Below are 57,671 nucleotides of genomic sequence, written 5' to 3' on the forward strand. Positions count from 1 at the left end.
ATTTTTTCACTGTCGCGTAGAGCAAAAAAGAGATAGATTGACAATGCGATACATAGCATGGCAAAAATTGCAGCGTACACAGTCGAAGGAAGCATTGGACGAATGAAATACAATGCAACCATCAACATAATAAAGCCGAAACTGACTTTAATCCGATCCATCCATTTACCTGGTTTTGGTAATAATTTAGAACCAAATACACTGGCAATAAATAAAGGTAAACCGATACCTAGACCTAGAATAAATAAGTACAAGCCACCTAATACAGCACTTTGAGTTTGTGAAACAAATAATAATGCGCCAGCAAGCGGGGCACTCATACATGGGCCAACAATGAGCGCTGATAATGCACCCATAACCACAGCACCGAGTACTGTCCCAGCTTTTTGATTATTTTGCAGATGACTTAATTTATTGGTAATAAATTGTGGTAAGTTTAATTGATATAAACCAAATAAATTTAAAGCCAGAACAACAAATAAAACTGCAAACAACGAAACAATCCAAGGGCTTTGGAACCAACGTTGAAAGCTATACCCAATTTCAGCCACCACAACACCCATAATCGCGTAAACTACAGCCATACTGATCACAAAGCACAAAGCAATCACAACAGCTTTATAACCTTTAGCACGTTGAATGATGATCCCTGAGAGAATAGGAATAAGCGGAAGCGAGCAGGGCAAAAAAGCCAATAAAATACCTAAACCAAAGAATACCAATAAGTTTAAAAACAGAGAGTCTTTAGATAATAGCTTAAAGAATGATTGATCATCATTCCATTGTAATGACGATGTAGTGTTTTTAGTGCCAATATTACTATGTAAACCAGTAGAATTTTCAGTATCTGTAATGACATTACCACTTGCAGCAGAAGCGTTGAAATTGTTTGGATTTACAGTGTTGTCTGCTTCATTAGTAGTTTTTTGTCCCAGCTCAGTGGTTTGTTCATCCAATACTTTGTCTAAACCTGTTTTTCCAACAGTTGAATTTACTTTAGTCTCAGCATTTTCTTTGATTTTTGTATCTTGAGCTGCGACTGCGGTATCAGACTGATTGAGTAATGAGCTAGTAGGATTGTTATTGAAAAGGCGTTTTGAAGATGTATTACTTTGCGGTAATAAGCCATCTGCATCAGTTGCAATGGTTTTTCTTTGTAATGGATAACATAAGCCATCTGCAGAACAACCTTGATACATCACTAAATATTGTGAATTAGGTTTAACCTGAATTTGTGTTGTCACATTTTCATAATGAACTTCAGTTTTCCCAAAAGTTGGATCATCTTTGATATGACCTTTGGGAAGACTTAAAGGTACAGCTTTATTGTTAATTGTTACTTTAAACTGATCATGATAGAGGTAATAGTGAGGTGCAACTGTCCATTTCAATTGTGCTTTATTTTCTGAAATTGATTCGGCAGAGAATTGAAAAGCTTGATCTGGTGGGAGAAACTCAGGATTGGCGTGGCTGATTGTACTTAGACTCAACAAAGTAAAACAACATACACTGAGCAATGTTCGCAACTTCATAATTCCATATCTTGATTTCATTTAAAGCCATTATCCATAATTTCAGATAAAGAAGGCATAATTCTAAGTTTTTCTTTGTAAAAATATCGTTAAAAACATTCAACTCCATTTTGCTTAAGTTTTTGAAAAATTTGTTCATCGTCATGATAGAGTCTGTCGAATTGAGTCATTTTCTTAGTTTTTTTACTGGTGTAATTGACATTGTAAAGCACAGCACCTTGATAAACGATTTCATAAGTTCCTGTTTCTTTCTGATTGATTATTTCTTTATAGAAATTGTGAAATTCACTCGGTCTACCTTGTGCTGTATCAACAGCATCATAGTGAGTAAATTTTAGCGAGATTTTTTTCATATAAGGATAATATTTTACTGTTTTGACTTTTGGAAATTCTTCCTCAGAAATAAGCAGAATATTATTGTTTTGACTTTCCTTAAAGCAAAAATATGGGGCAGTTTGCTTTGCATAAACAGACAAAGGGAGAAGACACATTACCGTTGTAAATAGCCTAAGCGATTTCATATATTTTCCCATTCTTGAATATCTTCAAGACGATCTTGTTTGAGTTTATCTAAAAATGTTAAAAAATCTTGTTTGCTTTTTATTGCATTAATTTTCATAAGCATCATTTCTGATTTACAGGATAAATTGTTGTATAAAGATAGGCCATCTCGCACGTTTTTTGCATTCTAACAATTGAAATTAATTTCAACTAGACCCATATAGAAATTAATCAACAGTACAGAACAGACACTTTGTGAAATTTGATTGATGATCAAGCTCACGATAACAAGTCGAAGCTCAACAATAGGATTAGGACATCATATGAATATCGCGGCAAACCCAGTAGTTGAAGCAGATCAAACTATATATTTAAAAGATTATCAAAAACCTTCATATGTTGTAGATTCAATCAATCTCGATATCCAAGTTTATGATGACCATACCAACGTAAACAGCAAATTAGTCATGAAACGTCAAGCAGCTGGAGATATGGTATTGCTTGGACGCGATCTTGAACTTAAATCAATTTCTATTAATGGTAAAAAACTTACTGAAAGTGAATATAGGCTTGATTCTGAGCAGTTGGTGATTGCCAATGCGCCAGATGAATCGATCGTTGAAACATCTGTAGTCATTCATCCTGAAACAAATACACAACTCGAAGGATTATATCTTGCGGGGAGTGATCTATTTGTCACTCAAAATGAGCCAGAAGGTTTCCGTAAAATCACTTTCTACCCTGATCGCCCAGATGTCTTATCCGTGTTCACCACTCGTGTAGAAGCCGATAACAAATACCCTGTGCTTTTGGCAAATGGGAACTTGATTGAAGCTGGTAAAACTGGTGATGAGCGCCACTATACCATTTGGGAAGATCCAACCAAAAAACCAGCTTATTTATTTGCCTGCGTAATTGGTGATTTAGCGGTTTTAAAAGACCGTTATACCACTACAGAAGGTCGTGATGTGGCATTAGAAATTTATGCAGAAGAAAAAGATATCCCAAAATGTCATATTGCGATGGAAGCGTTAAAGCATTCTATGCGTTGGGATGAAGAACACTATGGACGTGCATATGATCTAGACAATTATATGATTGTGGCAACCAGTCAGTTCAATATGGGCGCAATGGAAAATAAAGGCTTAAATATTTTCAATACATCATGTGTGCTTGCTGATGAAGAATATACCACTGATGCAGCAATCATGCGTGTACAGTCTGTGATTGCTCATGAATATTTCCATAACTGGACAGGTAACCGTATTACTTGCCGTGATTGGTTCCAATTGTGTTTAAAAGAAGGCTTAACGGTTTTCCGTGATCAGTCTTTTTCAGAAGATCTACAATCAGCAGCAGTACAACGTATTGACGATGTTGCGGTTCTTAAAGCGCATCAATTCCCAGAAGATGCAGGCCCATTATCGCATCCGCCACGTCCAGATCATTTTGTCGAAATCAACAATTTCTATACTGCGACAGTGTATGAGAAAGGTGCGGAAATTAACCGCATGATGTCAACCTTATTGGGCAAGGAAAAATTCCGTAAGGGAACCGATGAATATTTTCAACGCCATGATGGCCAAGCTGTCACTGTTGAAGATTGGGTTGCTGCTTTAACTGCGGGTTCAGGTGTCGATTTATCTGCATTTTTAATCTGGTATAACCAACCAGGAACGCCAAAGCTTGAAGCGAAAGGTGAATATGATGAGAGTGCTCACACTTATCGTTTGAGTTTTAAACAAAGTTTAAAAACCCATCCTAAATATCCAAATTTAAAAGCTGTACCTATTCCTGTGGCTTTAGCATTGTTTAATGCAGAAACAGGTGAGCAGTACACCTTACATTCTGAGGCTTTATTTGAAAATGGGATAAAAGATGGGGTGTATTTGTTTGATCAAACAGAAGCGACTATTGAATTTACAGGCGTGACCGAAAAGCCTGTAGCATCTTTATTACGGAATTTCTCAGCACCGGTAAATCTTGAATTTAATTATTCAGATGAAGAACTTGCCTTCTTGCTACAATATGAAACCAATGGTTTTAATCAGTGGCAAGCAACACAGACTTTACTTGAGCGTATTTTGCTTAATGGTCATGATGCTCAAATTTATGTAGAGGCAATTAAACAGACCTTACCAAGTGTAATTGAAAAAGATCCACTCTTGGCATCACGCTTATTTGACGTACCAAGTGAAGGTTATTTGGGTAGTCGTATCGACCAAGATTATAATCCTTTGATTGTAAATGAAGCACGTGAAGCTTTGTTGAATCAATTGGCAAAAGTACTGGATGACTTTGTTAAAGAAACATATTTATCACTTGATCCAGATTCACAAAATGAATTTTCACAAGCAATGGGTGTTCGTGCTCTGAAAAATATTATGTTGAGTTTTATGGCACGTCAGGGGGATACCGCAGTATTTGATTTGGCTTATGCACAGTATGAAAATTCTGTGAATATGTCTGAGCGACTTGGCGCACTTAAAGTATTGGTATGGAATGATGCTCCACAAGCAAAAGCAGCCTTAGAGGACTTCTATAAGCGCTTTAAGGATGAAGCATTGTCATTAGATCAATGGTTTATGATTCAAGCAGCGCATCCGAAAGCAACCGCTGAAACGATTCAGTATTTAACTTCACATGCTGATTATGATTTAGGTACACCTAACCGTATTCGTTCAGTAAGTGGTGGTTTAAATGCCAATCCTGTCAATGCATGGAGTTTTGGTGTTCAGTATTTTGTCGATTTGGCGAAGTATTTGGATGAGAAAAATCCAATTGTTGGGTCTCGTTTACTTCAAGTCCTCACCCGCTGGTATACATTAGCTGAGCCACAACGAAGTGAAGTAAAAGCCGCACTTGATGGATTAAAATCTCAAGTGAAATCAAAAAATGTCAGTGAAACCTTAAATAGTATGTTAAGTGTTTAATGGCTTATAATTTTTTGATTTAATTATATTTGTAATGCTATTTCTCTTATTTTTATAGGGGAAATAGCATATTTATAAGTTCTTAAACATTCAGATTTATTATTTATCTATTCCTTAAAAGTCTCATTTAAAGCTTGTTGCACCGCATCTACACGTGACTTACAGGCTTTATATGCAGACATAGATTCTTCAACAATCTTCATTAAATTATCAATATCAGGTTCTTCTTGAGATTCTAATAATTCTGCATTTTTCTTTAGAACGTCATAACCTTCTTTAAATGTTAAATCTTGTTTAGCCATTGCTTAATACCTGTGTCACATTTGCGTTGATCGTGCCATCCAGTAACTCTACTTGGATGCGATCAGTTGAAATTTGTTGAATAGAACGAATGGCTTTACCATCACTACGGACAATAGCATAACCTTTGGCCATGACATGACGTGGATTTTGCAAAAGCGTTTCACGCATGAGTGATTCAACTTGATTGGATGCCAATTTAATCAGTTGCTGTGCCAAATACTGAACAGTACCTTTCATCAAATCTAAGCTTTTATTTGCCTCATTGATCTGCCCTTGAGAAAGCGTTTTAATGACTTTGATGTATTGATCATTTTGGCTTTGGTAAGCAGTGATTTGATGTTGAGATAACAGTTTAATCTTCTGTAGAGAATCTAGCACATCTTGGGTTCGCTCTACGATTAGATTTCGAATCCCTGCAATCACTTTACTCGGTGTATCAAAAGAACGGTTCGCTACTTCATCTAAAATGGTTCTATCTTTTTCATGACCTATACCTACCCAGATTGGAACAGAGCGTTTGCAAAGTAGCGCAGCGAGATTGTAATCATTCAGATAGGCCAGATCATTGACTGCACCTCCACCACGAATAATCACAATAAGATCTGGTGGGGTGTTGAGGTCTTTCGCCCATTGTCGTAATCCATTTGCTAAAGCTTCAGAAATACTTGTAGCCGCAGTGTTGCCCTGAAACGTTGCTGTATGATAGACAAAATGACAAACGCCAGCTTGATCGAGAGCATCTGCATCTTTCTTAAAGTCACCCAAGCCAGCAGCATTTTCAGGAGCAATGACGAGCACATTCTCAATATCAAATGGGGTAGGCAGTAATTTATTTTTATTCAGTAAACCTTCGCTGGTCAGTCTCTCTAAAATTTGTTGATAACGCCGTGCAAGATCACCTAAGGTATAACTTGAATCTATTGCTTCAATATTGACTGAAAAACCATATTGGGGATTAAATACAGCTTTCACTTTAATCAGTACATTGAGATCACGAGAGAGTTCAATGCCACTTTCACGCTCAAACTTTAACACCATTTTGGCAGCAGAGAATTTCCAGATTGTTGCCTTACAACTGGCAATGACTTTATCTGAATCTTCCTCCTTTTCTGCAAGTTCTAAGTAGTAGTGGCCGCCCTTGATGCTTAGATTTCTAATCTCAGCTTTTACCCATATTGGTTCATCAAAAGTTACACGTATAACTTCTTGAACAGTTGCAAGGTATTCGCTTAAGGAAAGCTGTAAGTCAGACATACAAAGGCAATTACGGTAAATTTATCTAAAATAGTATATAACATGGTGGCTCAAGGCGGTGAAGATATATTGATCTTATACATCGGGTATGGCATATTTTTATGATGTTGATGGGCGTTATCGACATCTACTTAAACCAAATTATTTTTTAGTCTTTAAAGTAAAAACACAAGTGAAATCATTAATATTTATTAGCTTTTTTATTGGTATTTTGTACCAGCTATGATTTAGAAAGTAATCATGCGCATTGTATGGGATATGGAGCAGATGTCAGTAACGTTACATCAACAATGAGTGATTATGATCGCTTTAGATATCAGAGTCAGAATGGGATGAGTATGCTTAACAGTAATGCACTCTCACCGAAAATGCGAACCGATTGTTATAAAATTGACCCGAAACAAACCAAATAACTTCAAAGCTCATCAATAGATGGGCTTTAATTTTATGTAAACTAAACTTCTTTTATAGAGCATTCAAAAAATTATAAATTATGAAAAAAATCCTTTTTTTATTTATTTTATGGATATCACAGCTTTGTTATGCAGATCCAATAATGCCAATTTTTGATAAAAAATTAAATATAGAGAAATTCAAAGAACATTTTGATCGTGATCATACTCGGTATCCTGAAAATGATAAATTAATCGCAGAACGAGAAACAGCTTTGGATCAACCTAAATATAAAGTGATTGTGACGAGAATAATATTTGGTAGAGAATATGAGCTTCAAACTTATATCAAAATGATTGGTTATCACGACTGCGAAGCTAGAAAAATTTTCTTATATTCAGGATATTATGATTACAATGCAGATCTTACTGAAACTTATAGAACTGTGACTAAATTTCCACAGGGTAGTAAGTTGATTGAAGATGCTTGTTTAGATAAATAAATTTTAAAATTTCATTTAAAGATAAATTCTCATACATCATAATCAACTAATATATTATTTTAATAACCCATTTCCCCAAAAAGTGGGTAATTTCTAAAAGTATTTTTTGAAAAAAAGTTTATCTAGCGTGAAAGAATCTGGCTTGTTTGTAAAAATAAAAAGTAAAATGAAAATATAAAGCAAATCATGGGTATAAAAAAACCAGCTTATCCAAGTGATCAAATTAAGACCCGGTGGAATTGTATAAATACCAACGGTTACGAGTGCTACAAAGCAAATAAAGAGCAATATAAGGCTGGTTAACTGAGTAAATAATCCTAGGGTTAGCAATAGCCCGAATGCAAATTCAAATAAAGAAACAATGATAGCTGTGACTTCTGGAAAAGGTATACCAGCAGAAACAATCGTTTCCAACATGATTTGTTGATTTTTCTCTACAAATAATTTGTTATAACCCGTTGTTAAGAAAAATAAACCGATTGAAACTCTGGTTAATATTAAGGCGAACTGACTAAATTTTGGCGAATTAAATGGATTTTTAAAGAGAAAACCAAGCATGTGTCTATAATTCTGAAAATTAAAAAATATCTTAATAATCTGAGTAGACTTTTTAAATGTAAGCATTGTTGGTGAGTGTATATAATTTGTCATTTATACAGATTTAAAATTTTGCAAGTCAGTTCGAAATGTTACCTAAGTTTCATAAAATACACATTATGAAGTTCATACTTTGATATGGTATATTTTTTAAGCAAAATTGAGCGAACTATGAAAATCTTTTCAATTTTAAGTTTAGCTATGCTGATCGGTTTAACAGCGTGTCAAAAAAGAGATACAGATACACAAAAGCAAGATCAAACAACAACGCCACATTCAGTGGATAAGGACAGTTAATCCAACGCCCACTGATACAGTGGGCTGATTGATATGATGCATTGGTCGAAATCGAAATCATGTTTATGATAAGACGCTTAAAGCGTTTTTTTATTGTAAAAATAAAGTCTTGTTTGAGATTAGAAAAATATTTTATAGATAGATCTTTGATTCTTTAGGCTCGATTTCACAATTAAAAGATATCGAAAAGTGGGAGGATTATTAAATTATAAAGCAAAGTTTTATTTAGATATTTTATATCTAATTCATGTAATTTTTAGGCTTTCTCTATAAGAATTCATACTAGAGGTATAAGCTATGATAGCCGAGTAATTTTCTGTAATGATATAAAACTGCCTCGTCCTAATCGGCAATGACAGCACTTGTCTGAGCTCAATACATCTTGCTAATTGATTAAAAAATAAATTTAAATATATAAATTAAAAGAAATTCAAGCTTAAAATGTATAGGGTTCTAAATGATTTTTATGATTTGTGTAGATAACAAGTAGTAATTCGCAATTAGTGGTTGGATTGCTCTAAAGCGCTATGTTAGAACTTAACTTCCATATTTATTCGAGATTAAACATGAAAAAATTATTATTAATTTCATCTTTTTTAGCTGTTGTTTTTGTTGCTGGGTGTAATGCAAAAGACAAAGATAAAGCGACATCTCCTGATAATGAGGTAAGTAGCAGCGCAGTTGCTGTTGATACAAATGAGTCAGCTGAAAAAACGGTAAAGTATGAAACAGCTGATAAGAAACAATTTACGCTGAAGACCAGTGATAATTTTGTTACAGCAACATTAACTGATAATGATGGAAATAATTACTCCTTGAAAGAGGTTCCTGCTGGAAGTGGTATGCGTCTTGAGGGGGAAAATGGTGTTTCAATTCATTCTAAAGGCGATGAAGGAACCATTGAACTTGCAAAAGATAAATCTTTTACAGTGAAAGAAGTAAAATAGAGTTGTAACTTCAACAGCCTCACCATCTGGTGGGGTTTTTTATTGTCAATCAATAATGAAATTAATATGGTATGTTCAAGTGATTTGTAGAAAGTAGAGTGCAAACCATAATTTAGAATAGACATCTTTAAAATTCAATTGAAATAAGATATTTAAGCATACTTCCTCATTTATGCACTTGATTAGAACGCACAGATGAAAATAATTAGCGCACTTTTCATTGAAATGCTTAAATTAATGTAATTTTACCGTGGCATGAAATTTGCTGAAGCTCCTTTGCAATATTTTTATTTTTCAATTGTTAAAGGTATTTTTTATGTTTAAGCAGACGGTTCTTTCACTGTTTATTTGCAGTGCTATCAGTACTTCAGCAGTTAATGCTGAAAGTTTTAATGTCCTTAAGCAATTATCCAACAAGCCTGTTCAATTAAAAGACGGTGAATACAAAGGTAATTATTATGTACCATCAACTTTAAACACGATTACTTGGGGTTACTTACCGAATAAAGAAGCAAAGCCAGTGATAACTGTTCCATCGGGAAGTGTTGTGACTTTCGATACAGTTTCACATGAGGGGTTACTTGAAGATCAAGGACGAGATGCAGAAAAATTCTTTAAATCCAAAGGGGTACGGGATGAATATATTTTAGATGAAGCAAAAAATATTACCAAATCTTCGCTAAAACATGATTTTCATAAAGATGGTCCTCATATTGTGACTGGTCCAATAGCAATTCAAGGTGCGCAACCAGGTGATATTTTAAAAGTAGAAGTCATTAAAGTAGAGCCTCGTGTTCCATATGGCGTCATTTCGAATCGTCATGGTAAAGGTGCATTAGTGGGTGAGTATCCTAAAAGACCACAACAAGAAAATGCTTCGGCTGAACATCCTGAGCGATATGGGAATGTTTCAGTATTTACTCCAATAGAAAAAAATGCAAAGGGTGAATATGAGGGGGTATTAAAAACAGAATCGGGTAAATCGATTCGTTTCCCACTGAGCCCTTTCATGGGGATCATGGGAGTCGCGCCGAATACATCAGAACCAGTGCATTCAGTTCCACCCGCGATGTATGGTGGCAATATTGATATAAATGAGTTAGGTGCTGGATCAACTGCATATTACCCAGTACAAGTGCCAGGTGCATTGTTTTATACAGGTGATAGTCATTTTGCCCAAGGTGATGGCGAAGTTGCTTTAACTGCATTAGAAGCCTCAGCAAGAGCAACACTCAAGTTCACTTTATTAAAAACAGGCAAAGATAAAATCCCAGGTAAAGAAATCGTACAGCCATTAGCCGAAAATGCTGAATTTTGGATCACACCCGGATTAGATCAAGATTTAGATGAAGCAATGAAAAAATCTACACGTGAAGCGATCCGTTTTTTAAACCAAGAATATGGTATTGATGAAGCGATTGCTTATGCCTACCTCAGTGCTGCTACTGATTTTGAAGTATCGCAAGTGGTAGATAAGACCAAGGGAATTCATGCCAAAATACGTAAAGCTGACTTTAAAGAGTTTGTTGAAGACCATAAATAAAATTAAAGCTGCTTAATTAAATATCCTTGAAAGTACCGCCGTGATGTAATTTCAAGGATTTATGATTAGATCTAAAATAATATATAATCCATAAAACGATAATTTAAACGTTATGCATTCATTTCCTTCAATTCAATCATTTATGCTTTGAAACTACATTTTATTGTGATTCTGACTCTCAACAGGAAAGGCATGACTTTTGAAACATGATCAATCGGGTTGGTTTAAACTTTGGTCATGTCCATTCAGTACGCAAAATTTAAACATGAATCATACTTTTACTATTTATATCCTCTATCCAGTCATTTAAATCTAAATCATTGGTAAAAGAATGTTCACCATCGATCTTAAAGACTAACAATGAGTCATGAATACTAATAATATTCGCTAAATGCTGGCGAATGATGTTGGCTTCATAAGTTGTATTGATCAGCCAAGTGGTAGGATTTACTCGAATTGAAGCATCATAGTCACAAATGAGCTTATGCATTTCATCAAAATGGTATGCCTGTGATGAATTTAAAATAATCAAATAATTCATATTAACAACCTCCATAAAAGAGATTTAGATAAAATAACTTTTATTATGAAATGTGATAAGTATCACGATTTTTTCAATCTAACATCAAAGTATTTTGATCAGGTGAAAAAATGTCGGACAATCTAAAGCTGATTTTTGATGATGTGTTAAATTTTTTTATTGTATTGTTCAAGAAAATTATTAGTGGATATTCCTTTTGTTACATAATAAATAATCAAAAATTTTAAATACTGGCTAAATTGAAGTATGATTAAGTTTAAAATATTTAAATAATAAGCTCATCAAAAGATGGGCTTTTTTGTCTTACTCTCTCTGTGTTATAAAGTTTGAGGCTTAAAATGCTGGTTAAAATAGAAGATGGTTTTTACCTAAATTCACTGCATATTATCGCGATACATGTTTCTAAAAATATGATTACGCAGAATTTTTCTATAAATATAGAATATACCCCGCACAATCAAAATGCCAATGGCCTATATCATAAAATGTGTCAAACCAAAGCTGAAGCGGATTTATTTTTGCAAAGTCTACATCAACAAATCGCGCAAATATAAATTAAAATTTTTAGTTGTTTTTAGCATTGAAATTAAAAGTAAAAGACTTCATTTTTTAGACTATGTTTGGGTCAAAATTGAAGTTATCGATAATGTGAAAATCACAATGATCGAACATTTTTAAGATCAAAATGTGTAAACTGAAAATTCTTATTTGTTTAATTTCACTATTCACATTATCAGCTTGCCAAAATATGCAAAAAAATAACAAAATCCTTGCTAAGGTGATTGATACTTGAACACTATTTGATAGATAAACATGCACCAAAGAATGTCATTGTTAGAAATAACATTCGTTATCAAGAACAGCTAAAACTCAGTTTAGATCTCTAGCAGTCAAAAGATATTCAACACCTTGATAAAACGTCCAAGCGTGATTTGGATTCATGGTGGTGGTTGGATTTCAGGTGCTAAAGATAATGCTAAAGGATATTTTAAGCTGCTTGCAGCATAAAGTTATAATGTTGTTTTGGTGCGATAGCAATTTGCAGCACAAGCAACTTATCCAACGCAATTGTATCAAATCAATATCGCACTGCAATTTATCCAGCAAAATGCAAAAAAAAACCATATAAATGCAGATCAATTATTTTTAGCAGGGGATTTAGCTGGGATTAATTCAGCCAGTCCTTATGTAGTGCTTCTCACGAGCCCTAATATCTCCATGCAATCTGGATTTATAGCTACGATAGAAGCTTCACAACTTAAGGAATTGATCTTGTAATGTGGGATCTATGATATGAATGCTTTTATCCATACAGCACCAGATGAAATCAAACTGATTGAGTGAGGGTAAATAAGCTTGTCCAAGTTTATATAGCTAATCAAAAAGATAATCCTGAATATTTAAAACTTTGATCACCTCTACAGCTTTTTACCAAAAACTATCCGCCTCTTTTTTATCAGTGGGGGAAAATAAAGATTTTTTGACTGATACGAAATCCATTCCTTTTGTAAAAGCTTTGCAAGAAAAGCAAAATCCTCGTTCAAGCTATTTCCTACCCCGAATCAAAAGAATGGTTGGTCCATGAGTATCGATTTTCTTAGGTAAAAAAGCGAGTCAATAAATATTTAATCAAACTATTATGTTTTTGAAGAAAAATGTTGCTGCAAAATAAACTCAAAAAATAATGATTTAAACGGTATTGTCATAAAAGCATGTTATAAAAAATGAAATTGTAGCGAGAAATGAAAAATGGAAATTAGTGTAAAGCAAATCAACAAGCGAATAGATGAATTTCAAGAATCTAGTAAAAAAGCATCAACTTTAGAAATTGGCTATAAAACTTATGCGAAGTTAATGAATGAAGATAAATTTGCAGATGCACTGAAAAAAGATCCAAATAACACAATAGTCCGCTACTACAAAGATATAAAAATTAAATTGGTCACAGAAAAACATCATTTTGAGGTGAAGTAAGTTTTTTACTGAAAAGAATAATAAAATTATCATTTATTAAAAAATTTACAACTCAAGGAATGAGTGTGAATTTTTTATCATATTGCATGAGAAAAGTAATATATCTTTAGAGCCCTTACTTGATCCAGCAGGGATCACTCTTTGCTTTTAAAAATCTAAATTTATCACATTTAGAATATTGACATCCGCGACCATTGTTAAACACAACTTGTAACACTTTTTTATTAATTCTTCATTTTTTATCCACTTTTTTTGGATGATGTATCTAAATATTTCTTTTTTTTGATTTTTTTACAATGCGGTTAATGCATTAATAATATTATTTATTAAGAAAAACTAATGAGTTTGAATATTTTTTAAACAGCAGGGTGCTACAATAATTATTGTGATATAGGTATCAAAACCTGCATAATAACTGAATAAAAACAAATATGTGAGAATATTTATCATTTATAATAAATCTTTTTAATATCTATTCATGCCGTAAAAGTAGCCAGTTAGACTTATTTTTAAGTGTTTTTTAATTTAATTAGGCTTAATTATCTTACAAATTGTGACAAAATATATTAAAATAAATACTGGTTTATTTTGTGACGAAAAATAATGGAAATTTTAAACTTTATAAAGAGTTTCAACACGGTAAACACGTATTTAATTTTGGCGATAATTGCCTTGTTGTTTATAATTTCATTTTTCTACTTTATTCATCCAACCTGATTAGGTGGGAAATTGAAAAAAAGAGGTGAGTATCATATTGATAACTCACCTTTTTTTATAAAACTAGTTTTTATCAAAGTGATGTTGCTTTTTATTCATAAAATTTAATGGCTGAGATTACAAATAGCTAAAGATTGTATTGTAAATTGAATTTATATAACATACCAACCAACTGGTATCTTTTGATGAATTTATGAATTCTATACTTTTTGCCTATAGTTTATTGGCTATCGCTATCCTCGCTGAAGTAACTGGTTCAACTTTCTTAGTGAAATCCCAAGGCTTCACAAAGTTAGTCCCAAGTTTACTGGTGGTGTTTTTTTATGTGATTTCTTTCTATTTACTTTCTCAAGTGATTAAAACAATTCCATTAGGTATTGCTTATGCAATTTGGGCTGGTGTTGGTATTATTCTCACTGCTTTGGTGGGTTACTTCATTTTCAAACAAAGCTTAGACTTTGCTGCAATTGCAGGTATTGGATTAATTATTTCAGGTGTATTGGTGATTAATTTATTTTCAACATCAGCAGGACATTGATAAAAGCACGAAGCGGGTAAGATTTGAGTATGGATAAAATTGTTGGAAATGCTTATCAACGTAAAAAAGATCCTGAAGGTGTTAAAAAATTAATTTTAGCCAACACGATGAATTTAGTTGCTGAACACGGTGTAAATGGTGTGTCGATTCAAAGTATTGCAACTCATTCAGGTGTAACTAAAGGTGGTATATTTCATCATTTTGCCAATAAACAAGTTTTAATTGAGGCAATGTTGGAAGAGTTAATCCAACAATTGGACCAGCAAGTCAGCCTAGCAATTGAAAAAGATCCAGTCACTTATGGCTGCTTTACTCGCGCATATATTGATGTCACCTTAAGTTCTTCATTTGGAGTCAACACTATATGGAGTGCTTTAAGCATGACATTGATGACAGATAAATCTTACAGTGAGAAGTGGGATCAATGGCTAACACGACGGTTATCTCAACATGCTGAAACTGATTATTCTGTCACATTAAAAATATTACGTTATGCTGCCGATGGGGTATGGTTTGTAGAAAGTCTATCCCCAAAAATACAGGATAATTATGAGAAAATTAAACAGGAATTATTGTCAAGGAGTTATCCTGAATAGTGATTCATTTGCTCAGATTTTTAAGCAAAATCAATATCTACAAACTAAAATAAAAATTCTAAAAAAAACCAAGCCAATTGATTTTGGCTTGGAATGGAAAAATTATTTAAATCATTGCTTTATGGTTTATTCACTCCCTAAAGTCATTAAACTTGCATTTCCGCCTGCAGCCGCAGTATTGATACTGATCGCACGCTCAATGAGTAATGGTGCAAGTGGAACAATTGTATTGGCATCCGTTAAGTGAGTTATGCCGACAATTGCACCTTGACGTTGCGCAATCTGGGTCTGTAATTCTTTTAGCCCCGCACCTTGATGTAAAACTGCATCAAATTCTCCAGCAACAACATCCTTGATCATCGAAAATTTTTGTTGCAATACTTTTGGCATCGCTTGAATCATTTTTAAAGCAATCGCATCATCACTTAAAATACAGACTTGCGTATTGAGAGACAAAATTGCATTAAATTGATTCAGCAAAGCCTGTTCTTGCTCTGCGATTGCCAATATCCGATGACGTGATACAACATGATATTGATTCAATTCACCTGTTGGGCCCGGGAGCTCATATAAGGCAATCGGTGATTGATACTGATGCAAAGTCCATTGTGAATAATGCTGTTTTGCCCAAGTGTGAAATTCTCTTTGAATCTCAGATGGTTTTAGATTGAGCTGTTCAGAGATATTTTTTACAGTACCAAAAGGATGCTTTGGTAGGGCTGTATGCTGCATTAATTTATATAAATAAATCGGACCGCCAGCTTTAGGCCCTGTTCCTGATAAGCCTTCACCACCGAAAGGTTGTACGCCAACAACAGCCCCTACAATATTACGGTTAATATATAAGTTACCCACTTCCGCATGTTCAATGGTAGTTTGAATAGTTTCATCGATACGTGTATGTAAACCCATGGTTAAGCCATATCCTTTTGCATTGATATGTTCTAACAATTGCTTTAATTCACCATATTTATAGGTAATGACATGCAATACAGGTCCAAAAACTTCACGTTTTAAATCATTAAGATTTGGAAGTTCAATCACCGTCGGAACAATAAATGTGCCTGCATTTAAATCAGATGTTGGTGTTTCATAAGCAAGTTGATGTATTGCATAACCCTTGCTACGCATCATTTCGATATGCTTTTCAATATTCTGTTGCGCTTCAGAATCAATCACTGGACCTATATCTGTTTTAAGCAAAATAGGTTGCCCAATGTTGAGCTGTTGCATGGCGCCTTTAAGCATCTTAATTAAGGTTGCTGCATTGTCTTCTTGAACGCACAATACACGCAGGGCAGAACAACGTTGACCAGCACTATCAAATGCTGAGTTTACTGCATCGATTACGACTTGTTCTGTCAGTGCAGAAGAATCTACGATCATCGCATTTTGACCACCTGTTTCAGCAATTAGCGGAATCGGTTGACCTGTTGGACTCAGACGTTGTGCTACGGTTTTTTGTAAAATCTTAGCAACTTCAGTGGAACCTGTGAACATAATGCCTTGAATACGCTCATCTTGGCTGAGTTTTGCTCCAACTTTTTCACCACGACCAGGAAGTAATTGTACAACTGATTTTGGAACTCCTGCTTCCCATAAGATTTGAATTGCTTGTGCTGCAATTAATGGGGTTTGTTCAGCAGGTTTAGCAATTACGGTATTTCCTGCAACAAGTGCTGCCGAAATTTGTCCAGTAAAAATTGCAAGTGGGAAGTTCCAAGGGCTGATGCATAAAATTGTACCCAGTGGGCTGAGTGTCCCATTTTCCTCAATGCTTTGCATTTGTGCTGCATAGTATCTGAGGAAATCAACAGCTTCACGTACTTCAGCAATACCATTACTATAGGTTTTACCACTTTCACGGCATAGTAAAACCATTAGCTCCTGAATACGCGACTCCATAATCGAAGCAGCTTTGAGCAATAACTCTGCACGAAAATCTTGAGATGCATTTTTCCAATTTTCAAAAGCTTGATGAGCGTTATCTAAGGCCAAATCCACTTGTGTTGTTTCTGCTTCGATCACATAACCAACTAGATCTGCATGATCAGCTGGATTACGGATTTCTTGCGAATTTATTTCTGATAAGTCTCGTAAATCAAGCTGATCGACAAGGCTATAACTGTTCCATTGGTGTTTTAAATAGTACTGAACAGTTTGATTTAAATCCTTTAATTTACTGTCATCGGCTAGGTCTAAACCTTGAGAGTTTTGGCGTATGCCTTGATATAAATTATGAGGAAGTGGAATAGCAGGGTGTTTTAGCCCAATTGCATGTTCTTTTTCTGCAGTATGTAAAATCTCTTGAACTGGGTTTTCAATCAAGTCTGCAATTTTAATATTTTTATCAGCAATACGGTTAACAAATGAGGTATTAGCACCATTTTCCAATAAACGTCGAACTAGATAGGCCAATAAGGTTTCGTGATTACCGACAGGCGCATAAATACGACATGGAATCCCTAATTTTTGATCTGAAACCTTGCCTACTACTTGTTCATAGAGTGGTTCACCCATGCCATGTAAGCATTGGAATTCGTATTGACCAAGATAATATTTTTGTGGATCTGCTAACTCATAAATTGTGGCAAGCGTTTGTGCATTATGTGTCGCAAATTGCGGATACACTTGATCAGGTGCAGCCAATAATTTTTTTGCACAAGCAATATAAGACAAATCTGTATGCACTTTACGGGTAAACACTGGATAGTCAGACATACCGTCAATTTGTGCTTTTTTGATTTCACTGTCCCAGTAAGCACCTTTGACCAGACGAATCATTAAACGTTTTTGACTGCGTTTTGCCAGATCAATAATATAATCCACCACATAGAAACAACGCTTTTGATAGGCTTGGATCACAAAGCCAATACCTTTCCAGTTTGCTAGTTGTGGCTCAAAGCATAAACGCTCAAGTAATTCTAAAGACAGCTCTAACCGATCCGCTTCTTCTGCATCAATATTGAGGCCAATATCATAAGTCTTTGCTAAAAGTGCTAAATTTAAAATACGAGGATAAAGTTCATGATGCACACGTTCGGTTTGAGAACGTTGATAACGTGGATGTAAAGCCGAAAGTTTAATAGAAATTCCTGGACCAGTATAAACATCTTTACCTTCAGACGCTTTACCTATGGCATGAATCGCTTGTGTATAGTCTTCGAAATAGCGATCTGCATCGTGTTCAGTCAGTGCAGCTTCACCAAGCATGTCATAAGAATAACGGAAACCTTTGTCTTCAAGGGTTTTGGCATTGTCCAAAGCCTCTTCGATGGTTTCACCAGTAACAAATTGCTCACCCATCATACGCATTGCTGCATCAACTGCTTTACGGATGATGCCTTTACCTGTACGTGCTAAAAGCGAAGTGAGGATCCCAGAAAGGCTAGTCTGTTTAGGTGTTTCCATCAGTTTGCCAGTCAGCATGAGTCCCCATGCAGCAGCATTGACAAACATGAGATTACTTTGGCCTAAATGATCTTTCCAGTTACCTTGATTAATTTTATCGCGAATCAATAAGTCTCGGGTCGCACTATCAGGAATACGCAATAAGGCTTCAGCTAGGCACATCAATGCAATGCCTTCTTGTGAAGACAATGAAAATTCTTGTAGCAGTCCTTGTACAATCCCTGCTTTGCCTGATGAACTTTTACGGTCACGTAAGCTATGCGCTAAATTAAATGCAATGTCATAGATTTTCTGATTCATCTCTTCAGAAATTTGACTGTGCTCAAGTAAGTTTTCAACACATTCCGACTCAGCAAGACGCCATGCATGATTGATTTTTTCTTCAAAATCAGTTTTGTCTTTAAATTCGGTAATGTAATCCAAACTTGGCAGTAGGTTTGCGTTTAAAACTTGAGGTGAATCCATATTCATTGTCAACGTCCTGTGACTAGCAAATATTTTTGTTGAGCAGATGGGTTTATATAATTTATGATTACAGAATATTTAGTGAATAACTCACTATAATTTGAATAATATTTAGAGAATTATTCTATGGAAAGCGCATATTTAAACTTGGATCGTATAGATATTCGAATTTTGGATATTTTGCAAAAAGATGGGAAAATTTCCAATATTAAGCTGGCTGAAAAAGTCAATTTATCGCCTACAGCTGCGCTTGCTCGAGTACAGAAATTGACAGGAGAAGGGTTTATTTTAGGCTATGAAGCAAAACTAAATCCAAAAATGTTAGGCGCTAATTTTGTTGTATTTGTTGAGATTCTTTTAGATAAAACCACACCCAATGCTTTAGATGCGTTTTCAGATGCAATCGTACAATATCCAGAAATTATGGCATGTCATATGATCAGTGGTGGTTTTGATTTTTTGGTAAAGATTCGATGTGCTGATATGGAAGAGTTTCGTCGTATTTCAGGGCAGGTGCTATGGCAATTGCCTGGGGTAAAAGAAACGCGTAGTTATCCAGTAATGGAAGTGATTAAAGACAGCTCACAATTACATTTAAATTTTAAAGCGAAAGTAAAGAAATAGAAAAGGGGCATGAATGCCCCAACTCTAATGATTTATTCAAGCACATGAATTTACATGTTTTTCATTTCACGATTATAAATTTGTTCAGCATTTTCAAAACGATCAATCACATCTTTTTCAGGCGCTTTGTCCATTAAACTAACCACAATGATACTGATGAAAGACAGGATAAAGCCTGGAACGATTTCATATAAACCGGTATGTACCATCGTGTTTTTCCAAACAATTACTGTTGCAGCACCGACAATGATACCGATTATTGCACCATTCAAAGTCATACGTTTCCAGAACACAGACAATAAAATAAGTGGACCAAATGCTGCACCAAAACCAGCCCATGCATAAGCGACTAAACCAAGTACCTTACTTTCTGGGTTAAATGCCAAAATGATAGCCAGTACTGAAATGGCTAAAACCATTAAACGACCGACCCAAACCAACTCATTTTGTGAGGCTTTTTTGCGAAGAAAAGATTTATATAAATCTTCAGTCAAGGTGCTTGAGCATACCAAAAGCTGACAGCTTAATGTACTCATTACAGCAGCTAAAATAGCGGCTAAAACAACACCTGCAACCCATGGATTAAATAAAATTTTGGTCAATTCCATAAACACTGTTTCTGGATTTTTTGCCACAATTGCAGCAGACGGAATGTCCGGATGTGCTTGGAAATAAGCAATACCAACATAACCGACAGCAACAGCACCTGCTAAACATAGAATCATCCACGCCATACCAATACGACGAGCATTGGGAATAGTTTTCACTGAATCTGCTGCCATAAAACGGACTAGAATATGTGGTTGTCCAAAATAGCCTAAGCCCCATGCCATTGATGAAATGATGGCGATAAAACTAACTCCTTGGAACATATTTGCGGCATGGGGGCGTGCGGTTTCAATCAATTGATTGACATGTTGTAAATCACCAACTGCCAAGAAAGTCATAATTGGCGCCAAAAGCAATGCAAAAATCATCAAGCCCGCTTGAAATGTATCCGTCCAACTGATCGCAAGGAAGCCACCGATACACACATAGCTGATGGTTGCAATCGCACTGACCCAAAGAGCAGTGGTGTAGTTCATAGCAAAAATACTTTCAAATAAACGTGCACCTGCCACCATGCCTGAAGCACAGTAAATACCAAAGAAGATTAAAATGACCAGTGCAGAAATGATACGTATCACTTTCTTTTTATCACCAAAACGGCTGGTGAAATAATCTGGTAATGTTAATGCATTATTTTGTATTTCAGTATGGACACGTAAACGGCCTGCGACCAAGTACCAATTGAGCCAAGCACCAATAATAAGCCCGATTGCGATCCATGATTCAGATAATCCAGTCAGGTAAATTGCACCCGGTAGTCCCATGAGTAGCCAACCACTCATATCCGATGCACCCGCTGAAAGTGCGGTGACAAAACTCCCTAAACTTCGACCTCCCAAAATATAATCTGAGAAATCGGTGGTTTTTCTATAGGCATATAAGCCAATACAAACCATTGCAATAATATAAAAGATAAACGTTACAACTGTGGGGTTGAGTGAGTCCATATTTAATTCAGTCCTTGTGGAGTAAATCTCCAAGTTTTATTTTTTATCGCATAAGTTTCACGAGCGAATTCTTTCACACAACTAAAAAATATCGCTGTGATTTTTATAAGGTGATTGTGCAAGATTTATGTATCCGATTGTAACTTTAGATACAAATGCAAATAATCAGCAATTTATATCTAAAAAATTCTACTGGGAGTGTTTAAGTGACTGTGGGATTATACTTTACGTAAAGTTACATTGTTAACATTTAATTGATAGTTCCATAAAATTGTTTATCGAAATGACATCTTTTGCTAGTACAAAAGCAGATGAGAAGGAATATTATTATCACTGCACAACTATAGTGCATAAATACATAATGAGCAGATCACATGGAAACGGTTCAACTTGAAGTTACAAGAATAGAAAAAGATTTGTTAGGAAGTAAAGAAGTTCCTATAAACAGTTATTATGGCATTCACACAATCCGAGCTTTAGAAAATTTTAATATTTCTAAACATACCGTTGGAGAGCAAAACTTTTTTATTCGTGCTTTGGCTCAGGTCAAAAAGGCCTCGGCACAAACTAATTTGCAATTTAATACGATCTCTGAAGAAATCAGTGTAGCAATTCAAAAAGCCAGTGATGAACTGATTGAAAATCCGCAAAATTGGAAAGATGAATTTCCAACAGATGTATACCAAGGTGGCGCGGGTACATCGATTAATATGAATACCAATGAAGTTATTGCCAATATTGCGTTAGAATCTTTAGGTTATGCGAAAGGACGTTATGACATCATCCATCCAAATGACCATGTTAATAAATCTCAATCGACCAATGATGTCTATCCCACAGCATTACGTTTAGCAACTTACTATTCACTGGATTTGTTATTTGAAAAAATCAATAACTTGATTAGTTCACTGACATTGAAATCTGCTGAGTTTCAATATGTGTTAAAAATGGGACGAACACAGTTACAAGATGCTGTCCCAATGACATTAGGGCAAGAGTTTCATGCCTTTGCTACATTACTCAAAGAAGATGTTCGTTTAATTAAAAAAACCCGTGAACTTTTATTAGAAATTAATTTAGGCGCTACTGCGATTGGTACAGGCGTAAATACGCCTCATGGTTATGCTACCCAGGTCAATGAAAATTTAAAAGCCTTAACAGGATTAAACTTAAGTGGTGCAGAAGATTATGTTGAAGCGACCAGTGATTGCGGTGTATTTATTATCCTTTCAAGCACCTTAAAACGTTTGGCTGTAAAACTCTCTAAAATTTGTAATGACTTACGTCTATTAAGTTCTGGCCCAAGAACAGGTTTATGGGAAATTCGCTTACCTGAATTACAAGCTGGTTCATCGATCATGCCAGCGAAAGTCAATCCAGTGATTCCCGAGGTGGTCAATCAAATTGCATTTAAAGTGATTGGTAATGATTTAACCATTACCTTTGCAGCAGAAGCAGGCCAATTACAGTTAAATGTTATGGAACCTGTGATTGCACTTACCATGAATGAGTCAATTGAGTTACTAATCCATGCAATCCAAACCTTGGATGAGAAGTGTATTCAAGGTGTGGTTGCCAATGAAAAAACCTGTTTTGATGCTGTGATGCGTAGTGTCGGAATAATTACCTTACTTGATCCAATTTTAGGTCATGCGAAGTGTGATGAAATTGGGAAGCAATGTATTGCTGAAAATAAAACCATTCAAGAGGTTGTACTTGAACAAGGTTTATTGAGCCAAGAACGTCTAGATGAAATTTTCTCTTTTGAAAATATGATTGCAGAAATTGCAGTACAGCCATATGAAGAAATCGGTAAAGCAGGCTAATTGTTTGAATTACGGCTATTGATCCGTGTAAAAAAGATCTGATAGATACAGCATTTGGGTGCTGTATTTTTATGCATGGTAAAAAAAGTAAAGTTTCTTTATAATTCAACAAAATTTAAAATCACCAACAAAAGTCAATAATCTATGAATAATAAACATTTAATTCTCGCCTTAAGCTTGGTACTTCTTTCTGGATGCGCGAAAAAATCGGAACAAGCTGCTGAAACTTCAGCAGCTGCTCAAGATGCACAAGTCGTTGCTCAGGATGCTGTTCAAGCGGCTGATGCCGCAGAAAAAAGTACTGAGCAAGCTAGTGAAAATTCTGTTGATACTACACCTCTGACTGAACAAAAACCTGAAACTATTTTAAGTACCGATGTCAGCCAAGCAGAAAAAGCACGTCGTATGGTGCGAGAAGCACAGGTTAATTTCACAGCCAAAGATGTGGTGAAAACTGCTTTAGAAATTGATAAGCTCACTTTTCAAGCGGGTGGCTTTATAGAGCAGAAAAATATCAGTTTTGATGTACTCGATGTAAAAACACAAAAAATTGCGGATGGTAAAATCCGAGTTTTTGAAAAAGTTGATCCGCATGCTGAGATCATTGTCAGAGTACCGAGTGATAAAGCTGCGATATATGTCAATCAGTTATTGCCATTGATGTACTTTTTAAATCAACAACAATATTCTGCTAAGCGTTTTGAGTTAAAGCTTTTAGAAGAAAAAATTGGACAAACGCAAAGCGTTCCAAGTGATACCAAACCATCACAGCTGAATGAAATTTCCCGTTTAACCCAACTTGAAGTTCAAGATCGTGTGCGTTTTAGCACGATTAGTATTGCCATTAAGCAACCTGCGATGGTGAGAGAAAGTCTGGATGTTGATGTTGCTGCTGTGGCACGCTTAAACGGTGATAGTTTTTGGAAGCGTGCTTGGGAAGGTGTTCAATATGGCTGGCAATTTATTTTGGATTTATTGGTTATTTTAGTCACCATTTGGCCTCTTTATTTACTGGTATTTATTGGCTTGATTATTTATCGAGTGATTAAACCTGTAATGAATAAATTATTTAATGATTCATCATCGACTAAAGCGCCTAAAGATGTAACAAAAGATCAGATGAATTCTACAGATGAAAATGAATAATTTTGCTTAGTGCTATGCTGTAATTTTTAAAACCAGTGCAATTGCACTGGTTTTTTAATGTGTTGTCAGTTTTTCAAAAAGCTGTTGCATCCCTTCAGTCGCACTCATTTTTAAACATTGATATTGTTGGGGAACACGCTCATAACTGGCTTGTGGATCAATATAATATGCATCACAGTGTTCTGGAATCTCGTGTATCAAACTTGCCACAGGGTAAACGGTTAATGTGGAGCCGATAACAATAAAAATATCAGCATCACGGATTATCTGTACTGCTTCTTCATAAGCAGGAACTGCTTCACCAAACCAAACCACATGGGGGCGAAGTGGATATCCTTCAGGACATTTATGTTGTTCTAGATCCAATTGCCAACCATCTATAGGATAAAACTGAGTTGTGTACTGCGAATTGGGTTTAGAACTTTTAGCAAGGCGAATATTGCCATGTAAATGAATAACTTGTTGGCTTCCAGCACGTTCATGAAGATCATCAATATTTTGAGTAATTACAATGACATCAAAATGTTGTTCGAATTGAGCAATGATATTGTGTGCTTGATTAGGGTGGGCTTGGAGAATATGTTGACGTCGTTCATTATAAAAACGTTGCACCAATGCAGGATTACGCTCCCAAGCTTCAGGTGTAGCCACCTCTTGAATATCATAATTCTCCCATAAGCCATTACTATCTCGGAAAGTGCTGATTCCACTTTCCGCACTCATTCCCGCACCTGAGAAAACTACAATTTTTTTCATAGGATAAACAATTAAAATTTTTAAAATGCTAACATAAATATTGTGAAATATGACTGAAACGTTTTTTATTGGAATTAATTTGTTATAAAATAATAGTCAGTCATACTTCGATCATTTCGAATATTTTTTATAAAAATCAAATGTACTAGAAATAAGTTAAATTGGAACAGCATGGAAACACGTGATATTGTCAATGCCCCTGAAGTAAAAAAGACAATTGTAGAGCGTAGTCAACGCCGGAAAGATGATCCAGAAATTACCCAATGGTTTGAAAAGAAATTCTTTGAATATGTGATTAAACAATTTAATCCAGTTTTTCATGTAAATTCGGTCTCTGCTTGGAAAATTTGTCAACTTCCGCAGCCCATTCCTACATGGTTTTTGAACAAGCTTGAACAACAGCCAGAACATCAGATGTTGTATGTTGATCCTTTACATGAACAGATTTTGGAGCTGGAAAAGCCCATTTTAGAGTTTTTTAATTCGCGTTTAAAAAGCAATTTAAAAGGCAAATTCATGAAAATGACCTATGAGCAAGTGTTAGAAGCTTGGCATAAAGATCATGAAGCAATGAAAAAGCGTTTAGAAAAAGGGCAATGGGACAGCAGTGAGCAGGCAATTGATGAAGTTTTAACTGTAAATACAGGCAAGTTTATTGAAATTACGGCAACAGGAATGTTGTTACGTAAGGAAATGGCATTTGAATCACGTTATATGCAGCACTGTTTAGGGCAGTTTAGCAACCTGATTGAATTGAAAGATGGCTATGGTGAATACTATGTGACGCAAAAAGAGCAGGGGATATTTCGTTATTTTAGCTTAAGGGATTCAAGCAATAAGCCCCATGTAACCATCAGTTTAGAATGGGATGGTGAAGCCTGGTGTATTGAGCAGATTAAGGGTAAGCAGAATCAAGCACCAGTTAAAAAATATGCAGATGATGTATTATTATTTTTAAATCATATTCAACCAAATAATAATCACAATCCTGATTGTTTAAGCATGGGAATCGTCTATCAACCTGAGATAAATGAAGATTTAACCAATCATGTCAATCAAGCCTTATATTTCTATTTTCATGAATTAGATGATCCTTGTAAAATTGAAACGCTGTTGATGAAAAATCATCATCTATTGGAACAATATGATCATCAAACCAATGTGATTCAGCATCTTTTACTGGGACTAAATCGTCCAGAACATATCAGGCACCCATCAGAAAAATATATAGAAGAAATCCTTGCTTATACAAATCAAAAGCAAACTGAGAAAAAATTTGATTTAAAGGTTGAGTTAAGTCAAGCAAAGTCAAAGAAATCGCTGTGGAGCGTGATCTTTAAGCCTTATTTCTGGTTGCTTCAGACTTTATATGGTTTAAGCAAGATTCCATTGCTTGGTTGGATGATTAAAATTATCGTCTATATCATTGCTTTGCCTTGGATGCTGTTAAATTTAAAGCAGGACAATCGTAAGCAATGGATGCTTGCAACTGGTGATCTGATTTATTTTCGTAATCATATTCAATGGTATCAGGTGGATAGCTTAACGTTAGCGCATTTTGAACAGCATCCAGAAATATATAAAAACCATTTAAATCAATTGTTAAATATCAAACAGAAAAAAGCAGGTTCTAAAGAGAAACAGATTCGTTATTTTTTAAATCAATATTTTCAAATCGCTCAATTAGAAAATCTTTATTCAAGTAGTGAATTTGGTACTGCAAGTTATTTAAGAGATATTTTGGTGTTTAGCCATATTCAAAAAATATTTACTATACGGTTATTGGTGCAGTTCTATGAATTACAGGAATATGATGCATGGCAATACATTGTTGCTTCATCGAATATTATTCAAGACTGTTGTTCTAGCTGGCAGGATATGGGCGAGAAATATGTCGCAGGGCGTGAGCTGTATTTGATGTTTAAACATTCAGATTTTGAAAATTATGATCGCTCTGCAAAGCAAGACTTACACTTATATCAATCCATATATCCCAATAATTGGTCACTTTATTCATGGAATATTGATTTATTCTCAACCCATAATAAAAACAAAGTAGCTGAATGATGATTAAATCTGAATATACCCATGAAGTATTTCGTAAAGATATCCATTGTCCGCAAGGTTTATTGGAAAGTAAAAACTATGCAGAATTGGAAGATTTTTTCAATGTGTTATGGCAAAGTCGAAGTCATAAATCGCCGCAGCTTTGGGAAAATGAATGGTTTGATCAGCCCAAACAAATGTTTAAGGATATATTCTTAAATCATGGCGTAACTGCATTAAAACATATCAATGAATGGCATTTGGCTTTTCCAGAAAGTTTTTTTCCTTATATTGTTCGTGTGCGTTATTGGGCTTTTTGGGCAGCGGAATATCGTGGGCAAGAATGGTCAAGCAATGTTACAGATGAAATGTGGGATTGTGCAAGAGAGGCGCAAAAGCAGTTGTATGCTTCCGCAATGCAAGCTTTTGCATTTAGTTCGGATACATGGACAATTGCGCTGCATCTATTAAATTCGGCAGTTCACTTGGATGAACCCGAGTGGTTTTCTGAGTGGATGCTTAGGCGTCGATATCCTTCAAATTTAGTGCATAAAATAAATGCTTCAGCCCAAGCAATGGCGCAGAAAAGTGGCTTAAGTCAAGATTTAAAAATTGATCTACCCCAAGATGTACCTCAACTTTTACTAAAATATCTAAATTTGAAAGAAGAAATTGATTTACCTCAAGCTGATGCCGCTTTTTGGTTAAAAATATTTATTGAAGAATCAGGTTTTGGCTTGCTTGCGGTAAGAGATTATTGTTGGTATCTATTGCCAAGATGGGGACACGATCATCAGGCCATTATTGATTTTGCTCAGTCGGATTGGTGTCAACATTTTAGTGAAATCGAAAAAAGTGAATTAAATTATATCGTATGGTTTGATACGCTTGATACAAGTTTTGATAAAGATCAAACACTTGAAATAAAAAAATATATCCAAAAAGCCCAAGCAATATTAAAACGCCCCTTAACCGAACGTAATCGAGCAGTTATCTATTTAAAATTGGCGTATTTTTATTATCTGTTAGATGAAAATGATCCAAGAATTTTATCTTGTTATCAAAACGCCGCAGATTATCCTGTATTTGATGAGTATGATCTTGATCGTGCAATTTATTTTTGGCGACATAATGCTCAAGATTCAGATTTTCTAGGCCGAATCGCGTTGTCCAATCGAAAGCGTCTTGCGAGTGCTGCTGTTCTTTATGGTTTTCTATGTCAACATGGTTGGTCTAGTGTTGAAAAAAATCCATTGGTTGCTCAATCTTGGTATGAACAGGCAAAATTATTGGAAGCACCCAAAGCTTATCCTGAAGGGCGTTACTGTTGTTTTTTTCGTGTCGCAAACAACTTTGATGATGATCACGGATATATTTTTATTATAGATTTATTACATCAAGGTGCAGATTTAGGCTTTGTGTATTGTTGCTTTAGTGCTGGTTATATTCACTCTTTGGCTGAACATGCCTTATATGATGTGAAACAAGAACTGTATTATGCAAAAAAAGCAGCAGATCAAGGTCATTATATTGCCATGTATAATATGGGTATACATTATCTAAATTTAAGTATGGATGAAAATCAATCTCAACCTAAAGAATATTTAAAAAAGAGTTTAGGGTATTTTGAACAGAGCCGATTAGGTTTAGAAAAGTCGCAACAAGACCATCGTTATATTAATTCTGATTTGCTGAATGATTTAATTGATATTTATGTCACCCGCTTATTTAATTTTAGCTATTATCCTGAAATTGCAGAGCAAATGATTGCAGTTTTAAAAACAAAAGCACATAAACGCCATATTGCTGCAATGTGTGCGATCGCAAGACTGCATTTTGACCCTAAAAATCGACCTCATTATTATGACTATGTTGAAGCAGTTACATGGTGTCAGGCGGCTTATTTACAAGCTCCAGAGCAGGAGCTTGTAAAAGAAGTTTTATATGAAATTATGGGAAAAACCAAGCGCAGTATCAAAAAGTATAATCAAACAATTGCCAGTATCGCCGCTTCAGACATACCTGGGCGTCAAGATGTTTTAATTTAGTTGGTTTCTGAGGAGTGAAATATGAAGCTAAAATATTTTAAAATTGAATATTAAGTCCATAATATAGAACATAATGCTTTTGACCTTAAGATCATGACTTTAAAAAAGAATGAAAGGCTTCTAATTTCATGATTTATTTTTAAATTATTCAATAAATTTAATTTGATTAATAAAATAAAAGGACTCATCAGCACTTGGACCCATGACTCGATCTGCATTCTTTTCAAATTGAATATCTGCTTGGATTTTTTTTTCAATATATTCCTTTTTTAAAATTTGTCCGCTTGTTTCTTCATCATGGTCAAACCATTGCCCGCACTTTTGATTGCAATATGCATAAATAGTTTTACCTTGGATGTTTTTCAACAGTAAACCATTATCATCAATTCCACCACCATTGACCAATATATAGTTTTGAGTTTGAGCATTGGCAAAATGACTATACGAAATACAGATAAGAATAAGCAATATCTTTTTCATCTTTTCCTCAAGGTTTAATACGACTTTATTGTATATACGAGGATATTTTACAATAAAAGGCGTGTATTAAAAGAAAAGGTCTGTAAAACAGACCTTAAAATGCAGAGGCTAATGATCATGGTGTAAATATTTCGGCTGTTTAGGTAATTGCATGCTACAGAACAGACAAATAATCAGCATGACAATCACATAAACAAAAAAGCTATTTTCATGACCGAGGTCTTTTAACTTTAATGCAACTGCAGGGGCAGAACCACCAAAGATTGCATTACCGACTGCATAAGCAAAACCAACCCCAAGGGCTCGAATATGTGGTGGAAACATTTCTGCTTTAACTAAACCACTGATAGAGGTATAGAAACTGAGCAACATCATTAAGAAGATCAGTAACAAAGTCACAATAAACGCTGAACCACTAAAATATGGCATCGCAATGACCATTACAGGGTAGATAAAAATAGCACAGCTGGTACTGAAGAGCATCATTGAAGCACGACGACCAATTCGATCTGCCAGCATTCCGAACAAAGGTTGCGCACACATAAATACAAATAGGGCAATGGTCATCATATAGCCGACGGTTTTGTCTGCAAATCCAAGGCTGGTGATATAGGTTTTTGAATATACGGTGATGATGTAAAAACATAAAGAACCCGCTGAGGTATAACCAACCACCAGCAGAAAGGTATTCCAGTTCTTGCTGAGTAATTCTTTTAAACTGCCTGAACCCTCTTTCGCACTATCATTTTCAGATAAAGTTTCTTTTAAATGTCGTCGTGCAAAGAATGAAAGAATGGCAACAACACCACCAATAATAAATGGAATACGCCAGCCTCCATCCATTAACTGTTCTTTGGACATGAGTGCCAACATGATTACACCCAAAAGACTTGCTAAAAGTTGTCCGCCAGACAACGTCACATACTGAAAAGAGGAATAAAAACCACGTTGACCTTTTAATGCAACTTCACTCATATAGGTTGCAACAGTACCATACTCACCACCTACTGAAAGTCCTTGTAGAAGTCGTACAGCCAATAATAGAAATGGTGCTGCCATACCGACTTGATCATAAGTAGGGAGTGCTGCAAATAAAAATGAACTGATTGCCATTAAGGTAATAGAAATGATCATGGATTTTTTACGTCCATAGGTATCGCCAATCCAGCCAAAGAGCCAACTGCCTATGGGCCGCATGAAAAAACTAGCAGCAAAGACACCCCACACATAAATTGCTTTTGTAGAGTCATCCATATCTGGAGCGGTTAATGCGTGGGTGAAATAGGTTGCGAATGCTGCATAAATATAGAAATCAAACCATTCCACCAAGTTACCAGAAGCAGCCCCAACGATAGCCATGACACGATTACGTTTTTCATGTGGCTGATATATATGTGTTTCAGTCATAAAATATCCTTATTATGCTGCTGCGATTTTTATGCTTTAAAATGTGAAAAATTAATTTTTTTGCATTTCAAACCATTTAGATTTTGCATTTCGATTTTAAAATTAAACGATTATACAAATACGGTATTGGTACAAAAAATACACAGCTTTATACAGCTATATCTATAAATTAATGCAAGAATGTTCTTGTTTTAATTTGCATAATATGAGAATTTATTGATTAATTGCATATTGTGAAAATGAAAAAAATAAATAATTATCAGAAAAGATTAATAGATAAATCTAGTGACTATTTAAATTAAATAGTTTTGGATGGGAAGTATATAAAAATATCACACAATAAGATCAGCTTTTTTTGAAAGGAAATAATGGATCGAACTTTTGTTTTATTAAATTTATATAAAAATAATTTTAAATTATATTATAGCATTTATGCAAAAGTTGAATTTCATAATATGTACTCTAAATTATAAAATATTATAAAAAAATCAATAAATTGAAATTCACATGAAAAGTCTCCTATGGTAGACAAAATATTATTTTTTATTATAAAGTAATATACAACTTAAAAAAACTACACAATAGATTATGTTGAATAATATTTATTTTGCTTTAGAAAAATTGGGGCTAACAGCACAGAATCGAACGATCCATGTTCTATTTTCAAATTCATCTTTAAATGATCAAGTGTTCCTGCAACGTATTGATGGGACACATGCACTTAACTTAGGCATTAACCTACAATTAACTTGTCTATCTACATCAGCAAGCATTGCTCTAAAAAGCTTTGTTGGTAGTCAAGTGGCCGTGGATATTGTTAATGACAAATCTGAGCTGAATCGAATTTCAGGGATCGTAACCAAAGCCGATGTAGGTGCCAGTGACGGTTCTCTTACAATTTATCGCCTTACAGTAGAAGACCCCACAGCGCTTTGGAAATATCGCAGAAACTCCAGAGTGTTTGTGAATAAATCTGTTGTTCAAGTTGTGGAGGTTCTATTTCAAGAATGGCGAGAGCGAAGTCCATTGTTTGCCTCAAGCCTGACTTTGGATAAAACTGGTTTAACTAAAGACTATGATGTCCGACCATTCATCATGCAGAGCAATGAGCTCGATTTTGACTTCATTCAACGGTTGTTGGCTTCTGAAGGGATAAGCATCTTAGTCGATGAAGCGCAGCATAAAGTTTCTAGTTCTTCAGAGCAGATTCAACCACAGATACTACGTCTAATCGATCATAATGCACAATACAAAGCACTAGATCGCCGTAGTATCCGTTTTCACCGTAGCAGTGCTGTAGAAAGACAAGATAGCATAACGGCATTTACTGGTTTACGTTCTATTCAGCCTACGGCTGTACATGTACAAAGATGGCAAGCGGATGCTTTAGAACAAGAAGAAGGTGCAGGTTCAGTTCTTAGCAAGCATAAGCATTCAGCCAATCAGAATGTGGCAAGTTTAGCTTTAGAACAGGCATTTCATGTCAGTCCTGCATGGATACAGGACTTAAAAGGTGAAGATGGTGTAACCAAATCTGGTCATGTCCAAATTGAAAAGCTCAATGAAAACTTGAGTAAATATTTCGATCTACAAGCCAAAAAATTTATTGCTATTTCTACAGTAAGAGATGCATATGTGGGGTATTGGTTTGAATTTAATGAACATCCTGAAATAGATCAGCATTCAGGTGCAGACAAAGAGTTTTTGATCACCTCAAAGACATTCTATAATCAGAACAACTTGCCTAAAGACCTGAATGATCAAGTGACAGCATTACTTAAACAAAGTCATTGGCAATTGAACAATATCATCACCAATAACAAAGATGAACGTCAAGCCAATCAGCTTGTATTGCAACGTCGAAACATCGACGTCGTTCCTGAATATAACCTACTGCAACAACGACCTATAACACATCCACAACGAGCAAAAGTTGTCGGGATGGATGGGGAGGAAATTCATGTCGATGAATGGGGACGTATCAAAGTACGCTTCTTGTTCACTCGAAATGAAGACCACACCCATGATGGTGGTGCAGGTTCAAATGACAATGATACAGATTCGGCTTGGGTCGATGTACTGACGCCTTGGGCAGGAGAAGGCTATGGGGCACTATTTTTACCGAGGGTTGGAGAGATCGTCATGATCTCTTTCAGTAATGGTGACATTGACAGACCCTTTGTGGTGGGACGAATTCATGAAGGGTGTCGTTATCCGACTAAGTTTGATGACAAAGGCAAGTTGCCTGACACAAAAAAATTAGCAGGGATTAAAACTAAGGAATATCAGGGCAGTGGCTACAATCAACTTCGCTTTGATGATACGACCAACCAAATAAGCAGTCAATTACAGAGTAGTCATGCGACAAGCCAACTCAACTTGGGTAATCTCAGCCACCCAAAAGAAACCGAGACCAGTGAAGGGCGAGGAGAAGGTTTTGAGTTAAGAACTGACCAATGGGGTGCGGTGCGTGCAGGGCGAGGTTTATTGCTATCAACCTATCAACAAGTGCAGGCCAAAGGTAATCATCTTGATGCAGAGCCTGCCAAGAAACAACTTGAAGGCAGTCAAATCAGAATTAAAGCACTCAGTGATATTGCCAAGAACCAAAAGACCGATGAAATAGAGTCAGTTGAGCAACTAAAAGTATTTGCTAAACAGATCCAACAAGAAATTGCCAAATTTAATCAAGCCGTGCTTTTACTCAGTTCACAAGATGGGATTGCTTTAAGCACTCCTGAAAATATCCATTTATCTGCGGATGCTCAAATTAATCAAATTGCTGGTGATAGTATTAACTTTAGCTCGCAAAAAAACTTGATTGTGCATGCAAAAAATAAAATAAGTTTATTTTCAGTGATGGATGGCATCAACTTTATCGCAGCACAGGGTAAATTTAATATTCATGCGCAGGCGAATGCTTTGGAACTATTTGCCAAACTCGGGATCACGATATCTTCGACAGAAGACAAAATTGAAATCAATAGCCCGAAAGAAGTTCAGATTACGGGGAAATCCTCAAGGATTACCTTGAACAGTACAGGAATTCTATGCGAAACAGATCGTTTATTTGAAGTAAAGTCTGGGCAACAGAAGTTTCAGGGAGGACAGAAAGTTAAAACTGAAATTCCATTACTCCCAATCATGAATGAAATTAAATCTTTTACGAATAAATGGGATTTTTATAACTTATTTTATGAAAATAAATTTTCAGAAGTTAAATATAAGTTAATCAATACTAAGAATAGTACCTACATTTCAGGAAATTTAGATGCACATGGTCGGACTCAACGTGTAGATACAGTTGAAAATCAAGATTATGAAATTCTCATAGGAGCAAATGAAGCATGGACTGTATCTATTGATGATGGCAATGAAAATAATGATTTTGAATATCACTGTAACTGTGAGGCACATGATCAAGAGATATAATTATGGATTGTTTAGCAAATATTCGGTTTTTAGATGCGCTAGATCAACCTATTAATGGTTTAGTTCATCAACTTTGGGTTGGCACATTACTTATATCAGATTTTGTAACTTCTACGAACGGTGAATCAGTATGGATCAAACGTCCAATAGGTACAATCATAGATATTCGAGTAAGAAATATAACTTCAGGAAAATATGAGTCAAAAGTAAAAATACACTTAATTGGAGAAAAAACTACTTTTATTATACGTAGCCCAAAAGTACTGCTAAAAGGTTTAAATCTTTCTGCTAAAGATGTCGCTACTGGGACATATATAAGATCAACCTATATTGTTGACGAAGGAGACTATTTATCTCGAATTGCAGTGGATAATAATACAACGACAGCTGAATTACTCAGGATTAATAGTCTAAAAAATGATACTGATATTCATCCGGGGCAAGTATTAAAGCTTCCAATTAAACAAACAAATTTAACGTCTTCGTCAGAAAATAAACCAAAACCACAAGAACCAAAGCCAAATCAGCAAGAAAAAACGAAGATTATCGTTGTTCAGCAAACAGATACGTTACCTTTGATCGCCAAACTAACAGGAAATACAGTTGATGAAATAAAAAAATTAAGTGGTCTAAGTAGTGATCGCTTGAGCCCTAATCAAAAGTTAAGAGTTTATGAGCGTCAAGTAAAATTAACTACAGTGAAGAAAAATGATGAGAAAAAGCCTGTAACCCCAAAAGTGAAACAAGACGCATCAAAAAACAAAGAGTCAACACCTGTTGCGACAGTGGTATCGCCTGAGTCAGTTAATGCAAATGGTCTGCGGCCTGAAGCATGTGGTGGAGAAAAGCATTATAAGAGAACTCTAGCTCGAATAGCTGAACTACACTCTGTTTATCAACCTATTGTTATTAAATTAATTAATATGGCTTACGAACAACTTGGTATTACGTGGGTTATTACTGATGGTTATAGAAGTCCTGCTGCTCAAGGTAAATTATCTGGTGGGGTGACTAATGCAGGACCATTGCAAAGCTATCACCAATATGGCTTAGCTATAGATATAGTATCTGTAAGAGATGGTAAAATTACATATCTTACTAGTGACTCTCAATCTGTAGAAGATAGTAAAAAACTCGGTCCAATAGGAGAAAGTTTGGGCTTAGTATGGGGTGGCATATTTAAAAAGAATGGAAAACTTAAACCAGACTATCCTCATTTCGAATTACATCCTAATGGTAAAACTTGGCGTATTTTAAAGCCACAGCTTTTGCAATTAGGTGTAAGCAATTATAAAAAATTAACTTTTTAAAAGGATGACTTTGATATGATTTTAAGAATTTTCGTAGCCTTAGTATTTTTTATAACTACAAATATCAAAGCAAAGGAAAATTTACTTACAGGTGAAGAAATCAGTAAAAAGTATAAAGTGTTACAATCATTAAGTATTCCAGCAAATTATGATAACGACATGGTATTAACTATGTATGCACATATTTATAAAATTGATGCTGCGCAATGTGTAATTGTGTCAAGGTTAGATAATGAGTCTAATTTTGGAGGATATGAAAGTATAGTTTATTTTAAAAAAGGGAAAATGTTGAGAAGTTCACAACAAGAATTTGCTTCTATTTTTTTAGATGATGATGCTAAGATTAAATCAGATCAAATAAAATACGGAGATTATTTAAGTGGAAAAGAGGTACAAATAAGTTTAAAAGAAGATTTTATTAAATATAGGGAAAATTTTAATAAAAAAACTGCAGCAGTATGTTGATTTTAAGAATTTAAATTTTTAATTTATACTGACTTATTATGGGTTTTTATAGCGGTTGAGGTGAGGACTTGAGTAAAATAATTGTCTCTATAGTATTGTTATCTTATTCAATTCTGGTATTTGTTAATGATATGTTATTTATTTTAACCAAAACTTATTTAATTAATGATGATAAAATTTATTTTGATAAATTTATTAAAATTAATGGGTTATAGTTTTTAAATATAATCACAAGTTAACAAAAAGTTATATTAGATTGTCTCGAATTTTATAAAATTTGGGTTTTATATTTGTTAATGGAATTTTGAAAATTAATTTATTGAAAAAATCAATCGATGAGGTTTTTTAGAAGCTAATTTTTAAAATAGGTAGTTTAAAAATATTATATTTTAGTAAGGCGTATTTAATGAGGTTTTTGTTTTTAATAGCTTTTTATCTTTAGTACCGTACTGTGAAAACCAAAACTGATATTAAATGTACTGGATACGAGATTGTTAATAGATATAAATTATTACAAAGGTTTGTTGCAGATTATGACGTTGATAATTGAGGTCCTATATTAGATAATAAAGTAAGTATTTACAATGTTAATAAGAATCAATGTGTAATGGCTTTGTTGCACAAAGGTGTTGGTAAGGTCTGATTCAGTAATATAATTTCCGAATGAATAAGTCTGCACCTAAAACCTATCGTACAACGAATTGGTCTTCTTACAACCAAGCTTTGGTGAATCGAGGGAATCTCTCGAACTGGTTTGATCCTACTACCCAATGGTATGCGCCATTAAAAAGCAAACAAGGATGAAATCAAACCTACTCCGATACAGTAATTCAATGCTGTTTGATGATCAAATTTCTATTTCGTTTAACTTTACGAATGGCCTTGGGATTTATTTAAAACCTCATTCAAAGTTGTGGTTTAGATTGGGCTGCATCAGATTACTCAACTCTTTGCAGAAGACAAAAGCATAGTGATTTGCGATTGGCTATCAAAAAAGCAGTAATGGATTACATCTACTTGTGGATTCTACTGGTTTAAAGTTTTTAGGTGAAGGTGAATGGAAAAGGAAGAAATACCAACCCGATTATCGTCGCCAATGGCGTAAATTACACATAGAGTTAGATGCCAAAATCCTGCAAAGACGTGCAGTTCAGCTCACAACGAACAATCTCAGTGATTCACAGGTACTCGGTGATTTACTTCATCAAATTCCACAAGAAGAACAAATAGACTCAGTCTATGCCGATGGTGCTTATGACACTAAGATTTGCCGTCAATTGATTGCATCTAGAAAAGCTCATGTCGTTATTCCACCAAGAAAGAATGCGAAGCTGTGGAAAGATATAAAAACTCATTCACTAGAAAGAAATGAACGATTAAGAACGATTAAGCATTTGGGCAGGACGATATGGAAAAATTGGATAGGCTATCATCGAAGAAGTTTAGTGGAAACTAAGATGCACTGTATCAAACTATTAGGAGATAAACTGACTGCTGGGAACTTCCAAAGCCAAGTGAATGAGATTCACGCACGCGTAGCAGTGCTCAATAAATTTATTAAATTAGGTCGTCCATATACTAGAGTTGTGACTTAAATTTATGTCACTTAGGAAAACTCTAACTTTCAAGACTTTGTGCAACAAAGTCCTAAAAAACCAGAGATTAAAAATGATTGTGCGAAAGTATATTTGCAGTTGAGAGACAAAAAACCCAATCCAAGCAGTTTTTATACATTTAGTCCGAAAGAAGCCTATTTACTTGAACAATTTAGCGTTTTGCATTTTTTTGAAATTGTACGTAACAATCATCGTCAATTTTTAGATGGTTTAGAAGAATTATTTGAAATATATATGCATAATCTTCCTTATAACTTAAGAGATTTTCCTTTACCTGAACGGGCAGATATTAATTGGGGCGGTACAGTTTTACCAAATTTTAGGTCCACGATGGATCGCATAGATTATGCTTATGCAAAAATAAAATCAGGAGATTTTACTTATCTTAATTATGTTGGTGAAATTAGTTCTGATCAGAAAGGTATAAGCGAGTTTTCCCCTCATTGGATGGATGATTTACCCTATGATAAAGTTAAAAAATGTTGGGATTATCATTCAATAGCAACAAGTTATGCTTCAGTTATAGGACAAACATATCCAACCTATTGGGATATGGATACGCTTATTTATGATTTTAAAAAAATCGATATATTTAATAATATTATCCTTGATTTGCCAAACAGTTATCCAATTTATCGTATAAATCCAGAAATAATGGTTAAGTCTAATGAAAAGTTAGAAAAAACAGGCATCTATTTGTGTGAAGAAATAGGGGATCGGATCGAATTTATGGCAGCAAGCGAAGAAGAAGATAATGGTGTAGCAAGCGTTCTTGCTGTTGGGCACGATCCAGACACATATGAAACATTGTATGCTGAAGCGAATTGGATATTAATTGAAAGAATTGCAGATGATGGTGGTTCTGCAGAAATGATCCAAACTGACAGTTTAAAAGGCTTTGCAGAACAAAGTTGCCCAAGATCAGGATATTGGTGGAGTCCAGCAAACAAATCTCAATCTCGTTATTTTGAACAAGGAGAAATTTTTCCAAAAATTGAAAATAGTGATTGGGGTGAAACGATTTGGTATTTAGAAATCACTAATAAACTACAGTGAAATATTTAAAGATTAAACTGCAAGAAATGGCGCTTTCATAAAGCGAAACTTGGTTATATTCCAGAACGCGTTATTACATAAAAATCCCATCGAACTGCATGGGATTTTATACTGATTATTAAGTGAATATATTGGTTTATTGACTTTGCGGCGAATCTTGTATTGGAGTAGGAATGGCAGCCTTTGATTGTTGTCGAGTTAAAATCAAGTGTGCGATCATGCCAATACAAATTCCCCAGAAAACCGAACTAAATCCTAAAAAATGCATACCTGATACAGTGGCAAGAAAAGTAATGATGGCAGCATCTCGTTGTGTTTCATCTTTCATTGCAATACCAAGATTGGTGGTAATTGCTCCGAGTAAGGCCAATCCAGCAAGTGCCGCAATCAACTCTTTGGGAAGTATGCTAAATAGCATCACCAAACTGCCTGCAAATAATCCCCCTAAAATATAGAAGATGCCATTGGCAATACCTGCGATATAGCGTTTTTCTTTCAGTTCATGCGAATCTTTACCCGTGCAAAGTGCAGCAGTAATCGCTGCTAACACAATCGTGATTCCACCAGTAAAAGCCACAGCAATAGAGGTGATACTGGCTATGCTTAAAATCGGTTTAGCAGGTGTTTCGTAATGATTCAGTTTGAGAATTGCCATACCCGGCAAGAACTGACCCGTTAAACTGACAATTGTAAGTGGAATTGCAAGGTTTAATGTAGAAGACCAGGTCCACTCTGGGCTGATCAGAACAGGAACTGCCAATGAAAAATCCATTGGTACTGGATTGATTTTTCCAAAGATAAAACTGAGCGCAATACCTGAAAATAATACCCAAATTATGGCATAGCGAGGTGAAAAGCGTTTTGCCAGTAAAAAACAGATCAGCATACCAAAAACCACATAGGGCATTGTGTCAGTAGCTTTAAACAGACCTAAACCAAACTGGAACAAAATTCCAGCCATCATTCCCGCTGCCAGCCCTTGTGGTATCCATTTTAAAAGTTTGTCAAAAGAACCAGTAATCCCAATGATAAAAATAATGATTGCAGAAGTAATATAGGCTGCAACAACTTCATTGAGGGAAATATGCGGAAATAAAGCCACCAAGAGCGCCGTTCCCGGTGCTGACCATGCGGTAATAATCGGCGTTTTAAATTTAATGGATAAAATGATTCCAGTGATTGCCGCGCCAATAGAGCTCCCCCAGATCCATGATGCCATCATGGTTGAGGAAACATTGGCTTGTTGAGCGGCCTGAAAAAAAATGATCATTGGCCCTGCATAAGAAATCAGTACAGCTAAAAATCCTGCAACTGTCGCTGACAAAGACCAATCTTGTTTTAACGTTTTGAACAGGGATGCCATTGGGCAAAGCCTCCATGCATTGAATTTCAATGATCCTGCTATATAAAAAAGACCAGCTTTAACCCTGATCGCCACCACCTACAGGAACGATTGAACCTGTCATATAAGAGGATTCATCAGACGCAAGAAATAATATTGCATTGACCTGTTCCTGAATCGAACCATAACGGCCCATAAAAGTACGATCAATGGTTTGATCTACCACATCTTGCATCCATTGTTTTTCATTTTCGGTCAATGCCGTAGTATTGCGTAGGACTTTACGTGGAGGTGCTTCTGTACCACCAGTCGCAACAGCATTAACCCGGATACCATCTTTGGCATGTTCAAATGCAAGTGCTGTGGTTAGACCATTTACACCACCTTTTGAGGCTGAATAGGGCACTCGATGAATACCGCATGTTGCAATAGAGGATACATTAACAATGGTACCTTTTTGATTTTTGATCATTTCGGGCATGACTGCTCGACAACACCATAGAGTTGGAAATAGCGAGCGATGCACTTCTTTGATAATTTCCTCTTCAGAAAACTCTTGAAACGGTTTCATCCAAATTGCACCACCGACATTGTTAATCAGAATGTCAACACGGTTATAGCTTTCAATAGCTTTAGCAACGACAGCTTGAGCACCCGCTAAAGTTTCCAAATCTGCATGGACGGTGATTGCATCACCGCCATTTTTGCTAATTTCAACAAGCACGTCTTCGACATATTCTGAACGATCGGCCATAACCACATGCGCACCTTCCGCTGCCACTTGTAAGGCGACACCACGTCCAATACCTTGTGCTGCACCAGTAACAATGACAACTTTATTTTTGAATCTTAGGCGATCTGACATTCTTCTCAGCTCCTGAACAGTACGATTTTAGTTTGCAGAGAATTTCTCAAATAAGAAGTTTGCAGGTTTAATCCCTTCAGTATCCAACCAGCCTCGAACAGCTTCAACCATAGGTACAGGACCACATAAATAAACATCGACGTCACCGCCATTTAACCAGTCATTGTCAATATGACCTGTCACATAACCTTTGCGTTCATGTGTTGATTCAGCATGTGCAACGACTGTACGGTATTCAAACCATGGCAGTTTATTTTGCAGTTCATTGAGCTTTTCAAGTGCCACAAGGTCAAAGTCATTGGTTACTCCAAATACTAAGCGTACAGGGTGTTGTGAGCCTTTGTCTTCAAGCACTTGTAACATCGACATAAACGGTGCAATACCTGTCCCGCCTGCCAACATAACGACAGGACGAACTACATTACGAAGGTAAAAACTTCCAAATGGACCAGTAAAGGTCATTTTGTCACCCGCTTTGGCATTGGCACTTAAAAAGTCACTCATCTTTCCATTTGGAACATTACGTACCACAAAGCCTGTTAAGCGATTTCCGGGTTTAGAACTGAAGGAATAAGAACGCGTTTCAGTAGTTTGTGGAATTGCCACATTGACATACTGACCTGCAAGAAAATGAATATCGGGCTGACCTTCATCTAATTGAATATCGAAAGTGATGGTGGAATCAGAGAGTTTTTCCACACGAGATAATGTGCCTTGAAATGCATGAATTTCGGTTTTGCATACTTCAGATGAAGCTTGAATCTGGAATACTGCGTCAGAAGAAGGTCTGCATTGGCAGGCCAAGATATAGCCTTGTTCAGCCTCTTCTGGTGTTAAAGCATCTTCAATATAACTTTCTTCAGGCATGTCAAACGAACCCGATTCACAAAAAGCACGACATGTACCGCAAGCACCATCACGGCAATCTAAAGGAATATTGATTTTCTGGCGATATGCTGCATCAGATAAAGTTTCACCTTGTGTAACTGAGATAAAACGCGTTACGCCATCTTCAAATTGAAGAGCAACATTGTGGTTTGACATGGCTGAAAATCCTATAAAAATCTTTAAAACTTTTGAGTGCTTTATCCAACTTTCCATTTGACTAAAGCAAACACCTCATATTTTTTACACCATTCGAGATAAAAAATTAGAGGTGGTAAATATCGATGACTTGATTGATGTAGTCATTTTTTAACACCACATATTTATTGAGAATCTGTGGTTGTGTAGCAGAAAAGTCGATGACATAACGAGACATACCAAAGTAGCTATAACTGTTTTTGTAACGAAAGCTCAGCGTATTCCAGTTAAAGCGGACTGTGACTTTGTCACCATCTCTTTCGATAATTTCAATATTGCTAATATTGTGGCAAGTGCGTGTATCAGGCATGGTTGCTGAAGAACGCTCAGTTTTAATCCGGAAAACACGGTCTTCCAAACCTTGACGGTCTGGGTAATAAATCAAGGAAATTTCAGACTGAGGATCTTCGGTTAAACGATCATCATCATCCCACGCAGGCATCCAAAAACATGCCGAGGGTGAGTAGCAGGCCAGCCATTGATCCCATTGTTCATCATCTAAAAAACGAGCTTCGCGGTAGAGAAATTGCGCAATATTTTCTAAAGAAATTTGATCGATGTTTGCAGTTGCATTCATGCTGTTGCTCCTTGCTGAGATGTTTCTTGTTGAGCAAGATTTTTTTCAGATTGAATGGCATGTTTCATCATTTCTAACCAGTATTGATGTTGGGCGAGATATAAGCCTTCATCTTCTGTTTTAATACCACTCAGTTTAGGTTTTAAACCAATTTCATTGGCCGCATCATCTGGGCCTTGAATCCAGTGTTTTGACCCACGACACATGTCATTCCATTCAAGCTCAATACCAGCATAACCCGCTTGACAAGCACGGAATTCTTCAAGGTCATCAGGAGTTGCCATGCCCGAAGCATTAAAGAAATCTTCGTATTGGCGAATACGGCGTGCACGTGCTTCAGGACTTTCACCGACGGGTGCAATACAGTAAATCGTCACTTCAGTTTTATTGACTGAAATTGGACGTAATACACGAATTTGTGAACCAAATTGATCCATGAAATAGACATTTGGGTAAAGGCATAAGTTACGTGAACGTTCGATCATCCATTTCGACATTGGCGCACCGAATTTTTCAGTATACTCATCTGCTTTTGGATAATTAGGACGATCTTCAGGATTTGCCCATTGAGTCCATAACAGCATATGTCCATGTTCGAAACCGTATGAGCCACCCCCTTGTTTGCCCCAAGCACCTGCACTCATTGCACGTACATTGTCATTTTCTTGCTGTTTTTCTTTACGTTGCTGAGTGGTCGCAGCGTAGTTCCAATGTACAGCTGAAACATGATAACCATCTGCACCATTTTCAGCAGTCAGTTTCCAGTTGCCTTCATAGGTATAGGTTGAAGCACCACGTAAAACCTCTAAGCCTTGCTCAGATTGATCTACAATCATGTCAATGATTTTGGTTGTTTCACCTAAAAATTCTTCTAAACTTGGCACATCTGGATTTAAACTGCCAAATAAAAAACCTTTATAGCTTTCAAAACGTGCTACTTTTTTCAGGTCGTGTGAACCTTCTTTATTGAAGCAGTCCGAATACCCAGCATCACTTGGATCTTTAACCTTGAGTAATTTCCCAGAGTTATTAAATGTCCATCCATGGAATGGGCATGTATAAGTCGCTTTATTACCACGCTTATGGCGGCAAAGCTGTGCGCCACGGTGTGAACACGCATTGATCATGGCATTTAATTCACCATTGCGATTACGCGCAATCATAATGGGCTGACGACCCATATTCGTGGTGTAATAATCGTTGTTATTTGGAATTTGGCTTTCATGTGCCAAGTAAACCCAGTTGCCTTCAAAGATGTATTTCATTTCTAGGTCAAAAAGGGCTTGGTCTGTGAAAACAGAACGATGAAGTTTAAATTCACCCGTTTCAAAATTATCGACTAAGAGTTCGTCAATCCGATCAAGATGGCTGGTGTTTATAACAGGAATACGTGGCATATGGGTTCTCCGACTTTCCAAATGAGAGGAAGTCCCCGAAGTGCTGCAATAGTGCAAACATTTCGGTTCCGTGCGTGTGGGTTTAAGCGCTTGCGCGACGACGATCTACTTCTGTAGATGGTGCTTTAGATTGTTCTTTTACCAGTGCTACATTGAATGAAATGCGTTTAAATGGTTTGTTGAGACCACGACGGGCAATTTCAGCTTCATCACTGATATCAATAGCTGTCGCCACTAAGCCATCACGTGTTGCAAAAGCAAAATCATCCCAAAGGTATTGATCACCTTCGATGTTGAATTGTGTGGTTAATTTACGATAGCCGGGTGCAGATACGAAATAATGCACATGAGATGGACGGTTACCATGGCGACCTAATTTGTTCAGTACAAACTGAGTCGTCCCTTGCGGTGGACAACCATAGCCAACGGGCATAGTTGTTTGTGCAACATACTGACCATTGCTATCAGTCAATATGCTACGGCGGAGATTAAAATCTGACTGTGATTTATCGAAGAAAGAATAATTACCTAAACTGTTGGCATGCCAAATTTCAACTTTAGCATTTGGAATAATATTGCCATCTGTATCAGTTACCGTACCTTCAATAAATAGGGTCTCGATTTTATCGCTTTCTGATCCATCATCCATACGAGAAAAGCCGACAGATTCAGGCGCACCAGCGACATATAATGGACCTTCAATAGTACGGGGTGTACCACTTGTAATTCCAGCTTTAGCATCTGCTTCATCAGCACGTAAATCTAGATAATGTTCCAAACCTAAACCCGCTGCTAAAAGACCAAGTTCATTGGCTTGACCTGCATCGGTAAAATATTCTAGGCCTTTCCATAATTCGCTTTGTGAAATGTCTAAATCTTCAATGGCCTGGAATAAGTCAGCTAATAAACGTACCACCACTTGTTGTACGCGTGTATCAACTGCACCTATTGCAGTGTCTACATTCATTTGTTTGACCAAAGTGTCGATTTCTTGACGGTTCATACCAGATCTCCTGCAGTATGCGTGGTTTGGCATTGCATACGAAAAATTCGCTTGAAACTTTGCTGTCCACTTTCCATGTTCTTCATGCGCGAAACTTAAAGCTTAAACTGTTGAAAGTGATTCATTGGGCTAACAGAATGTGATTCTTTGGCTGGCTGTGAATATCAAAAGTTTTACAGTCTTGCTTTACATCTTGCTTTTGATATACCTTAAAAGAATGGATGATCGCTGTCTAAGATCAAATTTGCATTTTTTTATATCTTAAAGGTATGGAGTTTGAGATGGAACTCAGGCATTTGCGCTATTTTGTTGCTGTTGTAGAAGAACAAAGTTTTACTAAAGCAGCAGAGAAACTTTATATTGCTCAGCCCCCACTGAGTAGACAGATTCAAAACCTTGAAGGTGAATTGGGTATAGCGCTTTTTGAACGAGGAAGCCGTCCTTTAAAAACCACAGAAGCTGGGCATTTTTTTTATCAACACGCTGTTAAACTTTTGTCTAATGCCGAAGAAGTAAAGTCCATGACTAAGCGAATTGGCTTAATTGAAAAAACGGTGACTATGGGTTTTGTGGGTTCTTTACTGTATGGATTATTACCCAAAATCGTTTATATGTTTCGCCAACAGCAGCCACATTTAAAAATTGAGCTGATTGAAATGAGTACCAAAGATCAAATTCAGGCGCTTAAAGAGGGGCGTATTGATGTTGGATTTGGACGTTTAAGAATTTCTGATCCTGCCATTAGGCGAGTTTTATTACGAGAGGAGCCGTTAATGTTGGCTGTTCATATCAGTCACCATCTCGCTACAGATTCTAAAGGCACTTATTTTGCCGATATTGCAGATGAGAACTTATTTCTTTACCCAAGTCATCCTAAGCCCAATTTTTCCACCCAAGTTCGTCATTTATTTTCTGAACATGGGCTAGATCCTAAAAATTTAAAAGAAGTCCGAGAAATTCAACTCGCTTTGGGATTGGTTGCTGCAGGTGAAGGTGTATGTATTGTGCCTGAAAGTGCAAAAACCATTCAATTGCCTAATTTAATCTATATTCCACTTTTAGATAGCTCTGCAAAAAGTCCAATTTTTATGGCAATACGCTGTATGGATGAAAGCGAAAATATTCGGTCTTTATTTGATTGTATTTATCAGGTTTATGATTTAGAGGGTTTTCAATATGATCGTGCAAGCTTTACGACGATATATTAGGCTTCTTTCCTAAGTTCTTTTTTAAATCATAAATCAACATAAAATCCCCCTCATCCTAGCCTTCTCCCCCAAGGGAGAAGGGACTTTCAATACCAATTTTATTCACACCATATGATCATTTTTTCGATTTATGAAAAATCCATTCAGTCCAATCATTGAATGAAAAGTCATTTATAGATGTTATTTTACGTGAAAAGTAACATATTGAAAAATCAGAAAAAGTCGATTGATTTGTTCTAATACTCTAAAAATATCGAGATAATCATTAAAATAAAAAATAAATCATTGAAAATATAAAGCCCGATTTCTTTATTAATTCTTTTTAACCTATTGTTTATTCATCAAAAAATATTAAACCGACTTTTAAGGTATGGATATATATGCAATCGGTTTTGGACAAAAAATAACAGCTGCCTCATTGTTTGAAAAAATTTCGTAGCGTTTCACCGCAGGAGGCAAAAGTGCAAACGAGTAAACTAAATATTAATCGCATCGTGGATGAAGCAAAATTCAGCCCTTTTCATTGGGGCGTTCTATTGTGGTGTTTATTAATCATTATTTTTGATGGATATGATCTGGTTATTTATGGCGTAGCTTTACCTTTATTGATGCAGGAGTGGGGATTAACTGCTGTACAAGCAGGCTTGCTAGCCAGTACAGCACTTTTTGGCATGATGTTTGGTGCAATGAGTTTTGGAACACTGTCTGATAAGTTGGGCCGTAAAAAAACCATCATGATTTGTGTGGCTATTTTTAGTGGATTTACTTTTCTCGGTGCATTTGCATCAACACCCGTTGAATTTGGGATTCTCAGATTTTTAGCAGGACTTGGTATTGGTGGTGTGATGCCGAACGTGGTGGCTTTAATGACTGAGTATGCACCTAAACGTATACGTAGCACACTGGTCGCTGTGATGTTTAGTGGCTATGCCATTGGTGGTATGACATCTGCCTTGCTTGGTGCTTGGCTGGTGGTCGATTATGGTTGGAAAATCATGTTTTATATCGCGATTATCCCATTCTTGGCTTTACCACTTATTTGGAAGTTTTTACCTGAATCATTGATGTTTCTAACTCACCAAGGCAAGACCGATCAAGTACGAGAAGTGGTACAGAAAATTGCACCACAGCAACAGATTCATGCCTCGACTCAATTTGAATTAAATGAAGTCACTGCTGGTGATGAAGCACCGTTACGTGCATTGTTTCAGCAAGGTCGTCGATCAAGCACAGTAATGTTCTGGATTGCTTTCTTTATGTGTTTATTGATGGTTTATGCACTCGGAAGTTGGTTGCCTAAATTAATGATCCAAGCAGGCTATTCACTAGGTGCAAGTATGATCTTCTTATTTGCATTAAATATTGGTGGCATGGTTGGTGCAATTGGTGGTGGTGCTTTGGCGGATAAATTTCATATTAAACCCGTATTGACCATCATGTTTACAGTTGGTGCGATTGCGCTCATTTTCCTTGGTTTTAAAAGCCCACAATTCATTCTCTATACCTTGATTGCAATTGCTGGTGCAGCAACCATTGGTTCACAAATTTTACTCTATACCTTTGTTGCACAATTTTATCCTGCAACAGTACGTTCTACAGGTATGGGGTGGGCATCAGGCATTGGACGAATTGGTGCCATTGTTGGACCAGTCTTAACAGGTGCATTGCTGACCTTAGAGTTACCTCACCAAATGAATTTTCTTGTTATCGCTGTTCCTGGATTTATTGCAGCACTGGCAATATTCTTTGTGAATTTAAATGCTTCAGTGGAAAAAACTCAAACGGCCGAAGCACCAACAACTCAACAAAATATTGTTGGAAATACAATTAACTAAGCTCGTAAACCAAACTCACGCACAAACTGACTTGGTATTTCAGCCTGAATCATGAGGATTAAGGCTGGTTCAAAATAATCAATCGTAGAGAATAGGATGCTTTCTACAATGAAAAAATTTAACTACAACATTATTTTGGTGTCAATGGGATTACTTAGCCTAAATATGGCACATGCAGATTCATTAACAGAAGTTGAGCAGTTACGTAATGAAGTTAAACAATTACGTGAAATGATTGAACAACAGCAACAGGTGCAAAATAAGCAAATTGTGGCATTGGAAAACAATGTTAAAACGGCACAGGTTGTATCGCAGGCAAAAGATCAAAGCTTTGCACGAACAAAAGCAGGCGCAGAAGTAACACTATATGGGAATATCCGTGCGGATCTATTGTATCAGTCGGAAGGTGGAAGTGCCGATCGACTGTATAATCAGATCAATAGCGTACCGCTTAAAGGCCATAATGAAAGTAGTGATCAATTAAAACCGACACTTGCCGCGACTCGTTTAGGTTTAGATTTTAAAACTACTGACAAAGATATTTCTGGAAAAATAGAAGTTGATTTCTTGGGCGCGAATGATGGACTTAGAATTCGCCATGCCTATTTTAATTATGGTCAGTGGTTGATTGGTCAAACATGGTCCAACTTTGCAGTGCCTGATTATATGCCAGAAACAATTGATGCTTTGGGTTATGTGGGGGGCGCTGTTAAACGTGATGCACAAATTCGTTATACTCATAAATTTAATGCAGAAACACAGCTGGTAACGGCTTTGGAAGATTCCAAAGATGCCTTATCGAATATGCGGATCCCGGTTTTATCAACTCGATTAAATCAATCATTTGCTGATGGAGCGGGTGCATTGAGTTTGCGAGGCATGGCTAGTGAAAAGAGAACAGTTGCTGATAATGAACTCGCTTGGGGTGTTGGACTTGGAGCAAAATACGATATTTCTGCAAAAACCACACTTAAAGCAGATTATTATCATGTTAAAGGTGACTCCAGTTTAGTGTCATGGACGAACCAAGGCTTTACCATAGATGCCAATAAAAACATCATGTCGCTGAATCAATTTGACTCAATCACTGTGGGGGTGACGCAACAGTTTAACTCACAATGGCGAGGAACATTGGGATATGGCTATATGAAAGCAGATGAAAATCAGGATTATATTCGATATTTGAGTGATCCGAGCAAAGCCAATAAAACACTTTGGCAGGCTTGGGCCAATGTATTTTATAGCCCGAAAAAGCCGTTAAGTTTTGGTCTGGAATATGTTTATGGTGAGCGTAAAGCCTTTGTTGCAGCGCCTAATGGACAGGATACAGGTGAGGACAATCGTTTTAATGCGGTTGCGATGTATAATTTTTGATAAATATTTCTATTAGTCTTCTTACGAAAATAGGCTTTTAGAGGATATTAAAATGAGGTGAAGTCTTTAAAAAATATCAAACTTATATCATTCTATAAACGTTAATTCATATGGTGATAAAGTTTGTACGGCCATACCTTGCATTTAAAGTTTAAATATATTTGCGTAGGCGATGCCTCCCTTTTCAGGGATGAAAAGGGACAAAAATTCTATGTTGGGTGAGAGGTACGTCCTGTACCCCCACCCAACAGCGACATCCATGTCGCCTCACGATAGAATGACCATGTATGATTCAATAATGTAAAAAGTTGTTTAATTTATATGATGATCAATTTATGGATTGGTATTAAATAACGACTTTAAAAGCATTTTTTAAAAATAACATGAGTAATTTGATGAAAAACCTCTTTTAATTTGATTTAAATGAGGTTTTTATATTGTTCGTTATTCGTTTAAATTAAGCGGATTCTTTTAAAAATAAACGGATTGCCTGACTAAATTTCACAGGTTCTGTAATAAGCGGCGTATGCCCTGAACGTTTAAAAATAATATTTTTCGCATTGGCCAAACTGTCGGAAATTTGCATTTGACCTTCAGCAGGATAGAGTGATGACTTTTCCCCAATAAAGAATGTAGTTGGACATTCCAATTGTGAAATTGCCTGACGATAATCTTCATCATGGTTTAGATAATTATCGATATACCATGTTAAATAATCCATTCGACGGATAGGCAATAAATGTTTTTGTAATTGTGGATGTTTAAGCGCCAAATTAAACATAAATGGGCTTAATTTATTACTGCCTTGAATTTTAATAAAATTTAACCAAATTTGAATCAGTTCAGTTCGTGGTTCAATCGGTAATTCATCGACAAAGCGATAGTTTGAATATTGATGTAAAAAATCAGAGAAGTCTTTTAGCAATCTTTTAATTTTAAAATACTTTTTCCCAAATAAACCAAATTCCCATGTTTCATCCGTTGGAATTTTAGGGGTTTGGTCAATGTGTAGATAAGCTTTGAGTTTTTCAGCCAAATTGCCATATTGCATCCCATGCATGGCAGTGGTTGCTCCCATGGAATAACCCATAAGAATAAAATTATTTAAATTCAGTTGATCAATTAAGCTGTCAAGGTCACGCCAATGGTTGCTAATCGCATCGATTTCTTGAGGGATCTTACAGGTTCTAGAGCCACCAAATCCGCGCCAATCTGGGATATAAAATTTATAATGTTTAATATTAGGCAGTAAAAAGGGAAGCCATTGCCAACTATGCATACCTAAACCAGACAGAACAAGTACAGGTTCACCCTGACCAATTTCACGAACAAATAATTTTTCGCCATCTGGCATTGTATAGTGTGGCATGCAGTTTCCTATGAATTCTCTTTATTCTCAAACGCTTTAAGCTGTGGAATGACTTGGTCGAGCCAATTGATCCAGCCCATTTCTAAGTCTATACCCAATTGTAAAATCATTTTGTGAATATATAAAGTTCGATCCAGTTGCTCGATTTGTTCAAAATCTTTGGAAAAAATCTGGCGGTATAGTTTTAAATTTTCACGATGTAATTCTAAATGACGCTCAAGTTCAGGTAAAACAGTATTTCCACCAAATTGTGCTTCTGCCCGTAAGCGAACCATAATTTCTTCGCGAAGCTGGGCAGGTTGGCCTTGTTTGACCATCCAGTCTGCCAGTTCGACGCGTCCAAGTTGCTCAACTTGATAGGTTTTTTTACGGCCATGATCAGACTGATCTTCAAGTGTGGAAATCCAGCCTTTCTTTTGCATGCCGTTAAGTTCACGGTAGATTTGTTGATGCGTTGCATTCCAGAAGAATCCCATAGATCGGTCAAAGCGTCGCGCCAATTCAAAACCTGTACTTGGCTTCTCTATCAGACTGGTCAATAAAACATGGGCTAATGACATTGTGTAATATCACATCAACAAAATGAATATAAAGTCATTATGCAACATGTTGCATAAAAATCAAATCTCGATTATAAATACTCACACTATGCAACTTGTTGCATTAAACAGATATGAAGTGTCATTTAACAGATTGATAGCTAGCGAGAGCACGCCAAGGGAGTTCACATGTCTAATTATCCGCATTTACTTGCGCCTTTAGATTTAGGCTTTACCACATTAAAAAACCGTGTATTGATGGGTTCAATGCATGTTGGACTAGAAGAAGTCCAAGGTGGATATGAACGTATGGCTGCATTTTATGCAGAACGTGCAGCAGGTGGTGTTGGCTTAATTGTGACGGGTGGTATCTCGCCCAATGATCATGGGGTAACATTCTTTGGTGGTTCAAAACTGGATCATTTAGAAGAAGCAGAAAAACATAAGGTCATTACCAAAGCTGTGCATGATGCTGGCGGTAAAATAGCACTGCAAATTTTACATACAGGTCGTTACTCATATCAGCCTGAAAATGTTGCACCATCTGCGATACAAGCGCCCATCAATCCAACTAAACCGCATGCTTTAACTTCAGCAGAAGTTCATCAAACCATTGCAGACTTTGCCAATTGTGCAAAATTGTCACAAATCGCAGGTTATGATGGTGTGGAAATCATGGGATCAGAAGGTTATCTGATCAATGAGTTTATTGCTGCACGAACCAATCATCGCGATGATGAATGGGGAGGAAGTTATGAAAACCGTATCCGGTTCCCGATTGAAATTGTCAGAAGAACACGTCAGGAAGTCGGCGAAAACTTCATCATTATCTATCGTTTATCTATGCTGGATTTGGTTGAAGGTGGCTCTACACTTGAAGAAGTAATTCAACTTGCCAAAGAAATTGAAAAAGCTGGTGCAACCATTATCAATACTGGAATTGGCTGGCACGAAGCACGTATTCCAACCATTGCCACCAAAGTACCGCGTGCCGCATTTACTTGGGTGACTAAAAAATTAAAAGGTTCCGTCAAAGTTCCTTTAATTACCTCGAACCGTATCAATACGCCTGAAATGGCTGAGCATGTCTTGGCTCAAGGTGATGCCGATATCATTTCGATGGCGCGCCCAATGCTTGCAGATTCGCATTTTGTATTGAAAGCTGAACAAGGCCGTGCTGATGAAATCAATACCTGTATCGGTTGTAACCAAGCTTGCTTAGATCATATTTTTTCAATGAAAATTGCAACGTGTTTGGTCAATCCACGTGCATGCTATGAAACTGAACTTATTTTTAAAGAATCACCAGAAGCTAAAAATATTGCTGTGATTGGGGCAGGTCCAGCAGGACTTAGTTTTGCAACATATGCAGCTGATCGTGGACACAAAGTCACAATCTTTGAAGCATCTAATCAGATTGGTGGTCAGTTTAATATTGCAAAAACCATTCCTGGCAAAGAAGAGTTCTATGAAACTTTACGTTATTTTAAACGTAAAATTGAATTACAACCGAATATCAAACTGGTACTTAACCACACTGCAAGCTATGAAGGGTTAGCGACAGGTGACTTTGATGATGTTGTGGTGGCTACAGGTGTAACGCCTCGCCATTTAAATATTGAAGGTATCGATCATCCAAAAGTTTTGTCATATATCGAGGTTTTACGCGAGCGTAAACCTGTCGGTAAGAAAGTGGCAATTATTGGTGCAGGCGGTATTGGTTTTGATACTGCTGAATATCTTTCTCATGAAGGTGAAAGTGGCAGCTTAAATCCACAAAAATTCTATGATGAATGGGGAATTGATACATCATATGAACATGTGGGTGGCTTGAAACAACCTGAGATCGAACAATCTCCTCGTGAAATATATTTACTGCAACGTAAAGCCAAATCTGTTGGTGCTGGTTTAGGCAAAACAACAGGTTGGATTCATCGTACAGGTTTAAAACATCGTCATGTCAATATGATTCCTGGCGCAAGTTACGACAAGATTGATGATCAGGGCTTACATATTACGGTTGGCGACAAAACCATGATTTTAGATGTCGACAATGTGGTGATTTGTGCAGGCCAAGAACCTTATACAGCAATGTTTGATCAACTCCAAGCTGATGGAAAATCTGTACATTTGATTGGTGGTGCAAAAGAAGCGGGCGAGTTAGATGCGAAGCGTGCAATTCGCCAAGGTGCTGAATTGGCAGCTGTGATTTAAAAGAATAAACCCTGTTTGAACTCCTTCTCTTTAAATCATGTGTAATGTGAAGCATGCTGCGAGAGAAGGGACTTCATGACTGGATTTTTAAGAAAATGACTGGAAACGAATTCAAATTATTTCAAATCAAAGGGATATAAAAAATGAGTTATACAAATACCAAGCCTGCAATCAAAAAATGGCACAACATGCTGGAAAGTCGAGACATGAGTCTTTTAAATGAATTACTGGCAGACGATGTGGTTTTTCGTTCACCTGTGGCTTATAACCCCTATGAAGGTAAGCAAGTGGTCTTTTTCATTTTAAGTAATGTGATTCAAATTTTTGAAAACTTTACATATCATCGAGAATTTTTTACAGAAGATGAGCAAAGTGTAGTTTTAGAATTTTCTGCCAATGTGGGTGAAAAAAAATTAAAAGGGATTGATATGATTCGTTTTAATGAACAAGGTCAAATTGTTGATTTTGAAGTGATGATTCGACCAAAAAGTGGTTTGGAAGCATTGGCAGCTCAAATGGGGCAACGTATGGCCAGCTTTATACCTAAAGCCTAATTACGTATATACTGCAATAAATAAAATTAAGCGTGAAAAATTTCTTAATTTTTAAAATGATGATGAGTGATAAAAGAGTTGAGGTGGAAAATGTCTGTATTACATAAGTTTACTGAGATTAGCCAAGATTTATTGGATCAAGTGACAGGTGCTGAATTACCAAAGCTTTATTTTAATCAGCAAGGGAAAATGTCTGAGATCATCAAGAAACTGCCTCAACTACAAAATAAATATCGTCCTACACCATGGCTCAGCAATACCCATGCTCACCTGTTATATTTTGATTTAATTAAGAAAAAATCCGTTAAGCTGGACTATGATCGAATTGATCAGCTGACCATGCAAGATGGCGGTATCACGGCTATTGCTTGGTATGGCTACGATTTACCACAAGAAACCCCAACTATCGTGATTATGCATACGATTACAGGCACACCTGACAGTATGCGTGAATTGGTCAAAGATCTCCATGAGTATACGGGATGGCGTATTGCATTATGTCTACGCCGTGGGCATGCGGGCTTACCTATGCCTGTTCCTCTCATGTCAATTTTTGGTTCAACTTCTGATTTAAAAGAACAATTGGCTTCGATTCAAAACACATTTCCACAATCTGATCTTTATGCAGTAGGTTCTTCCGCTGGTACAGGCTTACTTGTGCGTTATCTTGGTGAACAAGGCCTAGATACACCTTTTAAAGCTGCTTTTGCCATGTGCCCTGGTTATGATACCGAGCTTGGGTTTCAAAATGTCCATCCTTTCTATACCAAAGTCATGACCAAAAAATTGTTTAAGGCATTTATTAAGCCTTATGAGCAAACATGGACACCATTACATTCGGTACAAAATGTTCTACAAACGAAAACCCTACAAGAGTTTCAGACTGAATATTTTGAAATGGCTGGTTTTTCAGATTATGAAAGCTATTCAAAAGCCACCAATCCAATTTATGTATTTGAAAATGTTAAAATTCCATTAATGATTCTAAACTCAGAAGATGATCCTGTATGTTCAATCAAGAATTTAGAACCGTTTAAAGAAACCATTCAAAATATGGATAATGTTGTGGTGGTGACAACCAAAAAGGGCAGTCATTGTGGTTTTTATGAAGGTCTTAATACCAAATCTTGGGCTTCGCGTTTAATGGCTGATTTTTTAAGACAGTATTCATGATGATACGCAGTATCAATAAATATCTCTTTAAGTTAAAAAACTTACAGATCAAACTATTATCATTTGATCTGTCAGTTTTAATTTTTCAACTGGGCGTTTAATTGATCCTATGTTGCTAGATTAAGAGAAATATTAGACTTCTTTTATAAGTCCATTTTAAAACACAGACCAACATAAAATCCCCCTCATCCTAGCCTTCGTTCAGTGGGAGAAAGCACTTTTCAATATCAATAGATTCACGTTATATGATCATTTTTTGAAGTAAGAAAGATCTTTATTTAAAATAAAGGCCTATTTAAGTGCTAAATAATTCCAAACAAAATTTATCTTTTGTGAGTAAATAATATTGCTACGAACGATATAAATATCTTGAAAGAAACTATAACCATCAAGTATTTTTAATTTATTTTCATTTATTTCTTCTTCAATGAGTAAGCGAGGTAGCCAGGCTACACCTAAGCCTTGTAAAGCCAAGGCTTTTAAGTCACTGGCATTATCTGTTTCATATAAAGTTCGGTAATTGAGTTTACTTTCTATGATTTTATCAACACATTTTCTCAGATAGGCTTGTCTACTATAGGCTAAAAGGGGGAATGTCTGGTTAAGTTGGTATTTAGGTAATCCATTTTTGCTTGCTGTAACTGGCACAATTTGCATATTTACAATTTTATGATAGGTAAAAAGTGTGAGATCCAATTGTTGTAAAGTGAGTTGATCACAATAACAAATGAGAAAATCACAAGAACCTTCTTTTAATAAATGTATGCCTTGTTGCAAATTTGCAGCAATAATTTCCAACTTTAGATCATTATAGTCTGAGTATAGTTTTTGAATAAATTTAGGAAAAAACTGCGTGATGAGAGAATGGGATACTGCAAACTTAATTGAGAGTTCATTATCCTTAATGTTTTTTTCTAAATATTTTATTGTTGTATCCATTTGGTTTTTAATGTTTTTTGCTGTGGAGAGTAAGACTTGGCCAGCATCTGTAAAATCAATATTTTTACTATAACGCTTTAAAATTTGAAAACCTAGTGACTCTTCAATATTTTGTATTCTACGTGTAAATGCCGATTGAGTGACATGACGTATAGTTGCTGCTTTAGAAATGGATTTTTCTTGGTCTAATGCAAGAAGATCCTCTATCCACCGAATTTCAAGCGTCATGTACAATCACCAATAAATATTTAACTCAAGCAAAGTATAACAACTGATATGCAAAAAATGCATACAGATATATTTTTTTACATTGGTCAAGTTTAGATTGTTTCACCTAAGATGAATTGATTATCTTCGTAGAGTGACATAGCAAATGAACATTGAAATTAAAACGAGAACTGAGAAAGATTTATTGGGAATGAAAGAAGTCCCATCTCAGTGCTATTACGGTGTTCAAACATTAAGAGCGGTTGAGAACTTTAACCTAAGTGTGCATAAATTAAGTCATTTTCCTATTTTTATTCAAGCGCTTGCTATGGTGAAGTCTGCTTGTGTAGAGGCAAATTTTAAATTAAAAAAAATTGAAGAAAATAAATATAAAGCGATTCAACATTCATGTCAGCAATTAATAAATGGTTCATACCATAATCAATTCCCTATTGATATGATTCAGGGTGGGGCAGGAACTTCTACAAATATGAATGCAAATGAAGTTATTGCAAACATTGGATTAGAGTTTCTGGGTCATGCAAAAGGCGAATATCAATATCTACATCCCAATAACGATGTAAATATGTCTCAATCGACCAATGATGTATACCCAAGTGCAATAAAAATAGGTCTATTGTTTGCATTGGATCATCTCAATATTCCGTTTCAAAAACTAATTAAAAGCTTAGGTCGCAAAGCTGAAGAGTTCTCTGATATCTTGAAAATGGGACGTACTCAGTTACAAGATGCGGTACCGATGACATTAGGGCAAGAATTTAGTGCTTTTGCGCATACCTTACAAAATGATTTGCAAAAGTTAAATCATATTATGCCAGATTCACTCAGTGTGATTAACTTAGGTGGAACAGCAATCGGTACGGGAATTAATACCGAGCTTGAGTATCGCTTAAATGCGATTCAAGCTTTATCAGAAATCACTGGTAAAAACATTTCAAGCTCTCCTGATTTGATTGAAGCGACTACAGATATGGGTGACTTTGTACTTTTATCAAGTTTACTCAAACGTACTGCAACCAAGTTGTCTAAAATCTCTAATGATTTACGTTTGTTATCGAGTGGGCCACGTACTGGTATCGGCGAGATACAATTGGAACCACGCCAGCCTGGTAGTTCAATCATGCCAGGAAAAGTAAATCCAGTGATTCCTGAAGCGATG

General features: G+C 36.1%; 45 protein-coding genes and 2 pseudogenes (2 of these 47 cut by a window edge). 27 read left to right on the forward strand and 20 right to left on the reverse strand.

Annotation, left to right across the window (positions count from 1 at the left end; all coding sequences use genetic code 11):
• Positions 1 to 1,553, reverse strand: partial view of a protein-disulfide reductase DsbD gene (gene dsbD, locus AC2G3J_RS08685; protein ID WP_336950903.1) — the 5' portion only. It extends 481 nt beyond the left edge of the window; only the first 1,553 of its 2,034 coding nucleotides appear in the window; the start codon lies at positions 1,551 to 1,553; its stop codon lies beyond the left edge, outside the window.
• Between the two features lie 68 nt (positions 1,554 to 1,621).
• Positions 1,622 to 2,053 (reverse strand): hypothetical protein, encoded by a 432-nt coding sequence (locus AC2G3J_RS08690; RefSeq protein ID WP_419327313.1) that lies wholly within the window; start codon positions 2,051 to 2,053, stop codon positions 1,622 to 1,624.
• A gap of 303 nt (positions 2,054 to 2,356) precedes the next feature.
• On the opposite strand from AC2G3J_RS08690, the gene pepN reads away from it, so the two are divergent.
• A complete protein-coding gene (pepN, locus tag AC2G3J_RS08695) occupies positions 2,357 to 4,966 on the forward strand; it encodes an aminopeptidase N (protein ID WP_483770957.1) in 2,610 nt (869 codons plus the stop codon).
• 107 nt (positions 4,967 to 5,073) lie between these two features.
• On the opposite strand, the gene xseB is transcribed toward pepN, so the two are convergent.
• A complete protein-coding gene (gene xseB, locus AC2G3J_RS08700; RefSeq protein ID WP_034615548.1) occupies positions 5,074 to 5,268 on the reverse strand; it encodes an exodeoxyribonuclease VII small subunit in 195 nt (64 codons plus the stop codon).
• On the reverse strand, positions 5,261 to 6,523 hold the full coding sequence (gene xseA / locus AC2G3J_RS08705; protein WP_419327311.1) for an exodeoxyribonuclease VII large subunit: 1,263 nt from the start codon (positions 6,521 to 6,523) through the stop codon (positions 5,261 to 5,263). The genes xseB and xseA overlap by 8 nt, the downstream gene beginning before the upstream one ends.
• Before the next feature lie 493 nt (positions 6,524 to 7,016).
• Between xseA and AC2G3J_RS08710 the strand changes: the two genes are divergently transcribed.
• Positions 7,017 to 7,418, forward strand: a complete 402-nt coding sequence (locus AC2G3J_RS08710) for a hypothetical protein (protein WP_419327310.1) — start codon at positions 7,017 to 7,019, stop codon at positions 7,416 to 7,418.
• Between the two features lie 93 nt (positions 7,419 to 7,511).
• Here AC2G3J_RS08710 and AC2G3J_RS08715 read toward each other — a convergent pair whose 3' ends face one another.
• Positions 7,512 to 7,976 carry a DoxX family protein gene (locus AC2G3J_RS08715; RefSeq protein WP_419327309.1) on the reverse strand — a complete coding sequence of 155 codons (465 nt, stop codon included), beginning with the start codon at positions 7,974 to 7,976 and terminating at the stop codon, positions 7,512 to 7,514.
• 210 nt (positions 7,977 to 8,186) lie between these two features.
• On the opposite strand from AC2G3J_RS08715, the gene AC2G3J_RS08720 reads away from it, so the two are divergent.
• The 3 genes from AC2G3J_RS08720 to AC2G3J_RS08730 all read left to right on the forward strand — a co-directional run bounded on the left by AC2G3J_RS08720 (position 8,187) and on the right by AC2G3J_RS08730 (position 10,802).
• The gene (locus AC2G3J_RS08720; RefSeq protein WP_004821939.1) at positions 8,187 to 8,312 is read left to right on the forward strand and encodes a hypothetical protein; all 126 of its coding nucleotides are present in this window, start codon (positions 8,187 to 8,189) and stop codon (positions 8,310 to 8,312) included.
• 566 nt (positions 8,313 to 8,878) lie between these two features.
• Complete coding sequence (locus AC2G3J_RS08725) at positions 8,879 to 9,259, forward strand: MliC family protein (RefSeq protein ID WP_336950909.1); 381 nt, start codon at positions 8,879 to 8,881, stop codon at positions 9,257 to 9,259.
• Positions 9,260 to 9,575: 316 nt separating this feature from the next.
• A complete protein-coding gene (locus AC2G3J_RS08730) occupies positions 9,576 to 10,802 on the forward strand; it encodes an acetamidase/formamidase family protein (protein WP_336950910.1) in 1,227 nt (408 codons plus the stop codon).
• Positions 10,803 to 11,061: 259 nt separating this feature from the next.
• On the opposite strand, the gene AC2G3J_RS08735 is transcribed toward AC2G3J_RS08730, so the two are convergent.
• The gene (locus tag AC2G3J_RS08735) at positions 11,062 to 11,343 is read right to left on the reverse strand and encodes a hypothetical protein (RefSeq protein ID WP_483770958.1); all 282 of its coding nucleotides are present in this window, start codon (positions 11,341 to 11,343) and stop codon (positions 11,062 to 11,064) included.
• Positions 11,344 to 11,681: 338 nt separating this feature from the next.
• On the opposite strand from AC2G3J_RS08735, the gene AC2G3J_RS08740 reads away from it, so the two are divergent.
• The 5 genes and pseudogenes from AC2G3J_RS08740 (at position 11,682) to AC2G3J_RS08760 (ending at position 15,168) form a co-directional block, all read left to right on the forward strand.
• Complete coding sequence (locus AC2G3J_RS08740) at positions 11,682 to 11,897, forward strand: hypothetical protein (RefSeq protein WP_336950913.1); 216 nt, start codon at positions 11,682 to 11,684, stop codon at positions 11,895 to 11,897.
• A gap of 131 nt (positions 11,898 to 12,028) precedes the next feature.
• A pseudogene (locus AC2G3J_RS08745) lies at positions 12,029 to 12,964 on the forward strand (alpha/beta hydrolase).
• A gap of 128 nt (positions 12,965 to 13,092) precedes the next feature.
• Positions 13,093 to 13,317, forward strand: coding sequence for a hypothetical protein (locus tag AC2G3J_RS08750; protein ID WP_483770959.1), 225 nt, complete (start codon positions 13,093 to 13,095; stop codon positions 13,315 to 13,317).
• A gap of 910 nt (positions 13,318 to 14,227) precedes the next feature.
• On the forward strand, positions 14,228 to 14,572 hold the full coding sequence (locus AC2G3J_RS08755; RefSeq protein WP_336950915.1) for a DMT family transporter: 345 nt from the start codon (positions 14,228 to 14,230) through the stop codon (positions 14,570 to 14,572).
• A 29-nt stretch (positions 14,573 to 14,601) separates the two neighbouring features.
• The gene (locus AC2G3J_RS08760) at positions 14,602 to 15,168 is read left to right on the forward strand and encodes a TetR/AcrR family transcriptional regulator (RefSeq protein WP_483770960.1); all 567 of its coding nucleotides are present in this window, start codon (positions 14,602 to 14,604) and stop codon (positions 15,166 to 15,168) included.
• A gap of 126 nt (positions 15,169 to 15,294) precedes the next feature.
• Here the strand turns inward: AC2G3J_RS08760 and putA are convergent, their stop codons facing one another.
• Entirely contained in the window at positions 15,295 to 19,050 is a 3,756-nt protein-coding gene (putA, locus tag AC2G3J_RS08765) for a trifunctional transcriptional regulator/proline dehydrogenase/L-glutamate gamma-semialdehyde dehydrogenase (protein WP_483770961.1), read from the reverse strand.
• A gap of 120 nt (positions 19,051 to 19,170) precedes the next feature.
• Between putA and AC2G3J_RS08770 the strand changes: the two genes are divergently transcribed.
• Complete coding sequence (locus AC2G3J_RS08770) at positions 19,171 to 19,668, forward strand: Lrp/AsnC ligand binding domain-containing protein (protein ID WP_336950918.1); 498 nt, start codon at positions 19,171 to 19,173, stop codon at positions 19,666 to 19,668.
• Positions 19,669 to 19,718: 50 nt separating this feature from the next.
• Here AC2G3J_RS08770 and putP read toward each other — a convergent pair whose 3' ends face one another.
• A complete protein-coding gene (putP, locus tag AC2G3J_RS08775; protein ID WP_336950920.1) occupies positions 19,719 to 21,224 on the reverse strand; it encodes a sodium/proline symporter PutP in 1,506 nt (501 codons plus the stop codon).
• Positions 21,225 to 21,598: 374 nt separating this feature from the next.
• Here putP and aspA point away from each other — a divergent pair, with 374 nt between their 5' ends.
• Together aspA and AC2G3J_RS08785 are read left to right on the forward strand one after the other, a co-directional pair.
• Positions 21,599 to 23,050 (forward strand): aspartate ammonia-lyase, encoded by a 1,452-nt coding sequence (gene aspA / locus AC2G3J_RS08780; RefSeq protein ID WP_419360029.1) that lies wholly within the window; start codon positions 21,599 to 21,601, stop codon positions 23,048 to 23,050.
• Positions 23,051 to 23,194: 144 nt separating this feature from the next.
• Positions 23,195 to 24,196, forward strand: a complete 1,002-nt coding sequence (locus tag AC2G3J_RS08785; protein WP_336950922.1) for a hypothetical protein — start codon at positions 23,195 to 23,197, stop codon at positions 24,194 to 24,196.
• A gap of 54 nt (positions 24,197 to 24,250) precedes the next feature.
• On the opposite strand, the gene AC2G3J_RS08790 is transcribed toward AC2G3J_RS08785, so the two are convergent.
• Positions 24,251 to 24,952: an SIR2 family NAD-dependent protein deacylase gene (locus tag AC2G3J_RS08790; protein WP_336950923.1), complete on the reverse strand. Its 702-nt coding sequence runs from the start codon at positions 24,950 to 24,952 to the stop codon at positions 24,251 to 24,253.
• 171 nt (positions 24,953 to 25,123) lie between these two features.
• Between AC2G3J_RS08790 and AC2G3J_RS08795 the strand changes: the two genes are divergently transcribed.
• Both AC2G3J_RS08795 and AC2G3J_RS08800 read left to right on the forward strand, forming a co-directional pair.
• Positions 25,124 to 27,019, forward strand: a complete 1,896-nt coding sequence (locus tag AC2G3J_RS08795) for a DUF1266 domain-containing protein (RefSeq protein WP_483770962.1) — start codon at positions 25,124 to 25,126, stop codon at positions 27,017 to 27,019.
• Positions 27,016 to 29,046, forward strand: a complete 2,031-nt coding sequence (locus tag AC2G3J_RS08800; protein ID WP_483770963.1) for a DUF4034 domain-containing protein — start codon at positions 27,016 to 27,018, stop codon at positions 29,044 to 29,046. The genes AC2G3J_RS08795 and AC2G3J_RS08800 overlap by 4 nt, the downstream gene beginning before the upstream one ends.
• A 144-nt stretch (positions 29,047 to 29,190) precedes the next feature.
• Here AC2G3J_RS08800 and AC2G3J_RS08805 read toward each other — a convergent pair whose 3' ends face one another.
• The gene (locus AC2G3J_RS08805) at positions 29,191 to 29,526 is read right to left on the reverse strand and encodes a hypothetical protein (RefSeq protein WP_336950926.1); all 336 of its coding nucleotides are present in this window, start codon (positions 29,524 to 29,526) and stop codon (positions 29,191 to 29,193) included.
• Between the two features lie 108 nt (positions 29,527 to 29,634).
• Complete coding sequence (locus tag AC2G3J_RS08810; protein ID WP_336950927.1) at positions 29,635 to 30,933, reverse strand: MFS transporter; 1,299 nt, start codon at positions 30,931 to 30,933, stop codon at positions 29,635 to 29,637.
• Between the two features lie 588 nt (positions 30,934 to 31,521).
• On the opposite strand from AC2G3J_RS08810, the gene AC2G3J_RS08815 reads away from it, so the two are divergent.
• The 5 genes and pseudogenes from AC2G3J_RS08815 to AC2G3J_RS08835 all read left to right on the forward strand — a co-directional run bounded on the left by AC2G3J_RS08815 (position 31,522) and on the right by AC2G3J_RS08835 (position 38,812).
• Complete coding sequence (locus AC2G3J_RS08815) at positions 31,522 to 34,365, forward strand: type VI secretion system Vgr family protein (RefSeq protein WP_336950928.1); 2,844 nt, start codon at positions 31,522 to 31,524, stop codon at positions 34,363 to 34,365.
• Between the two features lie 2 nt (positions 34,366 to 34,367).
• Complete coding sequence (locus AC2G3J_RS08820) at positions 34,368 to 35,675, forward strand: M15 family metallopeptidase (protein ID WP_483770964.1); 1,308 nt, start codon at positions 34,368 to 34,370, stop codon at positions 35,673 to 35,675.
• Positions 35,676 to 35,690: 15 nt separating this feature from the next.
• The gene (locus tag AC2G3J_RS08825; protein ID WP_336950931.1) at positions 35,691 to 36,140 is read left to right on the forward strand and encodes a hypothetical protein; all 450 of its coding nucleotides are present in this window, start codon (positions 35,691 to 35,693) and stop codon (positions 36,138 to 36,140) included.
• A 663-nt stretch (positions 36,141 to 36,803) separates the two neighbouring features.
• Positions 36,804 to 37,735 (forward strand): annotated as a pseudogene (locus AC2G3J_RS08830) (IS5 family transposase).
• A gap of 39 nt (positions 37,736 to 37,774) precedes the next feature.
• On the forward strand, positions 37,775 to 38,812 hold the full coding sequence (locus AC2G3J_RS08835) for a hypothetical protein (protein WP_483770965.1): 1,038 nt from the start codon (positions 37,775 to 37,777) through the stop codon (positions 38,810 to 38,812).
• A gap of 136 nt (positions 38,813 to 38,948) precedes the next feature.
• Here the strand turns inward: AC2G3J_RS08835 and benE are convergent, their stop codons facing one another.
• The 6 genes from benE to catA all read right to left on the reverse strand — a co-directional run bounded on the left by benE (position 38,949) and on the right by catA (position 45,079).
• Complete coding sequence (gene benE, locus AC2G3J_RS08840) at positions 38,949 to 40,175, reverse strand: benzoate/H(+) symporter BenE (protein WP_105712505.1); 1,227 nt, start codon at positions 40,173 to 40,175, stop codon at positions 38,949 to 38,951.
• 58 nt (positions 40,176 to 40,233) lie between these two features.
• Positions 40,234 to 41,019 carry a benzoate diol dehydrogenase BenD gene (benD, locus tag AC2G3J_RS08845; protein ID WP_419820341.1) on the reverse strand — a complete coding sequence of 262 codons (786 nt, stop codon included), beginning with the start codon at positions 41,017 to 41,019 and terminating at the stop codon, positions 40,234 to 40,236.
• 27 nt (positions 41,020 to 41,046) lie between these two features.
• Positions 41,047 to 42,063, reverse strand: a complete 1,017-nt coding sequence (benC, locus tag AC2G3J_RS08850; protein WP_004719894.1) for a benzoate 1,2-dioxygenase electron transfer component BenC — start codon at positions 42,061 to 42,063, stop codon at positions 41,047 to 41,049.
• 106 nt (positions 42,064 to 42,169) lie between these two features.
• Entirely contained in the window at positions 42,170 to 42,679 is a 510-nt protein-coding gene (benB, locus tag AC2G3J_RS08855; protein WP_336950936.1) for a benzoate 1,2-dioxygenase small subunit, read from the reverse strand.
• Entirely contained in the window at positions 42,676 to 44,076 is a 1,401-nt protein-coding gene (gene benA / locus AC2G3J_RS08860; protein ID WP_336950937.1) for a benzoate 1,2-dioxygenase large subunit, read from the reverse strand. The genes benB and benA overlap by 4 nt, the downstream gene beginning before the upstream one ends.
• A gap of 82 nt (positions 44,077 to 44,158) precedes the next feature.
• Positions 44,159 to 45,079: a catechol 1,2-dioxygenase gene (catA, locus tag AC2G3J_RS08865; RefSeq protein ID WP_483770966.1), complete on the reverse strand. Its 921-nt coding sequence runs from the start codon at positions 45,077 to 45,079 to the stop codon at positions 44,159 to 44,161.
• A 281-nt stretch (positions 45,080 to 45,360) separates the two neighbouring features.
• On the opposite strand from catA, the gene AC2G3J_RS08870 reads away from it, so the two are divergent.
• The 3 genes from AC2G3J_RS08870 to AC2G3J_RS08880 all read left to right on the forward strand — a co-directional run bounded on the left by AC2G3J_RS08870 (position 45,361) and on the right by AC2G3J_RS08880 (position 49,496).
• The gene (locus tag AC2G3J_RS08870; RefSeq protein ID WP_336950939.1) at positions 45,361 to 46,287 is read left to right on the forward strand and encodes a LysR substrate-binding domain-containing protein; all 927 of its coding nucleotides are present in this window, start codon (positions 45,361 to 45,363) and stop codon (positions 46,285 to 46,287) included.
• Between the two features lie 461 nt (positions 46,288 to 46,748).
• Entirely contained in the window at positions 46,749 to 48,122 is a 1,374-nt protein-coding gene (locus AC2G3J_RS08875) for an MFS transporter (protein WP_483770967.1), read from the forward strand.
• Positions 48,123 to 48,230: 108 nt separating this feature from the next.
• Positions 48,231 to 49,496 carry a DcaP family trimeric outer membrane transporter gene (locus AC2G3J_RS08880; protein WP_483770968.1) on the forward strand — a complete coding sequence of 422 codons (1,266 nt, stop codon included), beginning with the start codon at positions 48,231 to 48,233 and terminating at the stop codon, positions 49,494 to 49,496.
• 457 nt (positions 49,497 to 49,953) lie between these two features.
• Here the strand turns inward: AC2G3J_RS08880 and AC2G3J_RS08885 are convergent, their stop codons facing one another.
• Together AC2G3J_RS08885 and AC2G3J_RS08890 are read right to left on the reverse strand one after the other, a co-directional pair.
• Positions 49,954 to 50,865 carry an alpha/beta fold hydrolase gene (locus tag AC2G3J_RS08885; protein ID WP_419303713.1) on the reverse strand — a complete coding sequence of 304 codons (912 nt, stop codon included), beginning with the start codon at positions 50,863 to 50,865 and terminating at the stop codon, positions 49,954 to 49,956.
• A gap of 8 nt (positions 50,866 to 50,873) precedes the next feature.
• On the reverse strand, positions 50,874 to 51,425 hold the full coding sequence (locus tag AC2G3J_RS08890) for a PadR family transcriptional regulator (RefSeq protein WP_004719902.1): 552 nt from the start codon (positions 51,423 to 51,425) through the stop codon (positions 50,874 to 50,876).
• A gap of 168 nt (positions 51,426 to 51,593) precedes the next feature.
• Between AC2G3J_RS08890 and AC2G3J_RS08895 the strand changes: the two genes are divergently transcribed.
• The 3 genes from AC2G3J_RS08895 (at position 51,594) to AC2G3J_RS08905 (ending at position 55,345) form a co-directional block, all read left to right on the forward strand.
• The gene (locus AC2G3J_RS08895; protein WP_483770969.1) at positions 51,594 to 53,618 is read left to right on the forward strand and encodes an oxidoreductase; all 2,025 of its coding nucleotides are present in this window, start codon (positions 51,594 to 51,596) and stop codon (positions 53,616 to 53,618) included.
• Positions 53,619 to 53,761: 143 nt separating this feature from the next.
• Positions 53,762 to 54,172 (forward strand): nuclear transport factor 2 family protein, encoded by a 411-nt coding sequence (locus tag AC2G3J_RS08900; RefSeq protein ID WP_336950945.1) that lies wholly within the window; start codon positions 53,762 to 53,764, stop codon positions 54,170 to 54,172.
• A 90-nt stretch (positions 54,173 to 54,262) separates the two neighbouring features.
• Positions 54,263 to 55,345, forward strand: a complete 1,083-nt coding sequence (locus AC2G3J_RS08905) for a YheT family hydrolase (protein ID WP_483770970.1) — start codon at positions 54,263 to 54,265, stop codon at positions 55,343 to 55,345.
• Positions 55,346 to 55,636: 291 nt separating this feature from the next.
• Here the strand turns inward: AC2G3J_RS08905 and AC2G3J_RS08910 are convergent, their stop codons facing one another.
• Complete coding sequence (locus tag AC2G3J_RS08910) at positions 55,637 to 56,512, reverse strand: LysR substrate-binding domain-containing protein (RefSeq protein ID WP_483770971.1); 876 nt, start codon at positions 56,510 to 56,512, stop codon at positions 55,637 to 55,639.
• A 145-nt stretch (positions 56,513 to 56,657) separates the two neighbouring features.
• Here AC2G3J_RS08910 and AC2G3J_RS08915 point away from each other — a divergent pair, with 145 nt between their 5' ends.
• Positions 56,658 to 57,671 carry the 5' portion of an aspartate ammonia-lyase gene (locus AC2G3J_RS08915; RefSeq protein ID WP_483770972.1) on the forward strand. The gene runs 405 nt beyond the window's last position, so 1,014 of the gene's 1,419 nt are visible here — the first part of the coding sequence; the start codon lies at positions 56,658 to 56,660; the stop codon falls past the right edge of the window.

The organism is Acinetobacter legionensis (assembly GCF_057165765.1).

What these genes read in the sequence shown, in the direction of transcription:
- AC2G3J_RS08690 (WP_419327313.1), bottom strand. Translation starts at nt 2,053, where the DNA reads ATGAAATCGCTTAGGCTATTTACAACGGTAATGTGTCTTCTCCCTTTG.
- pepN (WP_483770957.1), top strand. Translation starts at nt 2,357, where the DNA reads ATGAATATCGCGGCAAACCCAGTAGTTGAAGCAGATCAAACTATATAT.
- xseB (WP_034615548.1), bottom strand. Translation starts at nt 5,268, where the DNA reads ATGGCTAAACAAGATTTAACATTTAAAGAAGGTTATGACGTTCTAAAG.
- xseA (WP_419327311.1), bottom strand. Translation starts at nt 6,523, where the DNA reads ATGTCTGACTTACAGCTTTCCTTAAGCGAATACCTTGCAACTGTTCAA.
- AC2G3J_RS08710 (WP_419327310.1), top strand. Translation starts at nt 7,017, where the DNA reads ATGAAAAAAATCCTTTTTTTATTTATTTTATGGATATCACAGCTTTGT.
- AC2G3J_RS08715 (WP_419327309.1), bottom strand. Translation starts at nt 7,976, where the DNA reads ATGCTTGGTTTTCTCTTTAAAAATCCATTTAATTCGCCAAAATTTAGT.
- AC2G3J_RS08720 (WP_004821939.1), top strand. Translation starts at nt 8,187, where the DNA reads ATGAAAATCTTTTCAATTTTAAGTTTAGCTATGCTGATCGGTTTAACA.
- AC2G3J_RS08725 (WP_336950909.1), top strand. Translation starts at nt 8,879, where the DNA reads ATGAAAAAATTATTATTAATTTCATCTTTTTTAGCTGTTGTTTTTGTT.
- AC2G3J_RS08730 (WP_336950910.1), top strand. Translation starts at nt 9,576, where the DNA reads ATGTTTAAGCAGACGGTTCTTTCACTGTTTATTTGCAGTGCTATCAGT.
- AC2G3J_RS08735 (WP_483770958.1), bottom strand. Translation starts at nt 11,343, where the DNA reads ATGAATTATTTGATTATTTTAAATTCATCACAGGCATACCATTTTGAT.
- AC2G3J_RS08740 (WP_336950913.1), top strand. Translation starts at nt 11,682, where the DNA reads ATGCTGGTTAAAATAGAAGATGGTTTTTACCTAAATTCACTGCATATT.
- AC2G3J_RS08750 (WP_483770959.1), top strand. Translation starts at nt 13,093, where the DNA reads ATGGAAATTAGTGTAAAGCAAATCAACAAGCGAATAGATGAATTTCAA.
- AC2G3J_RS08755 (WP_336950915.1), top strand. Translation starts at nt 14,228, where the DNA reads ATGAATTCTATACTTTTTGCCTATAGTTTATTGGCTATCGCTATCCTC.
- AC2G3J_RS08760 (WP_483770960.1), top strand. Translation starts at nt 14,602, where the DNA reads ATGGATAAAATTGTTGGAAATGCTTATCAACGTAAAAAAGATCCTGAA.
- putA (WP_483770961.1), bottom strand. Translation starts at nt 19,050, where the DNA reads ATGAATATGGATTCACCTCAAGTTTTAAACGCAAACCTACTGCCAAGT.
- AC2G3J_RS08770 (WP_336950918.1), top strand. Translation starts at nt 19,171, where the DNA reads ATGGAAAGCGCATATTTAAACTTGGATCGTATAGATATTCGAATTTTG.
- putP (WP_336950920.1), bottom strand. Translation starts at nt 21,224, where the DNA reads ATGGACTCACTCAACCCCACAGTTGTAACGTTTATCTTTTATATTATT.
- aspA (WP_419360029.1), top strand. Translation starts at nt 21,599, where the DNA reads ATGGAAACGGTTCAACTTGAAGTTACAAGAATAGAAAAAGATTTGTTA.
- AC2G3J_RS08785 (WP_336950922.1), top strand. Translation starts at nt 23,195, where the DNA reads ATGAATAATAAACATTTAATTCTCGCCTTAAGCTTGGTACTTCTTTCT.
- AC2G3J_RS08790 (WP_336950923.1), bottom strand. Translation starts at nt 24,952, where the DNA reads ATGAAAAAAATTGTAGTTTTCTCAGGTGCGGGAATGAGTGCGGAAAGT.
- AC2G3J_RS08795 (WP_483770962.1), top strand. Translation starts at nt 25,124, where the DNA reads ATGGAAACACGTGATATTGTCAATGCCCCTGAAGTAAAAAAGACAATT.
- AC2G3J_RS08800 (WP_483770963.1), top strand. Translation starts at nt 27,016, where the DNA reads ATGATGATTAAATCTGAATATACCCATGAAGTATTTCGTAAAGATATC.
- AC2G3J_RS08805 (WP_336950926.1), bottom strand. Translation starts at nt 29,526, where the DNA reads ATGAAAAAGATATTGCTTATTCTTATCTGTATTTCGTATAGTCATTTT.
- AC2G3J_RS08810 (WP_336950927.1), bottom strand. Translation starts at nt 30,933, where the DNA reads ATGACTGAAACACATATATATCAGCCACATGAAAAACGTAATCGTGTC.
- AC2G3J_RS08815 (WP_336950928.1), top strand. Translation starts at nt 31,522, where the DNA reads ATGTTGAATAATATTTATTTTGCTTTAGAAAAATTGGGGCTAACAGCA.
- AC2G3J_RS08820 (WP_483770964.1), top strand. Translation starts at nt 34,368, where the DNA reads ATGGATTGTTTAGCAAATATTCGGTTTTTAGATGCGCTAGATCAACCT.
- AC2G3J_RS08825 (WP_336950931.1), top strand. Translation starts at nt 35,691, where the DNA reads ATGATTTTAAGAATTTTCGTAGCCTTAGTATTTTTTATAACTACAAAT.
- benE (WP_105712505.1), bottom strand. Translation starts at nt 40,175, where the DNA reads ATGGCATCCCTGTTCAAAACGTTAAAACAAGATTGGTCTTTGTCAGCG.
- benD (WP_419820341.1), bottom strand. Translation starts at nt 41,019, where the DNA reads ATGTCAGATCGCCTAAGATTCAAAAATAAAGTTGTCATTGTTACTGGT.
- benC (WP_004719894.1), bottom strand. Translation starts at nt 42,063, where the DNA reads ATGTCAAACCACAATGTTGCTCTTCAATTTGAAGATGGCGTAACGCGT.
- benB (WP_336950936.1), bottom strand. Translation starts at nt 42,679, where the DNA reads ATGAATGCAACTGCAAACATCGATCAAATTTCTTTAGAAAATATTGCG.
- benA (WP_336950937.1), bottom strand. Translation starts at nt 44,076, where the DNA reads ATGCCACGTATTCCTGTTATAAACACCAGCCATCTTGATCGGATTGAC.
- catA (WP_483770966.1), bottom strand. Translation starts at nt 45,079, where the DNA reads ATGAACCGTCAAGAAATCGACACTTTGGTCAAACAAATGAATGTAGAC.
- AC2G3J_RS08870 (WP_336950939.1), top strand. Translation starts at nt 45,361, where the DNA reads ATGGAACTCAGGCATTTGCGCTATTTTGTTGCTGTTGTAGAAGAACAA.
- AC2G3J_RS08880 (WP_483770968.1), top strand. Translation starts at nt 48,231, where the DNA reads ATGAAAAAATTTAACTACAACATTATTTTGGTGTCAATGGGATTACTT.
- AC2G3J_RS08885 (WP_419303713.1), bottom strand. Translation starts at nt 50,865, where the DNA reads ATGCCACACTATACAATGCCAGATGGCGAAAAATTATTTGTTCGTGAA.
- AC2G3J_RS08890 (WP_004719902.1), bottom strand. Translation starts at nt 51,425, where the DNA reads ATGTCATTAGCCCATGTTTTATTGACCAGTCTGATAGAGAAGCCAAGT.
- AC2G3J_RS08895 (WP_483770969.1), top strand. Translation starts at nt 51,594, where the DNA reads ATGTCTAATTATCCGCATTTACTTGCGCCTTTAGATTTAGGCTTTACC.
- AC2G3J_RS08900 (WP_336950945.1), top strand. Translation starts at nt 53,762, where the DNA reads ATGAGTTATACAAATACCAAGCCTGCAATCAAAAAATGGCACAACATG.
- AC2G3J_RS08905 (WP_483770970.1), top strand. Translation starts at nt 54,263, where the DNA reads ATGTCTGTATTACATAAGTTTACTGAGATTAGCCAAGATTTATTGGAT.
- AC2G3J_RS08910 (WP_483770971.1), bottom strand. Translation starts at nt 56,512, where the DNA reads ATGACGCTTGAAATTCGGTGGATAGAGGATCTTCTTGCATTAGACCAA.